The sequence below is a fragment of the Streptococcus pseudopneumoniae ATCC BAA-960 = CCUG 49455 genome, from assembly GCF_002087075.1.
In the GTDB taxonomy this organism is placed as follows: Bacteria; Bacillota; Bacilli; order Lactobacillales; family Streptococcaceae; genus Streptococcus; species Streptococcus pseudopneumoniae.
The window spans coordinates 3513-61183 of the sequence record NZ_MWSM01000012.1 but is presented as its reverse complement, the minus strand read 5'-3'; the positions used below and the strand labels follow the sequence as shown (position 1 = coordinate 61183).

The 57671-nt window shown below is 39.9% G+C and carries 45 protein-coding genes and 6 pseudogenes (1 of these 51 only partly in view); 7 read left to right on the top strand and 44 right to left on the bottom strand.

What is annotated here, in order from left to right; genetic code table 11:
* From lysS to pyrF, 3 genes are all read right to left on the bottom strand, one after another.
* Positions 1-758, bottom strand: partial view of a lysine--tRNA ligase gene (gene lysS / locus B4W83_RS03160; protein ID WP_000102428.1) — the 5' portion only. Its footprint begins 733 nt before the window's first position; only the first 758 of its 1491 coding nucleotides appear in the window; its start codon is at positions 756-758; its stop codon lies beyond the left edge, outside the window.
* Positions 759-1129: 371 nt separating this feature from the next.
* Positions 1130-1762 carry an orotate phosphoribosyltransferase gene (gene pyrE, locus B4W83_RS03155; protein ID WP_000170917.1) on the bottom strand — a complete coding sequence of 211 codons (633 nt, stop codon included), beginning with the start codon at positions 1760-1762 and terminating at the stop codon, positions 1130-1132.
* A gap of 33 nt (positions 1763-1795) precedes the next feature.
* Positions 1796-2497: an orotidine-5'-phosphate decarboxylase gene (gene pyrF / locus B4W83_RS03150; RefSeq protein WP_001206732.1), complete on the bottom strand. Its 702-nt coding sequence runs from the start codon at positions 2495-2497 to the stop codon at positions 1796-1798.
* Positions 2498-2689: 192 nt separating this feature from the next.
* On the opposite strand from pyrF, the pseudogene B4W83_RS13890 reads away from it, so the two are divergent.
* Positions 2690-3040 (top strand): annotated as a pseudogene (locus B4W83_RS13890) (IS30 family transposase); the annotation flags it as partial.
* 201 nt (positions 3041-3241) lie between these two features.
* Here the strand turns inward: B4W83_RS13890 and B4W83_RS03140 are convergent.
* From B4W83_RS03140 to typA, 14 genes and pseudogenes are all read right to left on the bottom strand, one after another.
* A complete protein-coding gene (locus B4W83_RS03140; protein WP_000919281.1) occupies positions 3242-3949 on the bottom strand; it encodes an ABC transporter permease in 708 nt (235 codons plus the stop codon).
* Complete coding sequence (locus B4W83_RS03135; RefSeq protein ID WP_079247564.1) at positions 3942-4775, bottom strand: ABC transporter ATP-binding protein; 834 nt, start codon at positions 4773-4775, stop codon at positions 3942-3944. The genes B4W83_RS03140 and B4W83_RS03135 overlap by 8 nt, the downstream gene beginning before the upstream one ends.
* 551 nt (positions 4776-5326) lie before the next feature.
* Positions 5327-6253, bottom strand: a pseudogene (locus B4W83_RS13790) (HesA/MoeB/ThiF family protein).
* A 52-nt stretch (positions 6254-6305) separates the two neighbouring features.
* Entirely contained in the window at positions 6306-7085 is a 780-nt protein-coding gene (locus tag B4W83_RS03120; protein WP_007284950.1) for a zinc metalloprotease, read from the bottom strand.
* A 308-nt stretch (positions 7086-7393) separates the two neighbouring features.
* Positions 7394-7516: a hypothetical protein gene (locus B4W83_RS13675; RefSeq protein WP_001153673.1), complete on the bottom strand. Its 123-nt coding sequence runs from the start codon at positions 7514-7516 to the stop codon at positions 7394-7396.
* A 12-nt stretch (positions 7517-7528) separates the two neighbouring features.
* Positions 7529-7660 (bottom strand): hypothetical protein, encoded by a 132-nt coding sequence (locus tag B4W83_RS13670; RefSeq protein WP_007284949.1) that lies wholly within the window; start codon positions 7658-7660, stop codon positions 7529-7531.
* A 130-nt stretch (positions 7661-7790) separates the two neighbouring features.
* The gene (locus B4W83_RS03115) at positions 7791-9011 is read right to left on the bottom strand and encodes a cell division protein FtsQ/DivIB (RefSeq protein ID WP_000031169.1); all 1221 of its coding nucleotides are present in this window, start codon (positions 9009-9011) and stop codon (positions 7791-7793) included.
* A gap of 9 nt (positions 9012-9020) precedes the next feature.
* Positions 9021-10079: a UDP-N-acetylglucosamine--N-acetylmuramyl-(pentapeptide) pyrophosphoryl-undecaprenol N-acetylglucosamine transferase gene (locus B4W83_RS03110; protein WP_000724844.1), complete on the bottom strand. Its 1059-nt coding sequence runs from the start codon at positions 10077-10079 to the stop codon at positions 9021-9023.
* A gap of 1 nt (position 10080) precedes the next feature.
* On the bottom strand, positions 10081-11433 hold the full coding sequence (murD, locus tag B4W83_RS03105; RefSeq protein WP_000863050.1) for a UDP-N-acetylmuramoyl-L-alanine--D-glutamate ligase: 1353 nt from the start codon (positions 11431-11433) through the stop codon (positions 10081-10083).
* Positions 11434-11641: 208 nt separating this feature from the next.
* Positions 11642-12283 (bottom strand): ABC transporter ATP-binding protein, encoded by a 642-nt coding sequence (locus B4W83_RS03100; RefSeq protein ID WP_000571290.1) that lies wholly within the window; start codon positions 12281-12283, stop codon positions 11642-11644.
* Between the two features lies 1 nt (position 12284).
* Complete coding sequence (locus B4W83_RS03095) at positions 12285-14306, bottom strand: bacteriocin-associated integral membrane family protein (protein ID WP_000732443.1); 2022 nt, start codon at positions 14304-14306, stop codon at positions 12285-12287.
* Between the two features lie 71 nt (positions 14307-14377).
* Positions 14378-14677 carry a lactococcin 972 family bacteriocin gene (locus B4W83_RS03090; protein ID WP_000850382.1) on the bottom strand — a complete coding sequence of 100 codons (300 nt, stop codon included), beginning with the start codon at positions 14675-14677 and terminating at the stop codon, positions 14378-14380.
* A gap of 393 nt (positions 14678-15070) precedes the next feature.
* Positions 15071-15325 (bottom strand): DUF3165 family protein, encoded by a 255-nt coding sequence (locus B4W83_RS03085; protein ID WP_000262804.1) that lies wholly within the window; start codon positions 15323-15325, stop codon positions 15071-15073.
* Positions 15326-15344: 19 nt separating this feature from the next.
* Positions 15345-17186 carry a translational GTPase TypA gene (gene typA, locus B4W83_RS03080; RefSeq protein ID WP_000164111.1) on the bottom strand — a complete coding sequence of 614 codons (1842 nt, stop codon included), beginning with the start codon at positions 17184-17186 and terminating at the stop codon, positions 15345-15347.
* A 159-nt stretch (positions 17187-17345) separates the two neighbouring features.
* On the opposite strand from typA, the gene B4W83_RS03075 reads away from it, so the two are divergent.
* Entirely contained in the window at positions 17346-18071 is a 726-nt protein-coding gene (locus B4W83_RS03075) for a 16S rRNA pseudouridine(516) synthase (protein WP_001235041.1), read from the top strand.
* A 42-nt stretch (positions 18072-18113) separates the two neighbouring features.
* On the opposite strand, the gene B4W83_RS03070 is transcribed toward B4W83_RS03075, so the two are convergent.
* From B4W83_RS03070 to B4W83_RS03060, 3 genes are all read right to left on the bottom strand, one after another.
* The gene (locus B4W83_RS03070) at positions 18114-18347 is read right to left on the bottom strand and encodes a hypothetical protein (RefSeq protein WP_001088017.1); all 234 of its coding nucleotides are present in this window, start codon (positions 18345-18347) and stop codon (positions 18114-18116) included.
* Between the two features lie 86 nt (positions 18348-18433).
* On the bottom strand, positions 18434-18814 hold the full coding sequence (locus B4W83_RS03065) for a rhodanese-like domain-containing protein (protein WP_000259256.1): 381 nt from the start codon (positions 18812-18814) through the stop codon (positions 18434-18436).
* Entirely contained in the window at positions 18814-19083 is a 270-nt protein-coding gene (locus B4W83_RS03060) for a YqgQ family protein (RefSeq protein ID WP_000051782.1), read from the bottom strand. Before B4W83_RS03060 ends, B4W83_RS03065 begins: the two co-directional genes overlap by 1 nt.
* A gap of 63 nt (positions 19084-19146) precedes the next feature.
* On the opposite strand from B4W83_RS03060, the gene B4W83_RS03055 reads away from it, so the two are divergent.
* Positions 19147-20055, top strand: coding sequence for a LysR family transcriptional regulator (locus tag B4W83_RS03055; protein ID WP_001222592.1), 909 nt, complete (start codon positions 19147-19149; stop codon positions 20053-20055).
* A 54-nt stretch (positions 20056-20109) separates the two neighbouring features.
* On the opposite strand, the gene B4W83_RS03050 is transcribed toward B4W83_RS03055, so the two are convergent.
* From B4W83_RS03050 to miaA, 5 genes are read right to left on the bottom strand one after another with little or no spacing between them, the layout of a single operon-like run.
* Positions 20110-20865, bottom strand: coding sequence for an SDR family NAD(P)-dependent oxidoreductase (locus B4W83_RS03050; RefSeq protein ID WP_001259184.1), 756 nt, complete (start codon positions 20863-20865; stop codon positions 20110-20112).
* 20 nt (positions 20866-20885) lie between these two features.
* Positions 20886-21815 (bottom strand): ribonuclease Z, encoded by a 930-nt coding sequence (gene rnz / locus B4W83_RS03045; RefSeq protein WP_000354333.1) that lies wholly within the window; start codon positions 21813-21815, stop codon positions 20886-20888.
* A gap of 14 nt (positions 21816-21829) precedes the next feature.
* Positions 21830-22453 (bottom strand): cystathionine beta-lyase, encoded by a 624-nt coding sequence (locus tag B4W83_RS03040; protein WP_000129709.1) that lies wholly within the window; start codon positions 22451-22453, stop codon positions 21830-21832.
* A complete protein-coding gene (gene hflX, locus B4W83_RS03035; protein WP_000567352.1) occupies positions 22446-23684 on the bottom strand; it encodes a GTPase HflX in 1239 nt (412 codons plus the stop codon). The genes B4W83_RS03040 and hflX overlap by 8 nt, the downstream gene beginning before the upstream one ends.
* Positions 23677-24561 carry a tRNA (adenosine(37)-N6)-dimethylallyltransferase MiaA gene (miaA, locus tag B4W83_RS03030; RefSeq protein ID WP_000850209.1) on the bottom strand — a complete coding sequence of 295 codons (885 nt, stop codon included), beginning with the start codon at positions 24559-24561 and terminating at the stop codon, positions 23677-23679. The genes hflX and miaA overlap by 8 nt, the downstream gene beginning before the upstream one ends.
* 120 nt (positions 24562-24681) lie before the next feature.
* Here miaA and B4W83_RS03025 point away from each other — a divergent pair, with 120 nt between their 5' ends.
* Both B4W83_RS03025 and B4W83_RS12715 read left to right on the top strand, forming a co-directional pair.
* Positions 24682-24852 carry a DUF3042 family protein gene (locus B4W83_RS03025; protein WP_001051780.1) on the top strand — a complete coding sequence of 57 codons (171 nt, stop codon included), beginning with the start codon at positions 24682-24684 and terminating at the stop codon, positions 24850-24852.
* A gap of 58 nt (positions 24853-24910) precedes the next feature.
* Complete coding sequence (locus B4W83_RS12715; RefSeq protein ID WP_007285088.1) at positions 24911-25042, top strand: hypothetical protein; 132 nt, start codon at positions 24911-24913, stop codon at positions 25040-25042.
* Between the two features lie 23 nt (positions 25043-25065).
* Here B4W83_RS12715 and B4W83_RS03020 read toward each other — a convergent pair whose 3' ends face one another.
* From B4W83_RS03020 to mnmL, 18 genes and pseudogenes are all read right to left on the bottom strand, one after another.
* Positions 25066-25905, bottom strand: coding sequence for a thymidylate synthase (locus B4W83_RS03020; protein ID WP_000158620.1), 840 nt, complete (start codon positions 25903-25905; stop codon positions 25066-25068).
* A 97-nt stretch (positions 25906-26002) separates the two neighbouring features.
* On the bottom strand, positions 26003-26962 hold the full coding sequence (locus B4W83_RS03015; protein ID WP_000078575.1) for an ROK family glucokinase: 960 nt from the start codon (positions 26960-26962) through the stop codon (positions 26003-26005).
* Between the two features lie 104 nt (positions 26963-27066).
* Positions 27067-27615 (bottom strand): annotated as a pseudogene (ldcB, locus tag B4W83_RS13665) (LD-carboxypeptidase LdcB/DacB); the annotation flags it as partial.
* A 12-nt stretch (positions 27616-27627) separates the two neighbouring features.
* Positions 27628-28383, bottom strand: a pseudogene (locus B4W83_RS13660) (excalibur calcium-binding domain-containing protein); the annotation flags it as partial.
* 49 nt (positions 28384-28432) lie between these two features.
* Positions 28433-29050, bottom strand: coding sequence for an alpha/beta fold hydrolase (locus tag B4W83_RS03005; RefSeq protein WP_000766583.1), 618 nt, complete (start codon positions 29048-29050; stop codon positions 28433-28435).
* Positions 29051-30772 carry an aminodeoxychorismate synthase component I gene (gene pabB, locus B4W83_RS03000; protein ID WP_000554852.1) on the bottom strand — a complete coding sequence of 574 codons (1722 nt, stop codon included), beginning with the start codon at positions 30770-30772 and terminating at the stop codon, positions 29051-29053.
* 60 nt (positions 30773-30832) lie between these two features.
* Positions 30833-38032 (bottom strand): ZmpA/ZmpB/ZmpC family metallo-endopeptidase, encoded by a 7200-nt coding sequence (locus B4W83_RS02995; protein WP_000472959.1) that lies wholly within the window; start codon positions 38030-38032, stop codon positions 30833-30835.
* Positions 38033-38053: 21 nt separating this feature from the next.
* Positions 38054-38617: a TIGR01440 family protein gene (locus B4W83_RS02990; RefSeq protein WP_001006360.1), complete on the bottom strand. Its 564-nt coding sequence runs from the start codon at positions 38615-38617 to the stop codon at positions 38054-38056.
* Between the two features lie 114 nt (positions 38618-38731).
* Positions 38732-40423: a cache domain-containing sensor histidine kinase gene (locus tag B4W83_RS02985; RefSeq protein ID WP_000831093.1), complete on the bottom strand. Its 1692-nt coding sequence runs from the start codon at positions 40421-40423 to the stop codon at positions 38732-38734.
* On the bottom strand, positions 40420-41157 hold the full coding sequence (locus B4W83_RS02980) for a response regulator transcription factor (RefSeq protein ID WP_000222621.1): 738 nt from the start codon (positions 41155-41157) through the stop codon (positions 40420-40422). The genes B4W83_RS02985 and B4W83_RS02980 overlap by 4 nt, the downstream gene beginning before the upstream one ends.
* A gap of 267 nt (positions 41158-41424) precedes the next feature.
* On the bottom strand, positions 41425-42537 hold the full coding sequence (msrB, locus tag B4W83_RS02970; RefSeq protein WP_000998318.1) for a peptide-methionine (R)-S-oxide reductase MsrB: 1113 nt from the start codon (positions 42535-42537) through the stop codon (positions 41425-41427).
* A gap of 10 nt (positions 42538-42547) precedes the next feature.
* Positions 42548-43114, bottom strand: a complete 567-nt coding sequence (locus tag B4W83_RS02965; protein WP_000759276.1) for a redoxin family protein — start codon at positions 43112-43114, stop codon at positions 42548-42550.
* Between the two features lie 19 nt (positions 43115-43133).
* Positions 43134-43844, bottom strand: coding sequence for a thiol-disulfide oxidoreductase-associated membrane protein CcdA2 (gene ccdA2, locus B4W83_RS02960; RefSeq protein ID WP_000509841.1), 711 nt, complete (start codon positions 43842-43844; stop codon positions 43134-43136).
* Between the two features lie 197 nt (positions 43845-44041).
* On the bottom strand, positions 44042-44902 hold the full coding sequence (locus B4W83_RS02955; protein WP_000759506.1) for a YihY/virulence factor BrkB family protein: 861 nt from the start codon (positions 44900-44902) through the stop codon (positions 44042-44044).
* Positions 44903-45080: 178 nt separating this feature from the next.
* Positions 45081-47135 carry a cation:proton antiporter gene (locus B4W83_RS02950; RefSeq protein ID WP_000421631.1) on the bottom strand — a complete coding sequence of 685 codons (2055 nt, stop codon included), beginning with the start codon at positions 47133-47135 and terminating at the stop codon, positions 45081-45083.
* 11 nt (positions 47136-47146) lie between these two features.
* The gene (locus B4W83_RS02945; RefSeq protein ID WP_000361090.1) at positions 47147-47401 is read right to left on the bottom strand and encodes a hypothetical protein; all 255 of its coding nucleotides are present in this window, start codon (positions 47399-47401) and stop codon (positions 47147-47149) included.
* Entirely contained in the window at positions 47394-47951 is a 558-nt protein-coding gene (gene mnmM, locus B4W83_RS02940; protein ID WP_000828433.1) for a tRNA 5-(aminomethyl)-2-thiouridylate-methyltransferase MnmM, read from the bottom strand. Before mnmM ends, B4W83_RS02945 begins: the two co-directional genes overlap by 8 nt.
* A pseudogene (gene mnmL, locus B4W83_RS12255) lies at positions 47935-48891 on the bottom strand (tRNA modification radical SAM protein MnmL/YtqA). Before mnmL ends, mnmM begins: the two are co-directional and overlap by 17 nt.
* Positions 48892-48983: 92 nt before the next feature.
* On the opposite strand from mnmL, the gene B4W83_RS02925 reads away from it, so the two are divergent.
* Together B4W83_RS02925 and B4W83_RS12250 are read left to right on the top strand one after the other, a co-directional pair.
* A complete protein-coding gene (locus B4W83_RS02925) occupies positions 48984-49343 on the top strand; it encodes a DUF3397 domain-containing protein (RefSeq protein ID WP_000525405.1) in 360 nt (119 codons plus the stop codon).
* Between the two features lie 213 nt (positions 49344-49556).
* Positions 49557-50555, top strand: a pseudogene (locus tag B4W83_RS12250) (transposase).
* A gap of 247 nt (positions 50556-50802) precedes the next feature.
* Here the strand turns inward: B4W83_RS12250 and bgaA are convergent.
* A complete protein-coding gene (gene bgaA, locus B4W83_RS02910; RefSeq protein ID WP_000515175.1) occupies positions 50803-57504 on the bottom strand; it encodes an LPXTG-anchored adhesin/beta-galactosidase BgaA in 6702 nt (2233 codons plus the stop codon).
* Positions 57505-57671 lie beyond the last annotated feature (167 nt).

The following is a 57671-nucleotide window of genomic DNA, read 5'->3' as shown; positions in this document are numbered from 1 at the left end:
CCAATTTCATAGACGCGTTCCATACCACCAACGATAAGGCGTTTCAAGTGAAGCTCAGTCGCGATACGAAGAACCATGTCAATGTTTTGGGCATTGTGGTGGGTGATAAATGGACGGGCAGCAGCACCACCAGCTTCGTTGTGAAGAACAGGTGTTTCCACTTCAAGGAAACCTTTTTGGTCAAGGTAACGACGGATTTCAGAGATGATTTTTGAACGAGTGACAAAACGCTCGAAGCTTTCACGGTTAGAAATCAAGTCCAAGTAACGTTTACGGTAAATTGTTTCAACGTCTGTCAAACCGTGGAATTTCTCAGGAAGAGGACGAAGGGCCTTAGACAAGTGTGTAATGTGAGTCGCCTTGATAGAGAGTTCACCCATATCTGTACGCATCACTTCGCCTTCGACACCAAGGAAGTCACCAAGGTCTGCTTTTTTGAAGATTTCGTAGTTTTCTTCACCGACAGCATCTTTACGAACGTAGATTTGAATCTGTCCTTCGCGGTCTTGAAGGTGGGCAAAACCTACTTTACCTTTACCACGTTTGGTTACCAAGCGTCCTGCGATAGTAGCTGTTTCGTTTTTATCATGTAATTGTTCTTTATCGAGGTCAGCAAATTTATCTTTTAATTCTTGTGAATTTGCAGTGCGTTCAAAGCGTTTTCCGAAAGGATCGATTCCTTGTTCACGGAGCGCAGCCATTTTTTCACGGCGAACGATCTGCTGGTCATTTAGTTCTTCCATATGTTCTGTAGACATGGGATCCTCCTAGTTTTACTCAAAATTGAATACGATGAGTCATTTTTGCGATACTCCCATTTTATCATAAATAAGCAAGAAATTCACGGATAATCTTTAAAAACTACAAAGAACTTGACGCCAAAATCACTGAAAAAACTGGGATAAGCAAGAAATTTCAACATCTCAGAAAAGGGATCTGACCATGTTTATGGATTATACTTTAACCCTTGTAACTTTCATGACGTGTGCTACTTTTTATATAAGAGCAAGCCAAGCAAATCTAAAACTGAAACAATTGACGTAAAAAACATTAACAACTTCAATCTTGTCATTCATATACCTGATATGACAGAATAGTATAATTTTTAACCTTTTAGTCTTTTGATTTTTTACACTTCTTGCCAATTTTCTTGGTCTTCTTTAAAGCGTTTTAGGAGATCCAAGCCTTCTGGGGTGATATAGCCTTCTTCTTGGGCTAGATGGATAAGCTCGCTATAGTTTGAAAGTGTTACTAGTTTGACACCAGCATCTGCAAAATTCTTATCTGCTTTTTGCAATTGGTAACTAAAAATCGCTACAACTCCAAGCACATCTGCTCCTTCTCGTTTAGCGGCTGCTACGGCTTCGAGAACAGAACCACCTGTTGAAATAAGATCTTCAACCACCACCATTTTTTGACCTTGGGCTACACGGCCTTCAATTTGATTACCAGCTCCGTGGTCTTTTGGTTTGCTACGGATGTAGGCAAAAGGCAAGTCCATCTTATCAGCAATGATAGCTCCGTGTGGAATCCCTGCTGTCGCAGTTCCTGCAATCACTTCTACCTCAGGAAAGGCTTCTTTGATGGCTTCCACAAAGCCATTTTCAATGAGAGTACGAGTTTCTGGATAGGCTAGTGTCACACGATTATCAGTGTAAATCGGTGACTTGATACCAGATGCCCAAGTAAAAGGCTCCTCTGGTTTGAGGTAAACGGCTTGGATTTTCAAGAGATGGCTAGCGATATCTTTAGCAAGTGTCATGGTATTCTCCTTTTATTTTTATAATCTAGTTCTTTAATTCCAGTCCTGTGTCCATTCATCCTTGATGGCATGATAAGCTGCAACAGGATCCTCAGCTTGGGTAATGGGACGTCCCACTACGATATAGTCACTGCCGATTTGATAGGCATCAGCAGGTGTCATAACACGTTTTTGGTCTCCAACAGCAGCTCCCTGAGGACGAATGCCCGGTGTTAGACAGATAAAATCTGGATTGGTAGCCTGCTTGATGAGTTGCACTTCCTGAGCCGAGCAAACGACACCATCCAAACCCGCTTCAGCTGTCTTCTTAGCATAATGAATGACAGACTCTTGCAGGCTGGTTTGGATATTTTGAAACTCCTGCATCTGCTCTTCTGAGGTTGAGGTCAGCTGAGTCACTGCAATCAATTTGGCTTGGATTCCAAGACCTTCACGCGCAGCCTTCATCATCTCTACACCGCCAGCAGCATGAACATTGGTCATATCCACACCAAGCTGAGACAAAACCTTCATGGCTGACTTGACTGTATTGGGAATGTCATGAAGTTTAAGGTCAAGAAAGACGCTATGTCCCAAGTTTTTAAAATAGGAAATAATCTCAGGCCCCGTTGCGTAATAAAGCTCCATCCCTACCTTTAGATAAAGGCTTTCTTCTGCTGGAAAAAGAGCTAAAAATTCCTTGACTGCCTCAAAACTAGGAAAATCAAGAGCAATGACTGGACGATGTTCTCGCATAGGTTTCTCCTTTTACCTTTGCTAGTGAGAGAGTCTGGGCAACAGAAGCCACGAAAAAAGGAACCTGCCAACAGCAAGGTTCCACGAAAAATGGGTAGTCTCCACCCTTTCACCGTCTAACCTTAGCTGCCTCTCTGGACTGCTTTAAAGGTTTTCTATTATTCTATTATTTCTACTAGCACTTGTCAAGTAAAAACAGCTAAATCCATGTTGACTGCTATTGAACACCTCACAAGACTCTTTCCAAAAGAATAGTTAAAGACTTTCACTTCGGACAGAGAAAAAGAGTTTGCTTGTTACCCTTTAATTGAACAAATGGGAATTCTGTTTTATTTTGCGGATGCCTATTCATCTTGGCAAAGGGGAAGTAATGAGAATGCGAATGGACTTCTTCGTGAGTATTTTCTTAAACCGATTTGGCAACAATTACCGAAAAAATCCTTAATGATGCTTTGCTAGCTTATTAATCACCGTCCCCAAAAATACTTGGATTACAAGACAGGTTTTGAAGCACTTTTTGAAGCACTTATAGAGGAGATTTAAAAATGTTGCATTTTTTATTGCAATTTATCAGTTATCTTATCACCCAAAACTTCTGCAATTAGTATGAGCACTATTGTTATTTTTCTTTTTTCGTACACTCAAATCAAAATATAGCAATAATACTATTCTGTAGAATTGCTGTCAAAAAGATCAGTTCATTTTCCCTTCCCACTTGTGTTTATAATCATTAAAATAACTCAATTAAGAAATTTTCTTTTTCCTAATAGTTATCGTAATTAAAGTTAATAGAAGAACAATCCAAATAAGTAGTGTTAGATTAGAAATTAGAGTTTTATTCCATGAAAATTCCTCCCATTTTGTGAAAAACTTAGTAAACAGTCCCATAAAACTATAATCTGTTATCTTCGCAACTGTCTTATCCAAACCAGATAGCATCGGTAAGAAAGCAACTAAAATCATAGCAGGAAGACTGATAACCTGAGCTACTACTTGGCTCTTCGCGGTTAAACCTATCAATAAATAGAATAAAATGATGGATAAAGAGGTTAGAAGAACGATTGTAATATAATTAAAAGTATGTACAATTGTAACTCCTAAAATAAGAGGAGTAGTTCCCATAATCACAAAAGTTAGCAAAAAAGGAAGAAACATAGTTGATAAAATGTATTCGGAGCCTTTAACACCACTCAACAGAAGAGTTTGTAAATTGTACTTTTCTTTTTCTTCAGACAAGATAATAGTTATAGGACTTCCAACAGCCAAAGAAAGAGGTAAACACATCATCAAAAGAACTAATGCCTGTTGATCGTTGACCTTCCCCTGTGTTTCCATAAGATATTTATAAAAATATGTGAAAGCAAAAGGCACTAAAACTTGCAATAAAATACTCTTATTGGAAAGAATAATTTGACAACGCAACCATACCAAAGCCAGAAACCGTTTAAGCATTTAGCTTTCCTCCTGTTAATGTGATAAAAATATCTTCTAAAGTAGGCTCACATGAATGAATTGAAAAAATATTTTCCAGATCAGCCTGAGATACCTGTTCTAGTGATGTAAAATCAAAAGTTATCTGATTCCCATTATAATCTGTAACCTTAATCTTTTTATCTTTATTATATCTTTGAATGAGTTCAGAAGGAGCTCCTTGCTCAACTAATTTCCCTTTATTTAATAAGGCAACATAATCACATAAAAGAGTTGCTTCATTCATATCATGAGTCGTTAGAAAAATCGTTGTCCCTGCTGTTTTCAATTCTAAAATTAACTCATGAATTGTTCGAGAAGTTGTGGGATCTAGACCTGAGGTCGGTTCATCCAGAAAGAGTACAGCGGGTTTGTTGATAAGAGCTCGTGCTAAAAGCATTCGTTGCCTCATTCCAGTGGATAATTTTCCTGCTACCATCTTGCGACTATCATATAATCCTACTCGCTTTAACAAATTATCAACACGTGATTTACTAATATTATAAAATTTACTATAAAAAAGAAGATTGTTATACAGAGACATTTTCTCATAAAATCCACTTGTATCGCTAACCAATCCAATTCTCTTTAATTCACCGCTTGTTAAATTTTGAGATTTTTGTCCCAAAATAATAGATTGTCCTTTATCGGCAAGGAACTGCCCAGTCAGAATATTAATCGTTGTGGTCTTTCCAGAACCAGATGGTCCTAAAAATCCAAAAATCTGACCTTCTTTAACAGTGAAGCTTATATCATTTAAAGCTATTTTATCACCAAAACTTTTTGATAAATGGCTAACTTCAATCATACTCATTGCACCTCCTTTATATTCTACATTTTTACTTAACATCTATTTACTTATCTTTATCAAATAAACGTCTTAAAAAAAACAATAACATTAAGCATATAACCGTTAGCAAGATTGTTTCAATATTATTGATAATACGATACATTCTCAAGCAGTATAAAATAATTATATATATGCAAATACTCATTATACCTATTTTTTTAAACATACTAAGCCTCCTTGCTAAATAATAAAGTTATATAATAACTAAGACACACTATACCTAACATAATAAATATCCACAGCATTAAAAATATTATCATACCAATAAAAATATCCACTGGTAACTGAATAAATGTTCTAAAATTAACAAGCAAAAATAAAATCTCAAACGATGAAAAAAGCCATACTATATTTTCCAATGATGGCAAAAATAATACCCAAGAACAATACTATTAATTGTGTTTCTATAACAGTGAACTGCCCAATAGCAGATAAAAAAGCTACTCCTCCTGATAATAAGCAAAAACAAACTGAACGAATAAATGTTTTCGCTCTAATATTGTTATCTTTCACTTTATTATTTTTTTACAAATTGGACATTCTCCGTTTTCCAGAACATATTTTTCTTGACTTAGAGCATGATTTCTCATATTATAAACGTAAGCGTTATCTATTAGGATTTCATTATAACATCCCAGAAATATTTTAATTATTAAATTAGTCATTATCCCTCCCAAAATAGCAGGCATCTCTGGTGTAGTCGGCCACTTTGTCTTATCAGATAAAGTGTACTTATTTATATCTTTGTTTATATTCCGACAACCAAAGCAAGAACCGATGGTAGGGATATATATATTATCAATAATAAGATAGCATCCATTAAACCCTCCTGATATGTAGGATATCTTATGCGATACAGCAAATTGATTGACAATTTTTATAATATCAATGGGCGTATCAATTGCTTTAACGATAAAATCTATACTCCCATATTCCGCAACAATTTTTTCTCATTCTTCTACTGAAGAAACTTTAATAGAAATAGGTACTACCTGAACATCTGAATTATACTTGTGTATTTTTTCAGAAAGAACATTAATCTTCTCCTTACCAACATCCGACTCTGTATAAAGAATTTGCCTATTTAAATTTGATGGTTCTATTATATCGTAATCAGCGACAATAAGTTTCCTCACTCCATACATACTTAGACTTAGAGATATATAACATCCTAAGGCTCCTGCTCCTAATACTAATACTGTTTTATTCTGTATTTTATTATACTCTTCATTATAAAATAACGAATAGCAACCTTTAGTTCTAGAATATCTACTATCAATATCTATCTCATCCGAAATTAAAATTTGTTCATTTAATAGTTCAAATGTTAGTTTACTGCCTAATACTTCTTCTATCTCTAATAGTTCCTTACAACTATTAAATAGATCGTTGATAAATTCTTGCGAAATTTGAGGTTCTATAGCTATTTCCCGCATACTCCGAACACGCAAATACATTATACCTTCTTTTTTATAAGCAAAAACATAACTATTTACGTAGAACATATTTCGTCCTTCCTCTCATATATAATATAGAAAGCAGTATAGAAACAATCACCCCTCCTATACTACGAACAATAATATTAGGTGTCAAAAACTGTAATAGTTGACTCAAAGGGAAATAAATAATAACAAATGCTATTAAAAGTTGAACTATATATTGAAAATTCAAGTTATTATTGTTAGAATTCAAGTATCTTAAAATAATACCACTATCATACTGAAAAAAAGGAATTGAATTAATAAAAATCATACCTAAGTTAATGATAAAAAATAAGAGTCCAAGCAATTTATACGATGTGAACAATAAAACAAGTAAACCTGTAAGTGATAAAATCGAATTTGAAGCAATTCCTGCTAACATAATTTTCAAAAATTGTTTTTTATTTTTTAAGAATTGCACCCCACTTAAATCTACAAAAAAAGCCAAATTAAACAAAAGTAGCATTATTCCACAATTTGGGATCTCAATTTGATAATTATTAGCAATTATGGCATGACTAAATTCATGTATCGTTGCAGATATAATAACAACAAGCAACCAAAATAAAAGAATGTTTAGCGTTATTGGAAAGTTTTGGAAATTAGTCAAAATATCCGCCCTATAAATATACATAATAAAACATTGCAAAATAAGAGCCAATGGGAAAATACCAAATAGGATTTTTTCAAAATTCTTATTAAATCTTTTATAGTTTAATTTTTCAGATAATGTTATATTAAAGTCCCAAGATATTTTAAAAATATTTATCTTTTTTCGTGATTTCATAGAATCTATAAGTCCCATTTTACTAAGAACAATATAAAATCTTAAATAATATTTCTTCCCTACTAACACTAATAAGTCCGATATGGTAAATTCTTGACCTATTAGTTGCTCTAACCATTTTTTTCCTGTTTCCCAACTAATACATGTTTCTTACTGGATGGTATATATAGATGATACTGTCCCTCAGTCCGCAATCAATAAAATAATAACTAATTCTATTAATCTCTTGCTGCAAGACTAATACGGAAAATTCAAATGACTGTCTAAAATGAAATTGAAAAAGCTTAATGTTAGTAAATGAACAAACTTCAACAACCAGCAAGAGCAAGGATTGCTAAACCAAATCCGATACCTGTTGCAAGTCCAGCTGAAAAATCACTAACTGGTACTGAAATTTTTTCAATTTCCTCAAATAAAAAGTTATCTTGCATGATTATCACTCCCTATCTTTTTAACAATAGGCTACTCCAATTAAGAGAACTACCCCAGTTCCAAGTAAAACTCCCCCAAAATTCACCATCTGTAGAGGCTACGATTTCTTCAATTTCTTCAAATAAGAATACTTCATCTGACATATGTGTTACCTTCTTCATAAAAAATTATTTTGCAATCGATTACACTGCATAATGTAACATAAAGAAAAACAGATATCAAATATTAAACGTAAAAACTAGTCACTAAAGTACTATGAGAAAAAGGTAAAACCTAGCGACGCGATGAGCGCTGGGTCGTTTGGTTTCGATTGCTCTCTTCCTCTTGTTTTTTCTGTTCTTCTTCTAAACGTTTACGTTCTTCTTCCTTCCTTTTCTCAGCTTCTTCGGCCTCTTTTTTGGCTTTTTCTTCTGCTTCCATAATCAATTTATCCGCTACAGTGTAGCTGTAGATTCCAGCTTCCATATCGACCACACTTGGTTCTGACAATTGAGGTTTAATCTTGCTGTAATAAGGCAGTTTCTTACTCATTTCAGAAAGCGGAACCAAGACTTCGTCCGAATCATTCATGGTCAATCGAATTAAATCTGATGTGACCTTGCTTGGGGCTAGTTCCACCTTCTGGATAGCCGCCTTGAGTTCTGGACTAATTTGAGCAAGTTCTGAGACAAAAGCCTTGATTTGTTCACTATCATTAAAGAGAACTGATATATAAGTTTCTGGTAGACTGACCAAACTCACAGCACTGGTCTCAAGCTGACCACTGGAAAGAATAGGATAATGGTTTTCACCAGAAATATAGTAGGCCACAATATCATATTCCTTGACCTTGATAGTGAACTTGGTTGGAAATTGATAAACAAGTTGAGCTGATTCAACCCAATAGTTAGACTTAATCTGCTTTTCATATTTTTCCTTGTCTAGCAGAAGGTTAATCGTATAATCCGAATCCTGAATACCTGAAGCCTGTCGAATATCATCAGCCGTAGTGTGCACCGTTCCCTCGACACGAATATCCTTCATGGTCGCATAAGGACTGAGTAGGTAGGCAGAGACAATCAATAAAAGCAGACTTGGAAATAAAATCGTTAGAGCTCGCAAGATATGGATACCAGGAATCTTTGCTTTGGCTAGTTTTTCTTTTGTAGCCTTTTTAGCAAGCTTTTTATCCTGTTCCTCGCTCTCTTTAGACCCTGATTCTTCTATCTCTTCTTCCTCTTTGTCAGCCTCTGAGGATGCTACTTTTTCCTCAGACTCTTCCTTAGCTGATTCTGGGTCTTTTGGATTAGATTCACTCTCTCGGTCCCCAGTTTCATCTGACTCTTCAGATTTTGAAGCCATTCGAGCCTGTCTTTCCTTTTCCTTCTCCTCAGCTAGGGCTGCCTCTTCTTCAGCCTTCTTTTTTAGGTATTCTTGGTTTCGTTTCTGCCATTCTGATAACTCTTTAAATTCTTCGAGGATTTCTTTGCCCTCATTTTTCTTATCTTTTGACATTTACTTTCCTTATGATAAATCTTTTTTCAACAATTGATAAAAATCTGCTAGAGATTTCAATTCCTTGGAAGCCTTCATCTTAGCTTGGTAGTCTTCCTTGTGGCTTAGTAAGTGAGACAGCTTCTCTTCCAAACTATCCAAAGTCAAATCACTTTCTTGAAGCTCTTCTGCATAGCCTTTTTTTACAAAGTAAGCTGCATTTTCAATCTGGTCTCCACGACTAGCTTCACGACCAAGTGGCACAATAACATGCAATTTTGCCATGGCCAAGAGCTCAAAAATCGTATTGGCACCACCTCGTGTCACAACAATATCAGCCAATTCCATCAAGGGTTGATAGAGATTGGTCACATAGTCAACACGAAAAAGATTTTGGCTCAACTCATTCAGGCTAGAATCTCCAGTTAAATTGATAATATTGTAGCGCTCTGTCAGTTCTTTCTTATGGTCTGTCACCAATTGGTTAAAGACACGAGCGCCTGCAGAACCACCGACAAACAATACAGTTGGCAATTTAGGATTAAAGTGGGTTTGGATATCCACCAATTCATCCGGTTCTGGATTTTTTTGGTCTGAAACCTTGGTCACTGCTCCCACATGCTCGACCTTAGACAAACTCGAAGCTTGTTCAAATGTTGAATACATCTTCGTCGCAAATTTATAGGCGATTTTATTGGCCAAGCCCATAGACAGGTCAGATTCGTGAATAAAGACAGGCACTCCTGACACACGCGCAGCGATAACGGGCGGTACAGAGACAAAGCCTCCCTTTGAAAAAAGGGCCTGTGGACGAACTCGTAACATGATAAAGAGCGATTGGACAATTCCCCAACCAACTTTGAAGACGTCCAGCATATTTTGCAAAGAGAAATAGCGACGCAATTTCCCAGTTGCAATGGAATGGAAGGTGACATCCAAGCCTGACTTGAGGATTTCTTGGTGTTCAATACCACTCTTGTCCCCGATATAGTGGACTTCCCAGCCATCTTCGATGAACTTGGGCATTAACAAAAGATTGAGGGTAACGTGTCCAACCGTCCCCCCACCTGTAAAGACAATTTTTTTCATATTATTCCTTTAACTCCGCTACTGTGTCGATAAAGAGGTCGCCACGTACTTCAAAGTTAGCATACATATCCCAGCTGGCATTGGCTGGACTGAGAAGGACTACATCTCCTTGAGTCGCAAGTTCATAGGCCTTGCGGGTCGCATCTGCAATATCAGTCGCATCCACATAAGCCACACCAGCCTTGTCTGCTGCCCGTTTGACACGTTCGGCAGACTGACCAAGAATGACCATCTTCTTGAGTCCAGTAATATCTGGAACCAAATCGTCAAACTCATTGCCACGGTCCAAACCACCTGCAATCAAGACTACCTTGCTGTTGTCAAATCCTGACAAGGCTTTTTGAGTTGCCAAGATATTGGTTGACTTACTGTCGTTATAAAATTTAACACCCTGAATTTCATCCACAAACTGGAGACGGTGTTTGACACCACCAAAGGCTGAAAGAGTTTCTTTAATGGTTTGGTTGTCTACACCACGAAGCTTGGCTACAGCAATCGTCGCAAGGGCATTTTCCACATTGTGGCTACCTGGAACTCCGATTTCACTCGCTGCCATGACCACTTCTCCACGGAAGTAGAGCTGACCATCTTCCAGATAAGCTCCATCAACCTTTTCCAGTGTTGAAAATGGAACTACAGTAGCTTGTGTTTTGCTAGCCAATTCTTTTGCCAAGTCTTGGTTAAAGTTCAAAACAAGAAAATCAGCCGCTGTCATCTTGTTTTGGATATTCCACTTAGCTGCTACATATTCCTCAAATGATCCATGATAATCGATATGAGTTGGCATGAGGTTTGTAATAACCGCAATCTCAGGATGGAATTCTTGAACGCCCATGAGTTGGAAAGAAGAAAGTTCCATAACAAGCGTGTCCTTGTCTGACGCAGTTTGGGCCACTTGACTAGCTGGATAGCCGATATTCCCTGATAAAAGACCATGTTGCCCAGCAGCAGTCAAAACTTCCCCAATCATGGTCGTTGTAGTTGTTTTTCCATTTGAACCTGTTATACCGATAATGGGCGCTTCTGAAATCAAGTAAGCCAATTCCACCTCGGTCAAGACAGGGATACCTTTGGCCAAAGCCTTTTCAATCATGGGATTGCTGTATGGGATGCCTGGATTTTTCACCATGAGGGCAAACTCTTCATCCAAGAGTTCCAAAGGATGGCCACCTGTAATGACCTTGATTCCTTCTTCCAGCAAACTTTGCGCAGCTGGATTGTCCTCGAAAGGTTTCCCATCATTTACTGTCACAATGGCACCTAGCTTATCCAACAAACGAGCTGCCGATTCACCAGACTTGGCCAAACCTAAAACAAGGACTTTCTTATTTTTAAATTGATCTATTACTTTCATGTCTCGAACTCCATTTCTACTCCTACTATTTTACCATTTTTATGGAAATAAAAAAGCCACAAAGTGTGTTTGTGACTCTTTCTTCTAACTGATACTCTTCGAAAATCTCTTCAAACCACGTCAGCTTCGCCTTGCCGTACTCAAGTATAGCCTGCGGCTAGCTTCCTAGTTTGCTTTTTGATTTTCATTGAGTATGAATTTTACCTTATCATCTATGTGATAAATCGGTAACTCGAATGACTTGGTCCACTTGCTCCCAAATCAGAGGATTGTGGGTCGCAATAATAATGGTACGATTCGGATTTTTTAAAGATTCTAGGATAGAAAGTAATTCCTCAGAGTTTTTGGGGTCTAGTGAAGCAGTTGGTTCATCTGCGAGAATCAAAGGTGGATCCTTTAAAATTATCTTCGCTAATGCAACACGTTGTGCTTCTCCTCCTGATAATTCAAAGATAGGTTGCTTTAAATCCAAATAAGAGAGGTTTACACGGTTTAGAGCTTGTTTCATCAAAGAGATTTTCTCTTTTTCCTTCAACTTTTTACCAACTAAACCCAGATTGAGATTCTCTTTGACGGTTTGGCTTTCAATTAAGCCAAAATCTTGAAATAGGTATCCTAAGTAATCTCTAAAGAAAACAGAAGGCCTGATGTCCTTAAGAGAAGTGCCATCATAGATGATTTGTCCTTTGTCATATGGCTCTAATCGTCCAATCATATTCAAGAGTGTTGTCTTACCACAGCCACTTGTACCGATTAAGGCATAAATTTTCCCACCTTCAAAATGAAGATTCGTATCTGAAAATAGCTGACGGCTTCCAAATTTTTTAGATATATTCTTTAGTTCAATCATCCTATTTTCCTTTCATAATTGTCATAGAAACACGAGATTCTTTATGAGCTTGACGGTAAAGCGTCAAAACTGCACTAGCTAGAAAGACGAATAAAGTGAGCAAGCCAATCACCAAGTCTCGACTGCTTAAAATAAAGAGACTAGCACCAAATACAAAACTGGCAAATTGACTAACCATATACTGAGCATATGTTTCAAAAAATCGTAAACCTGAAATTCGTTTAATCAGAATATCTCGGCGGAATTGCTCGAAATATAGAAGATTGACAGAATAAAAGAGTAACAAGGAACTAGCTATTCCAACAATAGCTCCTAGGATTAAAGTTGCTGTTTCAGTTTGAACTTCATTATAACGAGTTAGATAAACACTTCTTCCTTCTTTAAGATAAGATACTTGCTCATAAATTCCAGCTTTCTTCAAGAGTTCTAGCCCACTCTCATATCCTTTGATAAAAAGTTGTTTTCCAGCATTGATAGACCAAACATATTTTGAAATGAAACTATCACCTGTAGATGTTGGAGTAAATACAACTAAAATCGGATCGGTTAAGTACTGAATGGATACTGGGCTTTCACCGTTATTATAAACAAATCGCTTTTCTCCAGTTGGAAGATAGCTAATAATCGCTCTCATTTCATACTCTAAAGGAGCACTTGCCTCCTCACTTGATTGCCCGTAATAGTTCAAACTTTCTTCAAAAGCTTTCTTAAGTTCTGCTTCCTGTGAACGAAGAGATTCTGGTAGTAAGAGTCCAAATTCCCCTTTTTGAAGATGGACTAACTTCTGTTTGGTCTCAGCATCTACCACGACCTTTTCCTTGTCCAAATAACTTGGGCTGACATAGAGAACATTAGCATCTGGACTATAGGTATCCAGTGTCTCTCCCTGTTCATTTTTTCCTTGAGGATTTGCAAAATGAATGAGATTATCTTTTACAAATAGAGCCTGTTCTTGTTCAACTGCTTCTTTGGAAAATTCATACCACTTGCTCTGATTTTCTGTATCTTTTCCTCTATCACCTAAGCCAAAAGAAATTTGATAATAGTCTGCTCTGTCCTTCCACGCTTGTTTTGAAATTTCAAGTTCTTTCAATCGTTGGTAAGACGTCAAGCCTGTCTTAACAGCGTATCCCACTGTAAAAACAGCTACTAACTGACACAATAGGGTTAAAGCCATCAAGCGTTTAAGGGGTAATCTCCCCTTAATAACAGGAACTAATGCTTTGTAACTCAAACTCATTAGATAAAGAAGCATTAGTAAAATTGAAATCGCCAATAAAAACAACAGATAGAAACTAATCCCAAAACCATAGGTGGCTAACAAGATAGGATAAAACAAACCTTGACTAAAAAGAAGGACTCCCCCACCTAGGAAGGAAAGGAGGGCTGATAGAAGGAGCCACTTGATATCAGTCGATAAAGAATGCCCCATAATGGATAAGAGAGTCTGACCAGAAAAGAGTTTTATACCTGCTGCTCTCATTTCCTTAATCCGAGTGATAATCACTAAAGCAAAGAAAGATAAGCCAAATATTGCTAAACTAATTAAAATAAGTGGATTTAGTAACATTCGAAAAGCAAGAGAATAGGGAGGTGTCTTTCGGTCAGCAATTGCTTTATAACCCAAATCTCCTAATTTATCGGCAAGCTTTTCTTTCGTCAAGGAGCCTGACAAAAGGAGATAACTATTTAGCGGATCACTACGTTCACGACTTTCTTGGCTAGCTTCTTGGAATTCTTTTGGTAAAGTTCCCTGACCATAAGTTGCATAAGTAAAGTGAGTCGTCCCATCCTTACTCGGCTCTACAATTCTTCTAGCTATTAAACTCTGTTCTGAGTTTGCAAAATTCTCCAATTCCTGTTCAAATACCTCACGCGTCGGTTCCTGAGTATCCTTTTTGACACGAAGTAAAGTAACGGAATCATAGCTTGCATATAAATATTGTGGCGCACGTAAGACAATAATCCAAGCAAGGAAGAAGCTGAGAAAAAAAGTTGATAGTAATATGAATAGTTTCTTCATAGTAGACTCCTTGTAAACAAAATTCCCCCCTGTAATTTCTTACAAGGGGAATTATCTAAGAAAACTAAATATTAGTCATAGTCATAGTAAAATGCTACTTGTTCCCCAAATTTAGTCCAAATCCAAGCCTCTGAAGTTTTCCCTGCAACTGCTGTTCCTTTATCTGAATGACTATCCCATTTACTTACAAGAGAAGAAGAATGATATTTTTTACCATGATAGTAATTTGAAAAAGCCCAACCACCTCCTGAACCTTCTCCATATGTCCATACTCCTCCATCTGGATATTGTACAGCAGCTGATGCAGCTCCCAATAATGTAAAGCTTGAAATAAGAGCTAGAGCAAGTAATCTATGTTTTTTCGTTTTCATTTTATTTTTCCTTTCAAAAAAAGCACACCCTGAGCAACAATGCAACAAAATAAATCCTCCTCTCTCTTTTTTTGAAACCGATTTCTTATATAATAAGAATAGCATTTTTATTATTTGTTGTCAAGGAAAAAATCGAATTTTTTAGATATTTTACTATATTACCTTTATGAATAATATTTTTATATTACCTATATGAATAATATTATATAGTAGTTTTATTTCAAAATAATATGCAACCAGTACTAACCAAATATAAAATAGATGTCATTGACAAATTTTATTCAAGTTTTTCCCATTCATATTATCCAAGTAAAAGAGATGATGTTATAGTAAAAAAACAATTCAAACTATTGTAAAATTCCTACCAAAAAAAGAGAGCCAAAACTCTCTTTTTTATCTTCTTTTACCTTTTTTGACTGGCATGAGTGTGATGTCTCTCACACTAAAGTAAGCTAGGATTAACATGGCTATTGCTAGGAACATTTCTGTTGGTAATTGAAAAATTTTCAGAAAAGATAGAGCCAACAAAACCAAAAGTGCCACTAAAATACATACCATAGCGACGATATTGACTGTCCCTTTAATACTTTCTGGTGTCGCAAATACATAGAGTAGGAGCAGTAAAATCCCTAGGACTAAATAGACCATCTTTCTCTCTTTCTAGCTCTTATTCAGCTGATTTTTTCTTCTTGTTAGCTTTCTCACGCTCTGCCTTGTTAAGGATTTGTTTACGCAAACGGATAGACTCAGGCGTTACTTCCATGTACTCATCGTCGTTCAAGAACTCAAGAGACTCTTCAAGTGTCAAGATACGAGGAGTCTTGATAACAGCTGTTTGGTCCTTAGTAGCTGAACGAACGTTGGTCATTTGCTTCGCCTTAGTGATGTTAACTGTCAAGTCGTTTTCACGAGAGTTTTCACCGATGATCATTCCTTCGTAAACTTCAGTACCTGGGTTGACAAAGATAGTACCGCGTTCTTCGATAGACATGATAGAGTAAGTTGTAGCCTTACCAGCATCGATAGAAACAAGGGCACCACGGTGACGACCACCAATTTCACCTGGAATCAATGGCAAGTATTGGTCAAAGGTATGGTTCATGATACCGTAACCACGAGTCATTGACAAGAACTCAGTTGAGTATCCAATCAAACCACGCGCTGGAACAAGGAAGACCAAACGAGTTTGACCATTACCAGTTGAAATCATATCCAACATTTCACCCTTACGTTCAGAAAGGCTTTGGATAACAGATCCTTGGTATTCTTCTGGAGTATCGATTTGTACACGCTCAAATGGCTCACATTTAACACCGTCGATTTCTTTTACGATAACTTCTGGACGAGATACTTGAAGTTCATATCCCTCACGACGCATTGTTTCGATAAGGATTGACAAGTGCAATTCTCCACGTCCTGAAACAGTCCATTTATCTGGTGAATCAGTTGGGTCAACACGAAGGGAAACGTCTGTTTGCAATTCTGCCTGCAAGCGTTCTTCCACCTTACGAGAAGTTACCCATTTACCTTCTTTACCAGCAAATGGTGAGTTGTTGACCAAGAAAGTCATTTGAAGAGTTGGCTCATCGATGTGTAGAATTGGAAGAGCTTCAACTGCGTCTGTAGGAGTAATGGTTTCACCGACAAAGATGTCTTCCATACCTGAAACGGCAATCAAGTCACCTGCTTTTGCTTCTTGGATTTCACGACGTTCCAAACCAAAGAAACCGAAGAGTTTTGTAACACGGAAGTTTTTAGTTGTGCCGTCAAGTTTAGAAAGGGTAACTTGGTCCCCAACTTTAACAGTACCACGGAAGACACGACCGATACCAATACGTCCAACGAAGTCATTGTAGTCCAAAAGTGATACTTGGAACTGCAAAGGCTCATCTGAGTTATCTACTGGAGCCGGGATGTGGTCGATAATTGTGTCAAAGATTGGTGCCATAGTAGCTTCTTGGTCAGCTGGATCATCTGACAATGAAGAAGTTCCGTTGATCGCTGAAGCATAGACCACTGGGAAGTCAAGCTGGTCGTCATCTGCACCAAGCTCGATGAACAGTTCCAAGACTTCGTCCACTACTTCTGCTGGACGAGCTGATGGTTTATCGATTTTATTGACAACCACGATTGGGACAAGGTCTTGTTCCAAAGCTTTTTTCAATACGAAACGAGTTTGTGGCATGGTTCCTTCGTAGGCATCTACGACCAAGACAACACCGTCAACCATTTTCATGATACGCTCAACTTCTCCACCGAAGTCCGCGTGTCCTGGTGTGTCCATGATGTTGATACGAGTTCCGTTGTAAGCAACAGCCGTATTTTTAGCAAGGATGGTAATTCCACGCTCTTTTTCGATATCGTTTGAGTCCATAGCACGCTCAGCCAATTCAGTACGTGCATCAAGCGTTTCTGATTGTTTCAATAATTCGTCAACGAGGGTTGTTTTACCGTGGTCAACGTGGGCGATAATCGCAATGTTACGGATATCTTCTCTTAATTTTGTCATGATTTCCTCTAATATTCAAAATTTATTTTCTAACTGAACGATTATACCATAATTTCAAGTAAATAACATAACTCAAGCAAGTGTAAATGTTTTCACTCCGCTTTTCTTTTCACGTCAAGCCTTTTCAAAGCAAGCGACTTATGATAAGATAGGCACAGTATGCGTTTAGATAATTTATTAGCCCAAGAAAAAGTTAGCCGAAAGGCCATGAAGCAAGCACTCCTCAGAGGGGAAATTCTAGTCGATGGTTGCCCAGCCCGCTCCCTAGCTCAAAATATCGATACAGGACTACAAGAACTCCTTTTTCAGGATCGAATCATTCAAGGCTATGAACACACCTATCTTATGCTTCATAAACCTGCTGGTGTCGTGACAGCCAACAAAGACAAGGAACTTCCGACCGTCATGGACCTGCTTCCATCTGACATCCAGTCTGACAAGCTCTATGCCGTTGGCCGACTGGACCGAGATACAACGGGACTCCTCCTCTTGACCGATAACGGTCCCTTGGGCTTTCAGCTCCTCCATCCCCAATATCATGTCGATAAGACTTATCAAGTTGAAGTCAATGGACTTCTAACACCTGACCATATCCAAGTCTTTCAAAAGGGAATTGTCTTTTTAGATGGTACTGTCTGTAAACCTGCAAGACTAGAAATTCTATCTGCAAGTCCTTCCCTCAGTCGAGCCTCCATCACCATTTCAGAAGGAAAATTTCATCAAATCAAGAAAATGTTTCTCTCGGTTGGTGTTAAGGTGACTAGCCTCAAGAGAATCCAATTTGGGGACTTTACATTGAACCCAGATTTAGCAGAAGGTAACTACCTCCCTTTGAACCAAAAAGAGTTACAAATCATTAAAAACTATTTAGAGATGAGTCGATAAAATAAAAAAAGCTTTAAAACTAAAGCTTTTTTGTTTTTTTGCTTATCTAAAAACTACTGCGATTGTTAGAATCCAGTTAAGAACAGAAACTACAAGTCCTACGATGTTGAGAATTTTTTCTGTTTTATAGTCCAGTCCAGATTCTTTTTGGTATGAAAAAGCCAAAACCAATCCTATGATCCCCAAAATCAGACTCACTATTGGAGAAAGCAAACCAAGGACGATAGATAAGATACCTAAAATAAGTGAAGGTTTTTTCTTTTCTTGTGAATTCATATTATAAAATCTCCTTAAAATTAATATAAATGATGATACCATAAAATGCTAGCTTTATCTATCATTCGACAGATTTTTACAGAATGTTAGCTAGTCTTCACTTTCCCTTTCCAAGAATCCAAACCATAAGAAAGGATATAAATCTCAGAAAAACCTTGTTTTTTCAAGTAAAGGGCTGCATTTGTAACTCGTTGCGCACGTTGGTTTTCGTAGAGAAGGACAGGTTTATCCTTACGAAGGGCTGCAAGACTCGTCTTCAACTGACTTGAAGGAATATTGCGGGCACCAAGGATATGTTTTCTGTGGAATTCTGCTGGGTCGCGCAAATCAATCAATTGACCCGTACGAATCAAGGCTTCAAACTCCTCATTGTCTACAATTTTAGCCGCACGGCGAATACGAAGATAGTTAAAACCCATCCATGCCAACATTGCTAGTATAAGTGCCCACAAAATCCAAGTAACCATTAGTTCTTTTCTCCATTTTTCTCAATATAATCCAATTCTACCTTGTGCTCTCTGCGAAGAACCGCTTCTGCTTCTAGATAGTCTAATTTGTCCATCAACCCTGCATCGTAAATTCGAGAGAGCTCCAACTTCATCAGTTCAATATCATATAAGCGTTTTCCCATATAAACAATAATGCCAAATCGTTTGAGGAATTGTTGCACATCATAGAATGTTTTCATAAGACTCATTCTAGCAAAATTTTGTCTTTTTTTCAAGAAGAGACTCACACAATACTCCTGATTTTCCTATCTTCTTTGGCGATTCTGACACAAGTGTGGTACAATAAAAACATGAGAATTCAACAATTACACTATATTATCAAAATCGTCGAAACTGGCTCCATGAATGAGGCAGCCAAGCAACTCTTTATCACCCAACCGAGTCTTTCCAATGCTGTGAGAGACTTGGAAAATGAAATGGGGATTGAGATTTTTATCCGAAATCCCAAGGGTATCACCTTGACCCGTGATGGGATGGAGTTCCTCTCTTATGCCCGTCAGGTTGTCGAGCAGACCCAGCTTCTGGAAGAACGCTATAAAAATCCTGTTGCCCACCGCGAACTCTTTAGCGTTTCCTCCCAGCACTATGCCTTTGTGGTCAACGCTTTCGTCTCTCTACTCAAGAAAAGTGATATGGAAAAATACGAGCTTTTTCTTCGTGAAACGCGGACTTGGGAGATTATCGATGACGTCAAGAACTTCCGTAGTGAGGTCGGTGTCCTCTTCTTAAACAGCTACAACCGTGATGTTTTAACCAAAATGCTGGATGACAACCACCTGCTGGCTCACCATCTCTTCACAGCCCAGCCCCATATCTTTGTCAGCAAGACCAATCCTCTGGCAAAGAAAGACAAGGTCAAACTATCTGATTTGGAAAACTTCCCTTATCTCAGCTATGACCAAGGGACACACAATTCCTTCTACTTCTCTGAAGAGATTCTATCTCAAGAGCACCACAAGAAATCCATTGTGGTTAGTGACCGTGCCACCCTCTTTAATCTCTTGATTGGTTTGGACGGTTATACCATTGCGACAGGGATTTTGAACAGCAACCTCAACGGAGACAATATCGTTTCTATCCCACTGGATATTGATGATCCAATTGAGCTGGTCTATATCCAGCATGAAAAAACCAGCCTATCTAAGATGGGCGAACGCTTTATCGACTATCTACTAGAAGAAGTCCAGTTTGATAGTTGAGAAATGATAAGAACCAATATGTAGGTTAGCAACAACCTGCACATTGGTTCTTTTTTATTTATAATTAAAAGTTTCCCCTGCCAACTTATCAGCTAGCTTGGGAAAAAGGGTATAAAACTTATGGGCTAGGTTCAACAAAACTGGGAGATTGAGTTCCCGTTTATTTTTTCCTATAGTCTTGACAATCTTTTTAGCCACTGCATCTGGTTCTAAAAGGAAGCGGTCAACCGATTTGAGATAGGTGCCATCTGGGTCGGCTTGGTCGAAAAATCCTGTACGGATTGGTCCTGGATTAACCGTCGTTACATAAACACCGTAGGACATGAGTTCGAGGCGCAGAGCATTTGAAAAACCAATGGCCGCAAACTTGGTAGCTGAGTAGAGACTGGACTTGCCAGTAGCGATTAAACCTGCCATGCTGATAATATTGATGATATGACCTTTTCGACTGTCTTTCATACGAGCCGCAAGGTGTCGAGACAGGTTCATCAGGGCAAAAGTATTGACCTCAAACATCTGGTGAATATCTTGGTCAGAAATCTGGTCAAATTCCTCAAAAATCCCGTAACCAGCGTTGTTTATCAAAACATCAATCTCGCCATAGCGGAGATAGAGGTCAGTTACCAGAGTTTCTAAGGCTGAATCATCGGTAATATCGATTTCAATCAATTCTGCATGGGGATGGTTTCCGTAGAGTTGGGCTAATTTTTCCTTATTTCTACCAAGCAAGATGAGCTGGTCTTCTGGTAAAAGTTTGACCATTTCTTGAGCTAGACCACCACTAGCGCCAGTAATGAGAATAGTACGCATACTTATCCTTTCTCAATCTTTTAGATTTCCACTTCTTCCAAGTCTTTGACCACATGGACATTTTCAAAAATGCTAGCAGCATCTTTCTTGAGCTTGCTGATATCTTTTGAGAGGAAACGGGCACTGATATGGTTGAGCAAGAGGCGTTTGGCACCTGCTTCTACTGCTACTTGTGCAGCTTGCATGTTAGTAGAGTGGCCATGGTTACGAGCAATTTTTTCATCACCCTTGCCATAAGTCGATTCATGGACAAGGACATCGGCATTGACAGCTAGACGCACACTAGCATTGGTTTTGCGGGTGTCACCAAGAATGGTAATAATCTTACCTGGACGGGGAGCTGAGATATAGTCAGCTGCCTTGATTTCAGTCCCATCTTCGAGAACTACATCCTGGCCGTTTTTGATTTTCCCAAAAAGTGGGCCAAATGGGACACCTGCCGCCTTGAGTTTTTCAGCATCCAGCGTTCCTTCTAGATCCTTTTGGATAACACGATAACCAACACAGAAAATAGTGTGGTCCAGCTCTTCTGCATACACCGTAAATTTATCGGTCTCAAGGATTTTTCCTAAAGAATCTTGGTCAAACTCATGAAAATGAATACGATAAGGCAGACGCGAACCTGACACACGAAGGCTGGTTAAGACAAATGACTTGATGCCTTGAGGTCCATAGATTTCCAAATCTGTCTGCTCTTCATTGGCCTGAAAAGCACGGCTAGAAAGGAAACCTGGCAAGCCAAAAATGTGGTCTCCATGCAAGTGAGTGATAAAGATTTTGCTGACCTTACGTGGTCGAATCGTGGTTTCAAGAATACGATTTTGCGTACCTTCTCCACAGTCAAAGAGCCAGACTTCGTTAATCTCGTCCAAGAGTTTCAGGGCGAGACTGGAGACGTTGCGGGCTTTAGAGGGCTGACCAGCCCCCGTTCCTAAAAATTGAATATCCATTCGATACTTTCTAATTAATCAATATATAACATGGCTGTGCGGTTTTCCGATCGAAAATAGCGCTTGCCAGAAAAAGCAGAAACTTCTTGCAGTAAATCATCTTGGCTGTAGCCTTTGAGACGCTTGCGACCATCAGCCAAGCTTTCCAAATCAGTCAAAGCTGTAAGACTCTCCATGCTAACAACTTCCTCGTCCCCGACAGCTTTCAGATAAATTTTACCTGACTCTTCAAATACTAGTTGATGTGGGAAAATTTGCGCAATTTCAAAGAGCAAGTCATCTGAAATAACCTCTTTATTTTCAGAGAAAATCCGACCCAGACCCTCACTCTCATAACAAAAACCAAAGGATTTACCAGACAGATTAAGCCGAATAAAAGGCTTATTTTCTAGAGTGAAACTAGGTTCAGCATTGTAGAGATTCAGTTCCTGACTGAGTTCTGCAAAATAATCCGTCGCAGCTTGGGGACTCTTTTTCTGGTAGAGTTCTGCAAAGTAAGCATTGACTACACTTGGAGGAGGTGTGATAAGAGCCAACTGCTCCTGCTCTGTCTTTCCAGCTAGAAGCTGATCCAGATAGACCTTGTCCAGACTTGTATAGCCCCCATATTTTAGAGCCAACGTTTTAATATCAGTCATAAAATTCTTCTAACCTCCATTTGTTTTTCTCAGAAATATAGCCTCTAATGACTTCGCAGTCCTCCTGATAGTCACGCTCTTCCAAAATCGCAACACTTTCTAAATCATGAATCTTGTAGGACTTTAAAAAAGGCACGCGCAGGGTAAAAGATTCAAAAATATCCTTGATTTTCTCTAGCAGTAAAGCCTGCAAGTTCTCACGACTATCCTCAGACTTGGCAGAAATGAGGGCATAAGGTGTTTGGGTAGGTGTAAAGTCCTCCACCAAATCCGCTTTATTATAAAGGGGCAGGCGAGGAATATCCTCCATGTCCAGGTCTTTCATGATGGAAAGAACTGTTTTTTCATGTTCCTCATGGTAAGGATTGCTGGCATCGATAACATGAACAAGAAGGTCCACATGCTTGCTTTCTTCCAAGGTCGACTTGAAACTGGACACCAACTCTGTCGGCAAATCTTGGATAAAGCCAACGGTATCAGTTAAAGTCACCTGTAGATTACCTCCTAGATGGATACTCTTAGTCGTCGCGTCCAGAGTCGCAAATAGCTCGTCAGCCTCATACTGGGTCTTACTGGTCAAGGTGTTCATGATAGTTGACTTCCCAGCATTGGTATAACCAATCAACCCAATCTTAAAGGTACTCGACTCCAAACGTTTTTCTCTGACAGTCGCCCGATTTTTCTCAACCACCTTGAGCTGGCGCTCGATGTCTGTGATTTGGTTGCGAACGCTACGACGGTTCAGCTCCAGCTGGCTTTCACCAGGTCCACGGGAACCAATTCCCCCTGCCTGACGGCTGAGCATAATTCCCTGACCAACCAAGCGGGGCAAGAGATATTTTAGCTGGGCTAGGTGAACTTGGAGCCTGCCTTCGTGGCTTCGAGCCCGCATGGCAAAGATATCCAAAATCAACTGCATACGGTCAATGACCTTAACACCCAGAACTTCCTCTAGATTGACATTTTGCCTTGGTGTCAAACGGTTGTTGACAATGACAGTGGTAATTTCTTCGGCATCCACCATGAGGGCAATCTCTTCTAACTTACCAGAGCCAACGAAAGTCTTGGAGTCATACTTTTCACGTTTTTGCCTGTAACTATCGACTACGACAGCACCAGCTGTCTTGGCTAGACTGGCCAATTCTTCCATGGAGAGGTCAAAATTATCCATACCCTGCAATTCCACACCAATGAGCAGGACTCGCTCCTCTTTTTTCTCCGTATCAATCATCTAAAAACTCCTCTATCTGGCTTAAAATGCGGTCTTGCACACCAGCTTCTCCAATCTGATAAAAGGTGACCTGCATGCGATTACGGAACCAGGTCAACTGACGCTTGGCAAAACGACGAGTAGCCTGTTTGAGACTCTCACTAGCTTCCTCCAAGGTCTGCTCTCCACGGAAGTAAGGAAAAAGTTCCTTATAGCCAATTCCTTTAGCAGCCTGTACATTAGGGGAATGGTCAAAGAGCCACTTAGCCTCATCCAAAAGCCCAGCCTCAAACATCAAATCCACGCGGCGATTGATACGTTCATATAATTGACTGCGCTCATCATCCAAGCAGATAATCAATGGTTCATACAAGGTCTCTTGATTTTCCAATTCCTGACCAAAATGGGCAATTTCCAAGGCACGCATCGCACGACGACGATTAAACTGAGGAATTTTAAGGTCTGCTTGCTCCACCAGATGAGCTAATTCCTCATCTGTATAAGGCTCCAAGCTAGCCCGATAGGCCAAAATCTCCTCATGGGGAGTCTCCCCACCTAGGTGGTAACCTTCTAGCAAGCTCTGGATATAAAGTCCAGTCCCACCAGCGATAATGGCCAGCTTGCTACGGCTGTGAATATCCTCAATAGCCATCTTAGCTTCTGAAACAAAATCAAAAGCCGAGTAAGACTCGGTTACCTCTCTAACATCGATTAAATGATGAGGAACAGTTTCCTGCTCTTCTGGACTAGCCTTAGCCGTCCCAATATCAAGTCCTCGATAGACTTGCTGACTATCACCGCTAACCACTTCGCCATTAAAACGCTTGGCCACTTCAATGGCAAGGGCTGTTTTTCCAACAGCAGTCGGTCCAACAATCACAATTATTTTTGTTTTCATCTTTTTTCCTTGAAAAATTCCCATTTTTTCGTTACTATTATTATAACACAAAAAGGTCAGTCAGAAAAATGTGACCTCTTGAGGGGGCTGGCTGATTAAGAAGATAAAGGAGGAAGACTCATGGCTAAAGGATTCGCTAAAGGTCTTGTAACAGGTGTCGCAGGAACTGTTGCTGCCGTTGCAGGTGCAGTATACGCATTTAAAAAGAAAGTAATCGAACCAGAAGAGCAAAAAGCAGCTTTCATCGAAGAAAACCGTAAAAAAGCAGCTCGCCGTCGCGTGTCACGTTAAGAAACAAAAGAAGTTGGGATTCATTGTCTCAACTTCTTTTTCTATTCTTTTATACTCAATGAAAATCAAAGAGCAAACTAGGAAGCTAGCCGCAGATTGCTCAAAGCACTGCTTTGAGGTTGTGGATAGAACTGACGAAGTCAGCTCAAAACATGGTTTTGAGGTTGTTGATGAAGCGACGCTGACGTAGTTTGAAGAGATTTTCGAAGAGTATTAAATGGCTAGGTCAAACTTCAACTGCGGCTTAACAGGGTCATAATCCACCAACTCAAAATCTTCTGCTTTGATATCAAAGAAATTAGTCCCATCAGGAACATTTAAAACCAAGCGAGGTTGGCAGTCAGACGGCTCACGACGAAGCAATTCCTGAGCTTGTTCAAATTGATTGTCATAGATATGAAGGTTGTTGATAAAGTAGAAGAACTTCCCAACCTTCCAGCCAAAATGCTTGGCAATCATCATCTGCAAAGCCACATACTGCATAGCATTGATGTGGTGGGCCACCAGCATATCATTGGAGCGTTGCGTCAAGGTCGCATCCAGATAGATTTCCCCATCTACACGGCGGACATCAAACATGGTCTGAAAGGCGCACGGAAGAAGGCCGTCTGTTTCCTCAAAAGCTTGGTAATCCCAAAGGGAGATGATGTTTCGGCGGTTCCAAGGGTTGGCTTCCAACTGCTTGAGAAGCTTATTGATGATGTCGTGTTTCTTAACAACAGCACCATAGCGCTCACCAATGGTTCCTGTATTCCCCACTTCCCAGTCATTCCAGTAGTGAACATTGTACTTATCATTTAGTACCTCTAAGCTATTAGATTGGTCTTGGTAAATCCAGAGCACTTCCTTGATGGCGGATTTGATGGCGATAGGGCGTAAAGTTATAACAGGGAATTCCCCCTTGGCCAAGTCATACTCTGCAAAGGCACCCGTTACATACTTGGAGTTGGCAACTGTCCCATCCTTGTACTTGGGACGAGCCTGCTCAGAAAAGACACCGTCTTTGAGGATTCGTTCAATATTCTCTTTAAAAATCGTATCTGCTTTTGTCATTTACTCTCACCTCATTTATTGTCCTAACTAGTATAGCATAAAAAAAGAAAGGAGGAAAGTCACTCGCTTCTAGAAAGCTATTTTCTCCTTTTTTATCTTATTGTAAAACAAGTGATGCTGCTCCAATAACTCCAGCGTCATTTCCTAGAGTTGCAAGAGCTAATTTAGTGGATGTGCGTACTTGTGGGAAACTATTTTCATCGTAAACTTTTTGAACACCTTGTAGAAGGAATTCTCCTGCAGCTGATACACCACCACCAATGACGATTGTTGATGGGTTCAAAATTGAACCGATGTTAGCACAAGCGATTCCCAAGTAACGTGAGAAGTTACGGTAAACAGTCAAAGCAAGGTCGTCTCCTTCTTTTGCAAGGTCAAAGACTGTCTTAGCAGTTACTTCTTCTCCGTTATCAATCAATCGTTTCAAGGCTGCATCGCCTTCATATTCATCTGCATAACGACGAGTCAAGTTGACAATCCCTGTTGCTGAAGCAACTGTCTCAAGACAGCCTTTCTTACCGCAAGTACATGCGATTGGTTGGTCAAAGTCAACAGTAATGTGGCCCAGCTCACCTGCTGCACCAGCAACACCGTGAAGCAATTTGCCTTCAGCGACGATACCGCCACCAACACCAGTACCAAGTGTCATAAAGACAACATCTGGTTGGTTATCACCAGCACCCATCCAGCGCTCACCAAGAGCTGCCACGTTGGCATCATTATCGATGAAGAATGGAATACCCAAGGCTTTTTCAATTTTCTCTTTAATTGGTTGAAGGGTTTTCCAGTTCAAGTTGTAGGCACCGATAACAGTCCCTTTTTCACGGTCAACCACACCTGGTGATCCCATTCCAATGCCTTGGAAGTCCGCTGCTGCCAATCCAAGCAAGTCCAAACGGTGTTGAATAGACTCAATCATATCATCAACGATATGACTTCCCTCATCCAAAATGTTGGTCTTGATTGACCATTTTCCTTGGATTTCTCCTGCTGTTGTTAAGATTGCAAATTTGATAGAAGTTCCACCAAGGTCAATCCCAATAATCTTTTGACTCATCATACTCTCCTTTTTCATTGTCTAGTAATTGAAAATGCTTACAGTACTAGTATAACAAATTTCAGTCATTTATGCAAAGGTTTGCATTTAGCTAATATAGATTTTTAATCCAGATAATCTCCACCATCAAATCCATAATATTCCTCCAGTGTCAAACCACTTGCAGCAATCTCTTTTGCTTCTTTTCCAATGTAACGTAAATGCCATTCCTCATGCATATAGCCTGTGACACTCTCTTTTCCACGGGGATAGCGAACAACAAAACCATAGTCTGGTGCATAATCCAATAACCATTGAGCCGCACCAGCATCTTCAACTAATTGACCATCTGTGCCAATCACATCAAAAGCAAGTCCTGTCTGATGTTCGCTATATCCAGGACGGGCGGAATAACGATCCGCAGCAGCCTGGCCCTCTTGGTTCACATAACTTTGATATAATTGTGCTTGAGTTGCATAACTTCTAAAGCCACTATAATTATCGCTAATAGCGTATCCTTCCTTCTGCATCTGTGCAATCAGTTTTAAAAAGGCTGCTTTTGCAGTAGCATTTTCACCTGGATAGTAATCTTTAGACATAGGATAATGTTTATTGGCAACTATGATTTCATCATACTTTCCTTGAAGGCTATAATAGGACCCTTTATTGCTTACTTTTGAATTAGCTTTCCACAAACCAGTCGCACCAACATAATAACGTCCACCATCAACCCATTCATTGACAGCCATTTTAGCATCTGATTTTAGATAATAATTCCCTTGCCATGTATTATAAGCATAAGATCCATCTGATGTCAAATAATACCAAGTTTGGTAAGAAGAGTCATAAACCCATTCACCTTTAGCCATTTTACCATCTGATTTCAAATAATAGTTTCCTTGCCATGTATTATAAGCATAAGATCCATCTGATGTCAAATAATACCAAGCTTGATAAGAAGAGTCATAAACCCATTCACTTTTGGCCATCTTACCATCTGATTTCAAATAATACCAAGCTTGATAAGAAGAGTCATAAATCCATTCACTCTGTGCCATTTTCCCGTCTGATTTCAGGTAATAGCTTCCCTGCCAAGCATTTTTCACTGGATTTCCATTTCCATCAAAGTAGTACCAAGCACCGTCCTGCTTAACCCAACCACTTGTTGTTGATGAACTTGTATCAGTTTGAGTTGTAGTCTCTTGTTTTGCTTTAAAAGCACCCTTAGGGGCATTTTTTAATTCGCAAGCCACACCGTCATGATCACGGTATAACTTGGCAGAATAACCGGGCTCTCCCTCATGAATATCCGCGTATCCATTCGCCCAAGCTTCCTTACAACTCGAAAAATGAATGTTTTCCTCTGCTAACACAGATTGTGAGAACAAGGCTAAAATTGGCAACGTCACCAGACTCATTTTTAAAAATAGACGTTTGTCCATTTGGTTCTCCTCTAACGATGTTATCGATTTCACTATTATTTTATCAAACTTATTTCAGCAATTCAAGGAAACTTCTGGTATTTTCTACAAACTCCTTTGGTTTTTCCTTATTCAAGACATGAGGGCCGTCTGGGATAATCTGAAATTGGGATTCTGATATTAGTTTATGAAGACTTCTCATAGAACTAAGATTCGGTTTATCTTTGCTGCCACAAATTAGTAAGGTTGGATAGGGGCAATTCCCTGCTATATCCGTTAAGTCAAGTGTCTTCAATTCTTTGGAAATACCTATTATAAAAGTCTTGTCTGCTCCCTGTTTTTCAAATACTCTTTTGGGAAGTAGTTTAAAAATCAGCAACTGAAGATAAAATAGGATATTCCCTGCTAATTTAAGCGGGCATCCTGACAGAATCAAAGCTCGAAGATTTGGTGAATCGTAACTGGAAAGTTCTAGTGTCAGGGCAGCACCTAAGGACAATCCAATCAAAACAAAAGGTTCTGTCTCTTGAGCTAGGTGCTGATAAACTCGCTCTTTAGCTTGTTGATAGTTACTAACTCCAGAAGGAAATAACTCGATAGCCTCAGAAGGATAATCTGTCAGTAGATTCCGAACTTCTTTCCAAGACTCTGCTGACTGCCCTAACCCGTGCAAAAATATCAGTTTCATCTAATTCTCCTCTAGGTTTAATTCATACAAGCCTCTCACTACATTACAGCCATATATAGCCTCAGCTTGGGCTAAGTCTTTTAAAGTCAAGACTTTCTCTTCTACCTGTCCTGTTTCTAGTAAATACTGACGGTAAATTCCTGGCAAGATTCCAAGCCGGATAGGCGGTGTGTAGAGTTTTCCAGTGATTTTCAAAACCAGATTTCCGATAGAGGTTTCAAGCAGTTCTCCTGACTTATTGTGGTAAATGATCTCTTGTTCTCCTAGGTTCAAATGCGGTCTATGAGTGGTTTTAAAGTAGGTAAAGGATAGTTGCAAATTGGCTTCTTGCAGACAAAGTTTAGCCTGGCAGAACTGTGGACTAAGGGGTGTTAATACTTGACGATTGACTTCTATCTCTCCAGATTTGCTAAGGCTGATTCGCAAGCGGTAATCTTGATTAGCATCACAAGTCTGACACTCTTCTTCAATCTTTTGTCTCAAAATTTCTGGGTCAAAAGGAAAGGCAAAATATCGACTAGCTTTTATCAGTCTTTCCAGATGTTGTTCTTCAAACAGCAGTTGTTTTTGGCTGATTTTCCCAGTCGTAATCAGCTGAAAACGAGCTTGTTTACGATAGAGAACAGCCGCCTTTTGATGAACCTCGCGGTATTCAGATTCCCAAGTGCTATCCCATGTAATGCCTCCGCCAACTCCATAGATGGCTTGACCTTTGTGAAGTTGAATGGTACGAATGGCCACATTAAAAATCCGTCGTCCATTTGGAAGCAAGAGACCAATCGTTCCACAGTAGACTCCACGCGGTTGAGGCTCCAAGTCCTTGATAATCTCCATTGTCGCAATTTTCGGTGCACCCGTTATGGAACCACAAGGAAAGAGTGAGCGGAAGATTTCAACAAGGTCCACATCCTCTCGCAACTGACTCTTGATGGTCGAAGTCATCTGCCAAACCGTTGAATACTGCTCTACCTGACACAGACGCTCCACGTGCTCGCTCCCAACTTCAGAAATACGGTTCATATCATTGCGCAAGAGGTCCACAATCATCATATTTTCAGAGCGATTTTTGGGATCCTGTTCCAACCAACTGGCCTGTTCAAGATCTTCTTGGTCAGTTACCCCACGCTGAGTCGTCCCCTTCATTGGTCGTGTTGTCAACTCGCGATCATTTTGCTCAAAAAAGAGCTCTGGGCTCATGGAAATCACTGCCATCTCGTCATGTTCCACATAGGCATTGTAGCCCGCCTCCTGCTCTACCACCATACGATTGTAGATGGCAAAAGGATTGGCATTTAACTTTTGCTTAAGTTGGACGGTGTAGTTGACCTGATAGGTATCTCCCTGCCGTAAATGATGGTGAATTTGGGCAATGGCCTTTTCATAGTCTGCTGCAGACGTTACTTCCTGCCAATTTGAGGGCAAATCAATATCCTCATAAGTCAGAGGAATAGGGGAAGTTTCTACGCTATCATGAACAGTAAAATAAAGCAGGTACTCTCCCAGTAGGGGATCCTTGTGAACTGCTAATTTTTCCTCAAAAGCAGGTGCAGCCTCGTAGCTGACATAGCCCACCACATAATAACCTTGCTCTTGGTAGCTTTCCACTTGTGCCAGCAAATCTGCCACTTCTTCTACATTTCTCGTTTTCAACTCTCTAATAGGCTTGGTAAAGGTATATCTCTCTCCTAAAGTCCTAAAATCAATCACTGTTTTTCTATGCATACCTTAAGTATAGCATAAAATAAGAAAACCCTCATCCGCAAAGCAGATGAGAGATTTCGATTATTTAAAGATTGAAGTTTTAAAGCTATTTGTTTGTTGAAGAAGCTTCTTGAAGAGTTTTTCTTTAAGTGTCACTGTATTAGACATAGAAACAGATTTATTTCCATCTTTATCTGTCTTCAATGTCGCCTTATCTTTATCAACTGCTTCAGCAAATGCACGTTTCAAGTCTTCATAACTATTGTATATTGTACTATCAATTTCAATAGATTGAATTCCTTTTTTAGCTTTATCCACAACTTCTTCGAAGTAAGCTTTCTTCCAATCTTCTAGGTTGCTAAATTTACCATCAGAAACTTTCTTGATAATAAAATCATCACCTAGAGTAGCATGACCAGCTTTTTTAGACTCATTTTTCAGCATGTTAGAAGCATAATTTAGGAAGCCTTTTTCATATCCAAAGTAACCCCACATACGGAAGGTGTTATGCTTGAATGACATTGCTCCTGGAGCTCCTTCACTTGTGTTAGCACCATAGATACCAGCGGTAATTGGTACAGTTACATAGGCAGAGCCAAATCCAGTTGGGTCATAAGTACCATTACCAGGACCGTGTTTAGTCATGAAGTTCTTGTCTACTAGATCGTTAACAGAAGTCAAGTTATATTCTTTTTCTTCTGCATTCAGATCACGAACCTCGTCATACTGGTTCTTCGTATTAGCGTTACGTAGTTTTTTAGCAACTTTCTTAAACCAAGCATTGTTTAAGTCTTTATTGTGTTTATCAAGAACTGCTTCACCTTCAAGGTAGTCAAGAAGCATTAGAGTATCGTTGAAACCTTTCATGTAATGATCGATTTCAGCGCGAGAAGTGAGGTCATTTGGATTTGTGTTGTACCATTGGTTTCCATCGTTTGGACGTTCGTAGGCCATGTTTAGACCTAATGCGCCATATTCTCCGTTTGGATTTGATACCGATGGCGTTTGTAACATCCCCTGAGCAAATGCTTCAAGATCTGTACCTTCACGGTGTCTTGAACCACCTAAGTAAACCATACGGTCATTTACGTGAGTTGTTTCATGAGTGAAGGCTGAGATACCGAAATCACTAATCATATCAGTAACCATGAAGAAGACTGAATCATCTTTATAAGGGTTACCGTAAATACGAGCTACAGCCCCCATACGCCAATCAGTGGCGTGGTAACGACCTGTTGGTCCGTATAATTCACGGATAGGTGCTACGTCTTTACCACTATTCGTATGTCCGTATTTATCTGTGCTGATTCCTTTATAGTTTTGGTTATCTAACACAGGAGTTGGAACCATGTTGTTGCTCTTAAGCAGTTGATTACGAACTTTATCTAATGATAAGCGAGACCAGAAGTCTAGGTAATTTTGTTGACCTTTAGCGACTTTATTGATTTCAGCTTTGAATGCTTCGCGTTCTTCTGCAGTATTCTTACCGTATTTTTCAAATGAACTGTAAGCCATAGTGTTATATGTTGAGATTAAGAACATATGTGCATCTTTCAGGTTAAGAAGTGGTAAAATCATCTTACCATGCATGTCATTGTTTAATCCCTCGTAGGCTCTGTGTTTCTTATCAGCAAATTCAGGTGTTGTAGTTTTAGGTTCAACAATATATACATTATCTTTAGTAGCTTTTATGAACCAATCGTTTAGGTTCGTATCTTCTGTGAATAGACGCATATTATAGTCTAAGAAACTGTTTAACTCGCCTATGCCGATAACTCCACCGATAGTTTCGCGATAAGCTTCTAAAGTTCTATCCCCTTTAACATTTCTTTCTTTAGAACCAATCTTAATCAAGAAGTCTAACACATTAACATTTTTACCATAAAAGTCAGGTTTGAATAGCATTAATTCTTTAATATTAAAGTCATCGAATTTAACACCGTAGTAACGATTTAGGTAAGCTAATCCAAGAAGAACAGCAGCCTTATTGTCATCAATCTTCTTGATCAAGGCGCGTTTAGCAGATTCATCTGTGTTTAATTGATGATCTTCATTTTCAAGCAACTGTTTCACAAATTTCGCCAGATTATCCTTGACTTCTTTGAAGGTTTCTTCGAGGTAAAGGTTCTTAATCGCATTTACTTTGTTAGGACCGGTTCTATTTAGGTGTGTGTAGATAGGATCTGATTGTAGCTCAACTGGGCTTAATTTTTCAACGATAGCATTGATAAGATCACTACGGTCTTTGTCAACGATATTAGGCGTATAGACAACTTCTCCGAGTTCAGCAATGCTGTACTCTTTCACTTGTTTGACATTAGATTCTTTCAGCGAAACAGTAAAGATGTCTTTGGTCTTATCAGCATAGTGCACCAAAATGTGGTCAGCATCAGCCAATTCTGTTACAAAGGCATTGCCCTTCATAGCAGTAACTGATAGGACTTCCTTGGTCATAAGATGACTATCAGCAGCTAAGTTATTTCCTTGGTTTACAATCCATTCTTTATTGTAGAACGGTTGAAGTTTTTCGATATTACGGTAGGCAAGTTCACGAGATGCATCATAATCTTGAGTATCTTTATAAGTATCAGCTTTTTGCCTGATGTTGTTAAGTGAATCTTCAACAAGAGGGGCAATTTCGAATTTATCAGCAGTGATTCCCATTGCTTCAATCTTCTTGTCAGCTTCTTCTTGTGAGATGCTAGGAATCTTACGAGAATTGTTGTATGATTTATTACCCTCACTTACACCCTCAACACTGAAGTTACGTTTTGTTCTTGAATAGGTGAAGTAATCATCAGCATCAATATCCGAGTGACCGAACACCATTTCCCCAGTTTTGACTTTCATCATGGTGATGTTGTCTTCAATAGCACCCAAGGCCCAGTTAGTACCAAGCAAGCCACCTGATTGAACGGCTTCTTTCAGCTCGATAGAACCTTTAGCAACTGAATTTCTGAGAACACCTTCTCTACCTAGTGTATGGTTATTTCCACCATTTTGAGAAGAATAAACCAATCCTGCAGCTTTTGCTTTATTACCAGTAATTTCAGCATCAACGTAAGCTTTTTCTACGATACCTTTCCAGTTTTCACCTAGAACACCTGCTAAGTACCAACCTTTGTTTCCAGCAGCGTGAATTTTACCGATAAAGGCAACATTACTTACCTTACCACTACCATCAATTTTATTGATAATACCAGCTACATCGTTGCCCCCGACAACATTACCTGTTACTTTAACATTTTCAACAGTTGAATTATTTTTGATAACACCTGCGATTGGTGCTACTCGATTAAATCCAGGCATGTCAATGTTGACATCTTCAAGTAAGAGATTCTTAACAGTACCACCTTCAATATTACCAAACAATGGTCTCGTAATGTTATGGATGGCAAATTTATTACCTTCTGTACTTTCCAATGTTCCCTTGAAGGCATTGGTTACATAAGATTTGCCAGCTGGTTGAACGTTACTTGCATTCATACTACTACCGAGCTTAAAGGTCCCAGTAGGATTGTCCTGCATATCTTTTACAAGCTCATTGAAGTTGTAGTAAACATTACCTTCTTTTGCTTTTTGTTTTTCAAAGTAATGAACATACTCTTCGCTAAGTGTGTTATCAGCATTACGTTGAACTAAGTCTGGTGCTTTGGCAGTAACTTTATATAAAGTTTTTCCGTCTTTTTCTACTTCTTCAATCTTGTCAACAGCAAGTCTTGTAACTTTGTTGTCATGAGTTGTAACTCGTAGGTAAAGTGAAGCAACATTCGTTGGTTTTTCTGAAAGTAAACTTGAGTCAGTTTCAACACCTTCATCGTCAACACTTATTAGACTTGTTTCTTTAATATTTTTAATTTCAACTTTTTTAAGATCTAATTGAATTGGTTGATCTTCTAATGTTTCAGTTTCTTCTTGACCATTACCTCTATCATAAACCATAGTAGTAGATAGAGTATACTCTTTGAAGTATTCTACATTGTCTAATAACGCATTTAGATTATTTTCTGTTAGATTCACAGTCTTAACAACTTGTCCATCTTTTTTCAGGGTAGCTGTGATTGATTTGATTTTAGCTTTAGTAGGATTTTCTAGAGAATACTTAGCAACTACTTCTTTATCTAATACTTTCTTATCAGTATTTACAAATGTTAATACTGGTTTTGCAGATAATGGAACTAAGTTTTTGATAGCTTCTTCTAATCTTCTAGTAGCTTCATCTACTTTACTTTGAGTAGCAGTTTTATCTGTATTTACAGATTTTGCTGCTGTAAGAGTGTCTTCTAAAGATTTCCATGTTTGAGTAGTGTATTCTTCTTTACGTTTGCTGTTAGCTGTGTTAATAGCCGTCTGTAATGCAGTTTTATCTACAGCAAGAGCTTTAATAGCGTCTTGAAGAGCTTGAGTAGTCGCATCTATTTTACTTTGTTTAGGAAGTGGAGTAGTTTGGTTATTGATTTCTTTAGCTTTTATTTCAGCTTTTTTAAATTCATTCCAAGTATTAGGGCTATAGTCAGCTTCTCGTTTAATTTCTGCATCTTTTATTTGTTCTTGTAATTTTGTTTTATCAACAGTAAGAGCATCGATAGCAGATTTAAGTTTTTTAGCAGCATCATCGATTTGAGCCTGAGTAGCAGTAGCGTTATCTTCTACAGCTTGAGCGGCATTTTTTGCCTCTTCTAGAGCGCTCCAAGATACAGTACTGTAGTCAGTAGCAGTCTTAGACTGAGCATCAGCAAGTTGTTTTTCAAGTTCAGTCTTATCTGTAGTTAAATCAGTGATAGCCGCTTTCAGTTTTTTAGCAGCTTCGTCGATTTGAGCTTGAGTAGCCTTATTGTTGTCTTTTACAGTTTGAGCGACATTTTTCGATTCTTCTAGAGCATTCCAAGATGTAGTGCTGTAGTCCGCTGCAGTTTTAGACTTAACATCAGCAAGTTGTTTTTCAAGTTCAGTCTTATCTGTATTTAAACCAGCGATAGCAGATTTCAGTTTTTCGTCAATGTGATTTACTTCGCTTTGTTTTGTTGCTGGGTTGCTTGTAACTTTTTCAGCTTCAGCTAGTACAGTTTGAAGATTTGCCCAAGTTGCATCGCTGTAGTGTTCTTTAGTTTTTGATTTCGCATCAGAGATAGTTTTGTTTAAATCTGTTTTATCAACGCTTAGAGCGTCAATAGCAGCTTTAAGTTTTTTAGTAGCTTCGTCGATTTGAGCTTGAGTAGAGGTAGCCTTATCTTTTACAGTTTGAGCGGCATTTTTCGATTCTTCTAGAGTGTTCCAAGATGTAGTACTGTGGTCAGCTTGAGTTTTTTCGTTTACAAGATTCAGTTGTTTTTCAAGTTCAGTCTTATCTGTATTTAATCCAGCAATAGCGGATTTAAGTTTTTCGTCAATGTGATTAACTTCGCTTTGTTTTGCTTCTGGTTTGCTTGTAACTTTTTTCGCTTCGGCTAATACATTTTGAAGGTTTGTCCAAGATGCATCACTGTAGTGCTCTTTAGTTTTTGATTTCGCATCTTCGATAGTTTTGTTTAAGTCTGTTTTATCAACAGTAAGAGCGTCGATAGCAGCTTTAAGTTTAGCTGTCTCGCTATCTACTTCAGGTTGTTTTACAGAGTCAGAAGCATATACACCTTTTGCAGCTTCTAAAACAGATCCAAGAGCATTGTAACTTGCTGTAGAATAATCAGTAGGAGAAACTGAACTAGCTTTATCAATTTGATTCTTTAACTCACTTTTATCAACTGGTTCTTTAGTACCAACACCCTTTATTTCATCTACTGGATTGGTTGTTATTGTATCCTCTAGTACTTTACTGGACTGTCTACCATCAGTAGTAGTGACTTCAGTTAAAATAGTGCGTTCGCCAGCAACACCTTCTCGAATAACCCTTGTTTTTCCCTTAGCGAGGTTCTCATCATCTTGCTCAACTGTCTTAAAAGGCACAGGCTCTTTAGTTACTATAACTTCAGACTTAACTTCTATTACATTTAACACACCTTCTTCAGGAGTTGTTTTATGTTCTACTGCTGGCTGTTCTACTTTTGTTTCTTCGTCCTGATGTTCTGCTGGTTGAGCAGCTGGTGAAGTTTCTGTTGGTTGACTTTCTGGTTCAACTTGAGCTTCTACTGGTTGTTCTTCTTGTTTCGGTATTTCTTCCGCAGTCTTCTCTTCTTTAGAAGCTTCTGGTTGCTTTTCTGGAGAGACTGGTGCCTTTTCGCCTTCACTTGGCGCGACTGGTTCACCTGCTTGTTCAACTTTTGGTTCCTCAGTTGGTTCCGTTTGTTTTTCTACAGCAGGCGTTTCAACTTTTGGTTCTTCAACAGGTTGATTAGCAGCCTCATCTTTTGTTTTTACTACTTCTGGCTGTGCATCTTCTTGTTTCGGTGTCTCTTCCGATACCTTATCCTCTTTAGGATCTTCTGGTTGTGATGATTCTTTTGGTATCCTTGGTTGCTCAGGTTGTGTAGGTTGCACGGGTTGTTCTGGGACTTTTGGTTGTTCTACTGGAGTTGCAACTTTTGATTCCTCAGCTGGTTTGTCTGATGGTTGACTTTCCGATTTGACTGGTGCTGGTTCTGCTGAATCTTCTTTCCCCTCTTCTACTTTAGGAAGGGTTTCGTCAGTAGGTTTTACCTCCGATTTTGGTTCTTCCTTTGGATTTTCTTCTGTTTTAGGAGCTTCCTCTGTCTCTACTGCTCGGTTTTCTGGCTTAGCTTGCTCCTGATTTGTTGTTACTTGGGGATTCTCAACTTCGACCACAGTTACCTCTTCAGGTTTAGCTGAGTCTTCTTCTAAAACAGTGTCCAAGCCAAGCGTTTTGAGGATGTCACCTGATAGATAACCAACATAGCGATAGCCCTCCATTTCAACAACACCCTCTCGACTAGCCGGTGCTAGAGTAGCAACTGGATCTACAGCTCCTGCACTAGGAAGGACTACCAATCCCATAGCTCCAACTAGAAAGACGCTGGCAATTTTCTTTCTCTTGTAGATTAAAAGCAAGCTCCCAACAGTCAGCAAACCAAAAGCTGTCAAAACAGATGCTTCTGTCCCTGTTTGTGGCAGCTGATTTTTTTGATACACCAAACCATAAACAAGTTCATTTCCATCAGGCTTTCCTGTCTGAATTAAATCTTTAGCTTCTTGTGAAATAACCTCTTTATCTACATAGTGATAGGTGGCTGCGTCCACTACAGAAGGAGCCATCAAAAGGCTTCCAAGAAATACAGAACCTACAACTCCCTTAATCTTACGAATTGAAAAACGGTCTTTTTTAAACACTTTCATCTCCTTTATTTATTCTCACGACTTTCTGATAGAATCTTGCGGATAGTGCGCACGCGCACCTCCGATTAATTTTGGACGACTAGCCAGCGCCGTTACATGGGCATGACCAATGTCTCTCAAAAGAGGGCGAATCGGAACCTGAACATGCTTGACATGCATGCCAATTGCAGTGTCTCCGATATCCAATCCAGCATGAGCCTTGATAAATTCAACCTCAACTGGATCTTGCATAAACTTAAAGGCTGCCAATTGACCTGAACCTCCTGCATGGAGAGTAGGGAGGACACTGACGATTTCCAGACCAAACTGCTCTGCCACCTGACGTTCAACGACGAGAACCCGATTGACATGCTCACAGCCTTGAACAGCTAGATGAATTCTTTTTTCTTCTAGGAGATCTAGGATGGTCTTCACAATGATTTCGCCAATTTCTTGGCTGGATTCCTTGCCAATCTGACCACCTATCACTTCACTAGAGGAAAGACCCAAAACAAAGATAGATCCTTGCTTCAAATTGGCCTTTTCTAAAACATCTTTCACTATCTGACGTGTTTCTCTTTGAATCTGTGTCTCGTTCATCTCTGCTACCTCTTTTGTCACTATCTATCATACCGTTTTTTCTTGTTTTTAGCAAGATAGACGACCTGGAAAGCTTGCCCAATTACGCATAAAACTCCCAGAATTGACTGGGAGTTAACTAGTTTCTATTCTATTTATGTATATTTCAACCGTCGTTCCTTTGTCGGGTGCAGAATCAATCTTCATCTGGTAATGTTCTCCAAAATGAAGTTTGAGACGCTGATCGACATTTTGAAGACCAACTCCCCCACGTTTGAGTTGACTTTGACTACTATCACCAGCATCTTGGAAGCCAACTCCATCATCCTCAATGCGGATGACCAATCCTGAATCCTGTTTCTGAACAGAAACTCTAATATGTCCCTGACCTTCCTTCTCCTTGATACCATGGTAAAGAGCATTTTCCACCAGAGGTTGCAAAACCAACTTGGGCAAGACTAGGTTATCAAAGGCAGGATTTTCAGCAATCTCGTATTCCAGCTTATCTCCATAGCGTTGTTTCTGGATAAAGAGATACTGGCGGACATGATTGATTTCATCAGACAGGCAAATCAAGTCCTTACCTTGATTGAGTGCCAAGCGGAAATAGGTCGCCAAGGACTTGATCACCTGCACCACTCGCTGACTATCATGAAATTCAGCCATCCAGATGATGGTGTCCAAAGTGTTATAGAGGAAATGGGGGTTAATCTGGCTCGAAAGGGCTTGAAGTTGGTACTGACGGGTCGTTTCTTCCTGGCTACGAATAGCTACCATCAACTGATCAATCTGATCCAACATGGCATTAAATTGGCGAGTTACTTCTCTCAGTTCATAGGCACCAACTTCCTTGGCACGAAGATTTTGAGCACCAGAAGCAATTTCCAACATGGTTTCTCTCAAATCCTTCAAAGGAGCAATCCAGCGTTTAAGACTGAACCACACTAAGCAGAGACAGACAAGAAGAGATGTGACACTAGCCCCAAGCAAGGTCCACAAGAGCTGACTCCGAACCTGGTCTAACTTTTCCAATGATGACACGCCAAGTACCGTCCAATCAGTTCCTGCAATCTTCTCTTGACTGACGTAGGATTTGTGACCAGGAGTATAACCCTGACCTGTCTCGATGTAGGGTTTCATAGCCTCCATTTTGCTAGACGAACTATAAACTGTGTGTTGAGGATGGTAGACAAATTCATGGTTTTCATTGATAATGAAGGCAAAGCCCTGCTGCCCCAACTGGAGTTGATTGAGATAGGCTTCCAAAGTTTCATAAGAAATATCCAAACGAAGCACACCAAGATTGGCTCCCTTTGTATCAAGAAGTTCTTGAGTGACAGAAATGACCCACTGACTATCTGATTTACGAGCTGGAGTCAAAACGGGCATGGCTCCCTGATGAATGGCCTTTTGGTACCAATCCTCAGCCATCATATCTGAAGAAGTTTTCATCTGAACACTGTCATCTGTAGAAATGACCTGACCAGATTTGGTCACCAAAACCACTGCTTTCAAGTCCTGGTCTGCCTTTAAGATGGTCAAAAATAGATCTCGGATTCCCTTGACCTTATCTTGACTGGGATTCTCAGCATAGGCTAGGACATCCGTCTGCTGGGTCAAACCGGTCGAGGTGGTTTCTAATTTTTTAATATAAGACTGAATAAAGTGGCTAGTCTGGCTGATGGTCGTTTGGCTATTGCCTTCAATGGTGGTCTCAATGGCTGAAGAACTAGATTGATAGTAGAAAGTCCCAACCAGAGCTAGGAGAATAAGAAAGACCAAAAAGATGGAAATAACCATTCTGACTAAAAGAGAAGAACGCTTCATCGGCCTTCTCCCTTCTTAAACTGACGAGGTGTCACACCTGCAATCTGCTTAAAACGTTGGGTAAAATAGTTCATATCTTCAAAACCAACCTTTTCAGCTATCTCATAAATCTTCAGATTTGTAGTTAAAAGCAAAAGCTTGGCTTGTTTGACACGTTCTCTCACCAGATAATCCTGAAAAGGCAAGCCCAACTCTTTCTTAATCAAGGAACTCAGATAAGTCGGACTAAAACCTAAGTCACTGGCCAAAGACTTTAAACTAAACTGGCTATCAGCCAGATGGGACTGGATTTTCTGGGCCATGTTTCCTTCAAACTTATCGGCCAATAAATCTTGTAACTGCTCTTCCTTCTCTTCCTTATCTAGTTTTTGCTTGATTTTCCCCAACATTTCCTCAATATCCTGACGAGAAAAGGGCTTGAGCAGGTAGTCATCCACACCGAGTTTGACAGCAGACAAGGCATAATCAAAATCATCGTAGCCTGTCAAAAAAACTAGATGAACCTGAGGATAGGTTTCCCGAACCAGACTGGCCAACTGGATGCCATTTAGCTGAGGCATGTTGATATCGGTTAAAATGATATCTGGCACCTGTTTTTGGATCAATTCCCAAGCCTGCCTTCCATTTTCAGCCTGACCGATGATTTCCATATCGTAGGCTGCTACATTGACCAACTTGGTCAAGCCCTGTCTTACCAGATATTCATCTTCTACGATTAAGATTGTGTAGGTCATGCTCTGCTCCTTTACCACTTACTAGTATCAGTATAGCAAAATTCTCCTCTAACTGCTTAGGAAAGACCTCTTATACTCAATGAAAATCAAAAAGTAAACTAGGAAGATAGCCACAGGTTTCTCAAAGTACCGCTTTGAGGTTGTAGATAAAACTGACGGAGTCAGCTCAAAGTATAGCTTTGAGGTTGTAGATAAAACTGACGAAGTCAGTAACCCTACATACGGTAAGGCGACGCTGACGTGGTTTGAAGAGATTTTCGAAGAGTATTAATCAACATAATCTAGTAAATAAGCGTAGCCTTTTTCTTCCATTTGGTCTTTGGGAATAAAGCGGATAGAGAGGCTATTGATACAGTAACGTAAGCCGCCCTTGTCCTGTGGACCATCCGTAAAGACATGCCCAAGGTGAGAATCTCCTACTCGGCTCCGCACTTCCATACGCGTCATATTGTAGGACTTATCTTCCTTGTAGGTGACAACATCTGGACTGATGGGTTGGGTAAAACTAGGCCAGCCACAACCAGACTCAAACTTGTCCTTTGATGAAAAGAGAGGTTCGCCAGTTACCACATCCACATAGATACCAGATTCAAATTTATCCCAGTAGCGGTTTGAGAAAGCCCGTTCTGTTTGATTTTTTTGGGTGACTGCATATTCCTCAGGTGACAGGGTCTTTTTCAATTCTTCATCACTTGGTTTGGGATATTTGCTGGCATCAATGACGGGATAGGCAGCCTGATTGACATTGATATGGCAGTAGCCATTTGGATTTTTCTTGAGATAGTCTTGGTGGTAATCCTCTGCCACTACAAAATTCTTCAAGGTTTCCTTTTCAACTGCTAGAGGTTGATCGTATTTCTTAGCCACCTCATCAAAGACTTGGTTGATTACCTCCAAATCCTTGTCATCTGTGTAATAAACACCAGTACGGTACTGGGTTCCTACATCATTTCCTTGTTTATTTTTGCTAGTTGGATTGATAATGCGGAAGTAATGAAGCAGGATTTCCTTGAGGGAAATTTGATTAGCATCATAGGTGACATGAACAGTCTCCGCATGACCTGTTTGGTTAATCAATTCGTACTTGGTTGTTTCCCCTCTACCATTTGCATAGCCTGAAACGGAATCTGTTACCCCAGGAACTCGAGAAAAATACTCCTCAACTCCCCAGAAACAACCACCAGCTAGATAAGTTTCGTGCAAATCTGCATCTTTACTAACTTCTGTTTTTTTCACTGTTTTTCCTCCTTGGCTAACTGCCGCTTTCTCAATTTGCGAGGCATCTGTCTGCCCTGCATTTCTCATCAATAGAAAATAGAAACCGGTTATGGCTAGAAAAAATACTCCTAGCAACATGATGATTTTTAACTTATCATTCATAGGACACCTCCTAGGCTAATTCCTTCAAAGTTTGTAAAATTGCATCTTTTTCCATGAAACCTGGTTGCGTTTTGACCAATTTTCCTTCACCATCTATAAAGGCTTGAGTTGGGTAAGAACGGACGCCATAAGTTTCCAAAAGTTTGCCTGATGGGTCAACTAGGACTGGGAAATTTTTATAATCTAAGCCCTTATACCAATTCTTAAAGTCCGCTTCAGATTGCTCCCCCTTATGTCCTGGTGACACTACTGTCAAGACCACATAGTCGTCGCCAGCTTCTTTAGCAATTTCATCCGTATCTGGAAGACTAGCCAGACAGATGGAACACCAAGAAGCCCAGAATTTGAGATAGACTTTCTTGCCCTTGTAATCAGACAAGCGGTAGGTCTTGCCATCTACTCCCATCAATTCAAAATCAGCCACCTCTTTCCCTTTAGCTGCGCTTGTTTTACTAGCTGTCTGCTCCGTCTTCATTTCATCTTTCGTTTGGTGTTCACTAGTCATGGACTTGCCTGAACAAGCCGTCAAACAAAGGAGCGAACCTGCTCCAAGAACACATGTTTGCCATTTTTTCATATTGATATTCCTTTCCATTTTATTCAAATAATTGACTTAAAATTGAAGCATTTCCAAACAGAACCAAGAGTCCCATCACAATAATGAGAAAACCACCCACTTTTTTGAGGATTCCGAGATAGGGATGAAGTTTTCGGAAATGTTTCAAAACATAACTAGAGGTCAGAGCTAGAAGCAAGAATGGTAGCGCCAAGCCCAACGTGTACACCAACATGAGACCCGCTCCCTGCCAAGCACCTGAGCCACCTGAAGCCGCCAAGGCCAAAACAGAGCCAAGAACCGGCCCCACACAAGGCGTCCAAGCAAAACTAAAGGTCAAGCCCAATAAAAATGCCTGACTATAGCCCTTACCATTTTGCCCCTGTCCTTGCAGTTGTAACCTCTTTTCCTTATAAAGCCCCTTAAAGTGTAGAATCTCCATCTGGTGCAAGCCTAAGAGAATGATAACCGCACCCGTCACATATTGAAACCAAGAAGCATAAAGCAAGTCGCCTAAAAAACCAGCTCCATAGCCCAACAAAATAAATATAAAGGAAATTCCTGCTATAAAGGCCAGAGTTCGTAATAAACTAACAACTGAGATGGAAAATTTGCCACTAGAAGCCTGAGCACTATCCTTATCATCTAGTAACACCCCTGCATAGACTGGTAACAAGGGTAAGATACAAGGAGAAAAGAAGGATAGAATCCCTGCCAAAAAGACACTTAGAAAAAAGAAAATATGACCCATAAAGTTCCTCCTATCATTTTATTGATAGATTTATTATACTCCTTCCATTTTCGAAAAAACAGGGACAATGATAGGGAAAAATAGGAATTTAATCAGATGATTTAGAAATCTTGGACAAAAACTATACAAAAACTGTCAAAGCACAAAAGCGCATAGTATCAANNTTGATACTATGCGCTTTTGTAATGGATAAATAGTTAGTCTTTTCTAAAACTAGGATCTTTCAAACTCTGTATACTGGCATTGATCACCGCACCTAGGATAACAATTTTAGCAATCAAGATAAACCAAAACATCATAACAACAAGAAGAACGGAACCTAAAATTCGGACGTCCACTAAATGATGGACATAGTAATTGAGATAACTAGAGAACAGAGTTAGTAAACCTAAAATCACTAAGAGAACAAAGGCACTGCCTGGTAGGGTATAGCTAATTTTCCTGTTAGATAGATTGGGAAGAAAATAATAAAGCATGACCAAGATAGCAAAGAGGAGAGCGTAAGTCAGAGGACCTGCCAAACCTTGTAAAGCCTGATAGATAATGCCATCTTTTGTCCAATAATGAGCAAGTAAAGCCAAAATCATCTGCCCAAATAAGCTCAGAAACAAGGCAAAAGCAAAGAGGATCTGTAAACCAAAACTGACTAGGAGACTTACCATCTGATGGGAAATAAGTCCACGACTCTTTTCGACGCCATAAGCCTTGTTAAAAGCTTTTTGCAAGAAATTCATAGATTTTGAAAAACTCCATAACGCCGATAAAACAGAAAAACTCAATAAACCTGTTGAAGGTTGGGTCAAGACTTCTCTGGCTATTTTTTCCACACCTTCATAGAGGCTTGGGGGCAGGACATCTTTTACAAATCCCAGAAATTCTCCCACAGGAATCTGAAAATAGGGGAGGATATTGACCACCACCAAAAGCAGGGGAAAAATCGAAATCAACCAATAGTAGGCTACTGCGACACTGGTCAACTCACTATCTGATGCTTGATAATAATGCAAAAAGGCTTTTAATAGAGGCTTGTCTATCAGCTCTTTCCACCACTTTTTCATGTCACACTCCTTCACTTATAATCTTATACTCAATGAAAATCAAATAGCAAACTCGGAAGCTAGCCGCAGGTTGCTCAAAGCCCTGCTTTGAGGTTGTAGATGAAACTGACGAAGTCAGTCACATATATAATCCAAGGCGACGCTGACGTGGTTTGAAGAGATTTTCGAAGAGTATTAACTAATTTCTTCTTACCAATTCCACCATATCATACGGCAGGGTATTGGCAGCTTCCTTCAAGGAATAGTTCTCTAAGTTATTGACATTTTGTCGTAACTTCTTGGCATACTTGGTCGTAATCAATCGTTTTTCTTCGTATTCGAAAATCAACTTGCGCTCCAGATAATAGCCCCTCAGCATTTCATCGATATTGTTAGGCTTAACGCGATTGATAACCCGTTCGACAAAGGCACCACTGCTGATAATAGCTGTTTCTCGAAGACGAGACTCCTGCATAAAACTAATCAAAGAGCGTCTATAGACTCCCTTCAGGTTTTCCAAACTTTCAATAATCATCTCTGTATTGGCAAGATAGAGCTCTGCAATTTGGTCATAATCAAGAGCACGGAGACGGCTTTGCTCCTTGTCCTTCCAGCTACGGAAAGTCCTCCCGAGAGTAAAAACTTCATGAAGGAGAAAACGTAAAATCCGCAAAGAAACAAGGAAATAATAGGTCAATCGTGACGCAAACTTACGATTGATTCCTCGTTCTATATTTTTCAGATAACGTTGGTAAACTCGGTAAGCACGATTGCTAATGTTCCCCTCTTCATAGGCCTGCTCCAAACCATCACTTTCAATACTAAGAATCAAGAGTTTCAAAGCAGCCCAATCTTCTTGATCATCCTGGTTTTCTTGGCTTAAAATGAGATTTTCAATACGTCCATGGTAATTGTCAATAGCCGCATAGAGGGGAAGTTTATTTCTGGTATCTTCCAACTCTTTTTCCAACTCTAGCGTTACTTCATTCAAAATGGCGATATGCATGAGATAATCCTTGCTTTCTTCCTGTTCGTCAGAAAGCTGAGGCAAGACCACGAGGCCTGTTAAAAAGCTTACAAGTGTCACACCTGCGACGAGGAAAAGCAAGAGAGGATACTCCTGCTCTAGATTACTTGGTATCAGAAGGATTGTAGCAATCGACACCGTTCCCTTAACACCTGAGAAGGTCAAGAGAAGCATGTCCTTCATATACTTATTTAGCTTTTTCTTGAGACGTCTAGTCCTATAGGCATAATAGCCATAAATCATGACAAAACGAATAGCAAAGAGGACAAAGGTAAGGGTGACAAGAGATGCCAGCAAGAGCAAGGGATTATAGATTGGATTGGTCAAGATAGGCTCTGCTATCATTTCCAACTCCATTCCTAAAATCACAAAGACAGAACCGTTGAGCATAAAATTCACTGTATGCCAAACTGTCTCGGTCACCGTATCCACTTGGGCTTCGAGGAGCGTGATTTTCTTGAAGCGACTCGCCTTTAAAATCCCAGCAACTACGACGGCAATAATCCCTGAAACGTGGACTTCTTCTGCCAGGAAGAAGGTTACCAAGGGTAAACTCAATTCCAGAAGGAGCTCACTAGCAATATCCGTTGCTCGCACACTTAGCAAGAAGCTATGGAGGAAACGATTAGTCATGGCTGTTAAAAAGCCAATTAAAAAACCGCCTAGGATTGAAAAGATAAGCGAACTGCTAGCTTGCCCCAGAGAAAAAGCTCCAGTTGTCCAAGCTGTCAAAGCTACCTGAAAAGCCACCAAACCAGAAGCATCATTCAAGAGTCCTTCGCCCTTAAGGATATTGGACACGCGCTTAGGAAAGCTAAAACGCTCCGAAAGAGAGGCAAAGGCCACCAAGTCCGTGGGACCAAGGGCTGCCCCAACAGCCAAGCAAGCTGCCAAGGGAAGGCTGAACCAAAGAAGATGGGCCAAGCCACCCAAACTCAGGGTCGAGATAAAAATCACTGGAAATATGAGATAAACAATGATTCGCCAGTGTTTTAAAATAGCCGTAACATCTGCTTCTTCAGCCTCTCGGAAAAGCAAGGGTCCGATAACCAGTGCCAAAAACAACTCCGTATTAAGGTGAAAGTCAGTATTGGGTAAAAAGAGACCAATCACAATTCCCAAAAGAATTTGCACCAAAGGGAGAGGCAAAAAGGGCAGGAGCTTATTGGTTGTACTTGAGACAATCAAAACCAGTAAAAATAGGATGAGGTAAATCAGTAATTCCACGCACGTCCTCCTTAATCTTTTTTACAACAGGATTCAAATATCTCCTTCTGCTCTTTGATTTTTTGGTCAATCTTGGAACAATCTTTGTGCTCAATTTTTTTCTGGCACCGCTCCATCTCAAGAGCAACTAATTTTTTCTTGATTTTAAGCATTTTTTTGCTCATATGCGCTTGTTCTAACACACCTACTGCTCGTTCGTGGTGGGTTGATTCAACAAAATTTTGGCGCATGGCATCCAGCTTTTCACGTAGGTATTGTTTATCCATGTTTATATCTCTCTAATTTTTCAATCATCACTAAAAATGGTGGATTGTTGATTTGGTTTAAAGTTCGGTAAATGGTAGCTGTGTACTCTTGTTGGTTCAACTGGCTCACAAAATCCAAGACAGCATCCCTCTCGAGGTCGCCTCCATCATGACCATAGTAGATCATAATGGCAATCCGTCCACCTTTGACAAGTAAGCTACACAGCTTTTCTAAGGCTTCAATCGTTGTCTGAGGTTGGGTAATGACTGACTTATCAGCCGACGGCAGATAACCCAGATTAAAAATCCCTGCCTTGGCTTCTGTCACAAACTGGTCCAGTGTCTCATGACCTTGCAAGATTAACTGGGCATTTGTCAAGCCAGCCTGATGCAAACGCTCTTGGGTCTTTTCCAAGGCTTGCTTCTGAATATCAAAGGCATAGACTTGCTTGGCTAGCTTGGCTAAAAAAAGCGTGTCATGACCATTTCCCATAGTCGCATCCACTACGACATCCTCTTTTGTCACGACCTCAGCCAAAAAATCATGTGCCATCTCAAGTGGTCTTTTCATTTTCAAACTCCTGTTTTACAGCCTTGCATCCTTGAACACTTCCACGACGTCGCATCTCCATCTCAATGCTGTTGAGAGCTTCCCATTTATTGAGGCTCCACATAAGCCCAATCAGCATATCCCTAGGTGCATCTCCTGTGATTCGATGGATGACGATATGTTTGGGAATGATTTCCAGTTGGTCACAGATGACCCTGACATATTCGTCCTGACTCATCAATTGTAAACGTCCCTCATGGTAATCTCGTTGCATACGAGTATTTGTCATAAGATGGAGCAAATGCAGTTTAATCCCTTGAATATCGTTATTCGTGACACAACGGCGGACATTTTCAACCATCATCTCATGGGTTTCACCAGGCAAACCATTAATCAAATGGGAAACAATCTCAATCTTGGGATACTTTCTCAAACGCTTGACCGTTTCCACCTACAATTCATAAGAATACGCACGGTTAATCAGGTCAGAAGTTGCTTCATAAGTAGTCTACAAGCCCAATTCAACCGTCACATGCATGCACTCCGATAACTCAGCCAAATATTCGATGGTTTCGTCTGGTAAACAGTCTGGGCGCATTCCAATATTGATTCCTACCACACCTGGCTCATTGATAGCCTGTTCATAACGCTCTCGAATAACTTCCACCTTTTCATGGGTGTTGGTAAAATTTTGAAAATAAACCAGATACTTCTGAACATCCGGCCACTTACGGTGCATAAAGTCAATTTCCTTATAAAATTGCTCACGGATAGGCGCATCTGGGGCTACAATAGTATCTCCAGAACCTGAAACCGTACAAAAAGTACAGCCTCCATGAGCCACAGTTCCATCACGATTGGGACAGTCAAATCCCGCATCAATAGGGACTTTAAAAGTCTTTTCTCCAAAGAGTTTTCGATAATAATCATTCAAGGTATTATAAGATTTTATAACTTTCATTATAACAAAAATCACCCACAATCTCAAAAGCCTGACTTTCCTATAAATTCCTCTGTTTCTCGTTTCCATTAGCCTTTTTTTTATGATACAATATGGGTATGATTTTAATGAAATTAGCATCTATTTTATTATTGATACTGACCTTAGTCGTCTGCATTATCCTAACCAAACTTTTTAGATTAAAAAAACTAGGACGAAACTTTGCGGATTTGGCTTTTCCAGTCTTGGTATTTGAGTATTACTTGATTACAGCTAAAACCTTTACCCATAATTTCCTCCCTAGACTGGGGCTAGCCCTCTCGTTCCTAGCCATTATTCTCGTCTTTTTCTTCCTTTTGAAAAAACGCAGCTTTTACTATCCTAAATTCATCAAATTCTTCTGGCGTGCAGGATTCTTATTAACCCTTATCATGTATATAGAAATGATTGTTGAATTGTTCTTAATGAAATAGTCGAATCCCTAAGCATTTTTTTTCTAGGGATTTTTGCTTTCTCTACAAAATAGTATAGACAATAACACTATACAATTTTATACAAAGAAAAGAGTCTGGGACAATAGTCTCTTATATCCAAAAAAGCAACGGATTTGCCGTTGCTTTTTTGCATGGTTGCGATAGTCTTGGTAAAATAGAATTGCACAATAAACCGTTTAGAAAGGCTATCCCATGCATATTCACTATAACACAAATCAAACAACTTTACCACTAGAAATCAGTTCCTTCTTGCCACAAGACCATCTCGTCTTTACGATTGAAAAAGTGGTGAATACCTTGGAGGAACATCACTTCTACGCCTTCTATCATACCTTTGATTGCCCGTCTTATCACCCAAAAATGCTTGTATCTGCTCTTCTATTTGCCTATTCACAAGGGATTTTCTCTGGGCGAAAAATTGAAAAAATGATGATTGAAAATCTGGCTATGTAATACCTAACAGGGCAGTTGGTTGTCAGCTATCGCACCATCAATCGTTTTCGAGTCGCTGAAGGGATGGAAGACCTTATTCGTGATCTTTTCATCGACCTCAATCTTCGTTTAAAAGTGGAAGAGTTAGTGACCTTAGATTGTCTGTTTATTGACGGAACTAAGATTGAAGCCAATGCCAACAAGTATAGTTTTGTGTGGAAGAAAACGACAGAGAAATTCTCCGCCAAACTTCAAGAACAGATACAGGTCTATTTTCAAGAAGAAATCACTCCCCTTCTGATTAAATATGCCATGTTTGACAAGGAACAGAAAAGAGGCTATAAACAGTCAGCTAGAAACTTAGCGAATTGGCACTATGATAACAAGGAGGATAGCTACACACATCCTGATGGCTGGTGCTATCGTTTTCACCATATCAAACATCAGAAAACACAGACAGACTTGCAACAGGAAATCAAGGTTTACTACGCCGACGAACCTGAATCAGCCCCTCAAAAGGGACTGTATATGAACGAAGGCTACCAAAACTTGAAAGTTAAAGAATGTCAGGCGCTTTTATCTCCCCAAGGTAGACAGATTTTCGCTCAACGCAAGATTGATGTGGAACCTGTCTTTGGGCAGATAAAGGCTTGTTTGGGTTACAAGAGATGTAATCTGAGAGGGATGCGTCAAGTGAGAATTGACATGGGATTGGTACTTATGGCCAATAACCTCCTAAAACATAGTGAAATGAAATAAGAACAGGACAAATCGATAAGGACAGTCAAATTGATTTCTAACAATGTTTTAGAAGTAGAAGTGTACTATTCTAGTTTCAATCTACTATACAATAAGAGAACGACTCAAAATTAAAAAGCTAGAGTTCCGCAATTGGAAATATCTAGCTTTTTTGTGGTTGAGAACTATTTTGTCTCAGGCTCTTTATCTTCTATTTAGGACAAGAGTTTTTCTTTGGTCTTTAATGATAAAGAAGGTATCAAAATTTCTAGTCTTCTTTTTTACCTTTAGTAACTACTAATCCTGCACTCAAACCTAGAAGAGCTAAACCTGCTGCTACTGCTGCTTGGCTTGCCGCACTACCTGTATTTGGTAACTGGGCTTTATTAGTTTGACTAGCTTCACTTGAATCAATTGGTTTTGTATCTGCTTTTTCTGACACTTGTGGTTTTTTAGCTTCTTGAGCTACTGGTTTGGTTCCAACCAAGATGATGCGGTCTGTCGGAGCTTCTACCACTTCACGGAGTTTTTCTTCCTTACTTCCATCAGGATTAATCGCTGTAAAGATACGTTCTTTACCAGTTTTTCCTTCTTGTTCTACACGAGTTTCACCTAGATACAGTGTTGAATCTTTTTTCTCAACTGTCTTGTATGCCAAATCTTTTTCAACAAATTCGAGTTTTGGAAAATCTTCTTGTACAGCAGCAACTGTCTTCTCAGAAACTGGTTTTTCCTTAGTCAACTGGATACGGTATTCCTTGACTTGTTTTCCACTTTCTGAAACGAGGCGAACAAGTACTGGAAGACTATCTTCTCCACTATCTACCACAGTCGAAGCTACTTGATTGTTTTCTTCAACTGAGACTTTTGGCCGTTGACCTTTATAGGTGATTTGGTAGTCTTGACGATCTTCAGCGAAATCAGCAAGTTCTTTTCCATCTACAAGAATCTTCGATTGAGTGCTTTCTTGAGGCAATTCGCTTGGTGCAAGGAAGGTCAGCTCAATCATCGCAACACCGCTCTTATCTGCTTTACGCTCCATACGCCATCTCATAGCTTTGGCTTTGATAGCTTTAAATGTTACGTTGATTTCATCACCAGCTGCAATGTCTTTATCCGCACGATAAGGCACAGCTTCCCAATTTTCTGGATTGTTAAATGGATGTCCAGATTCGTAGGCTTGGTAGTTTGAATAGTAGGTAGGCACTTCAAAGTCTGGGCCGACATAACGTTCCAAAACAAGTTTAGATGGTGCATCTGTACCACTATCTACAAAGAACTGAACTTTTCCTTGTGCAACAGTCCGTTCTACAATCTTACCATTTTCACGGAAGATTACGCCTGCTGATACTTCTGGATTGGTAGACGGTCTTGCAGACCAGTTTGTCCAACGACGATTTTCTGAATGATCTCCGTCATTGAGATAATCCACACGGTCATGGGAGTTTCTATCAATATCGTTAGTGGCTGAAGCAAAGGCCTGGTTACTGTCTTCATCATACTCTGGGTTATCTGAAAGAGCTTCGCCTAGTTTGTCTGTCACTCGTACAGTGAACTCAGCAACAAGATCACTACCAAGGACATGGCCTCGAACGGTAAATTGACCTGCTTTTGTCAGATTTTCTGCTTGAACTTCTTCCCATTCAACTGACAAGTCTTTTGTTTCGTAGCCGTCTTTACCTGTGAAGTAAACTGGAACCTTAGTCGGCAATTCAAGTGCTTGACCTACTTGTACCAAGCGAGCTTGTTTAACCGCAGCAACTGGTTTATAAGAAAGTAAGTTCTTATCCTTAGTGAAGTGCAGACGGTATTCTCCTAAGATGTCGCCATTTTCAGCTTTCGCGATGACACGAACTGGCTCACCTTCACGAACGCTTGGAACGACGGTAGCGAGACCATTGTTGCTAACACTTGCTGTGACTGCCGGAACTTTTCCATCTACAGACTCAAGGTAGTAGTCTGTCAAATCAGGGTTGAAGTTTGCTAAGTCTTTGCCGTCAACTTGGATTCTTGTTTGTCCTTGTTTGGCTGCCGCAACTTGTTTCGCAAAGATTTGTACCTCTGTGATAGACGTTCCACGCTTGTTATCTGCTTTAACCATGCGAATACGAACAGCATAGGTTTCAACTTTATCAAAGCTAAAGTGGTTCATTTCTCCAGCCTTGAGTTTAGCAGGGGCTTTTAGATTAGTAACTGGTTTCCAGTTGGCAGAATCATTAAAGACATGGTCCTCATTACCAACAAAACTAGGGTTTTTAGGAGCTGTTGGGACAGTCTTGCCAACATAATACTCAATCACATAAGACTTCGGTGCACCAACTCCATGGTCTTCGTGGAATCCGACACTTAGATTATCAACGGAGCGTTTGCTCAAGATACCTGAATCTCCAAACAGAACACCGACTGAAGCTTCTGGATTACTACGATTCCAGTTTGTCCAACGATTGGCTGGTTGGTTATTGTAGGAAATGAGCTTGTCATTAACATTTGAAACTGGGTCGCTTGGATTTGAATCTGAAGCAAAGGCAAGTGGCAATTCTGAACCGGTCCATTGGTCAGAAATGTTTGCGCCTTGCTCAGTTTGAGCAGATACGCGAACATGAAGTTTAGTTGTTAATCGCGTACCTTCTAAGCGACCATTAACTGTAAAGACACCTTCCTTAGCGTATTGCTCTGGACGAATCGCATCCCATGCAACCTTAGCTGATGAAACGTGACCATTTGAATCATATGTCCGAACGCTTTCTGGTAATTGTGGTGCTTCTGCGATTGGAGTTGTCACACTGACTTCTTCAACTGAAACGATACCTTCTACAGAGACTCTTGCACGCGCTTCAAGGTCAATTCCTTCAACTTTACCTAGTACTTCAAAGGTTTGATAGGAGTCTAGTTTTTCTTTCGGAATAGCTTGCCAAGTGACTTTGTGAGCTTTAGGGAAACCTTTGTCATACTCAACCGTTACTGTTGACGGAAGAGTAGGTTCTTGGTGTAAATCTGTCACTACATTTACTGGACGGATAGATTGCGCAATCTTCTTCTCAGTATTGGTCTGGATAGTGAGATCAACTTGGCCTTTAGCTCCCTCATATTCCGCTTTGAGAGTGACTGCTCCTGGCTTATGTAACTCAAGCATTCCTTTACGAATTGCGACTTCCCCTTCACCACTTGTAGAGAAGGTTACTTTATCAGCTGGTAATACAGCTTGCGTTCCATCTTGATAGTGAGCTCGAACCGACAATTTGACAGTTTGGTCTTCTTTGAGACTGTCAGCTTTTTCCACTTGCAAGCTCAAGTGAGCAATTTTTGGTGCTTCTTCAAGGAATTGAATTGCATAGGTTTGAAGAGGGCCACCATCTTTAGGCTGAATAAAGATGCTCGCACGCATGCCGTTTGCTGCGCTTGCTTGAAGAACTGTCACATCAGCATTTTCAGCACTTGCTGTGACTTCTGGCAGTTGGGCACCATAAGATAGAGTACGATATTGCATTGGTTGTCGACTAGTAAGACCTGTTACTGCCTCACCTCCAACAGTAACAGTTGGCACTACAGGTGCTGCAGCATTTCCTTCTTCTACCACAAGGGTTGCATGAATTGGTTGACCTTCTAAATAACCGGTCGCTTGAATACGAGAACCTGGAATTGCTAACTTAACTTTATCTTCTTCGGCAATCTCCCACTTGTCCACTTCATACTCTTGTACACTTCCATCAGTCAAAACATAGGAAACAGATTTGTCTACAGAATTCAAGTTAGTATTTGGAGCAATACGTTTCACAACTGGTAGCTCTGATTTAAGAGCAATCACTTCTACACGAGCTTCTACTTCTCGTCCGTCAGCCATACCTTTCACCGTTACAATACCAGGCTTGCTCACATCTACTGAAGACCAGGTTACAGGACGTTCTGCACGACTACCATCACTGTATACAAACGGAACAGTGGTAGGCATTTCAGGTGCCTCTCCAATAATGGTCTGTACTTTTGGCACCTCTGTCCCCAAAACAGTCTTTTCTTGTCCTTCTTTCTTACCAGTAAAGACAGTGACTTGGTTCGATTTCAAGAGATCAGAGTGGGCAGTAAGGGTGAATTTCCCTGCTTGTTCAGTTGATTTGACAATGGCAACACCTTTACCATTAAATGCTTTACGAATCCAAGAACCATCTGCTTGCGCCTTATAGCGTTCACGGCTGGCTTGTTCTCCGTTATCTACACCGACCAGTTGACCTTGGCCATGCAATTGGAAGCGAACCAGATTATTAGCAGTTGGAACCACATTCCCCTGGCTGTCAACAATTTCATAGTAGATGTAAGTCAAGTCTTTTCCATCTGCTGCAATCGCATGGTCTTCCTTAATAAGACGAACTGCCGCTGGCTTACCAGCAGTCGTAATCTTATCTCGAGCAATTTCCTTGCCAGATTCATCACGAGCAATTGCTTCCAAGGTACCTGGTTGATAGGCAACTTTCCATTCAAGATAAAGTTCATTAGCATTTGCACCTTCTTGGTAAGTCCGCCCATCGCTGGTTTGTTTTTTATTGAAAGTCTTAAGACCAAGAGATTTTCCATTCAAGAACAATTCTACACTAGAAGCATTCGAATAAGCACGAACTGGAATCTTACCTTCTGAGTCAGCTACTTTGGATGCTAATTCTTTGTTTTCCCAGTTCCAGTGAGGAAGAAGGTGTACCATCGGTTTCTTCTTAACAGAAACCCATTGGCTTTGGTAGAGATAGAAGTCATGTTTTGGAATGCCGGCTGTATCTACGATACCAAAGTAAGAGCTCTTAACAGGAGTTTGATTTTGGTTGTGCCATGGTGTAGGTTCACCAATATAGTCCGTACCTGTCCAGATAAACTGTCCAGCATAGCCAGCGTTGTCACGGTCAAAAGTCCATGAAGCGGTTGCTGTTTTCCCCCAACCCACACGATCATTTCCATAATCTGACTGTTCATAATTACGCTCAGGTCCATTGCTATGTTTCAATTCACGTTCAGGGCGATAGTAACTTCCTCGTGTACGGGTTGCTGATGATGTTTCTGAACCGTAAATCAACCATTTTGGATGCTTAGCTCTAAGGGCTTTGTAATTATCTTCAGAATAGTTAAATCCAACAGCATCGAGTTCATCAGCAATTTTCTCATGCCCTCCGCTACCATTACCGAAACGGAATTTATCTGCTCCCATGGTAACATAGCGAGTCTTATCAACATCCTTGATAACCTTGACCAAACGTTTAACAGTTGCTAAAGAGTGGGCATCACCATTAGCTTCACCTATTTCATTACCAATTGACCACATGAAGATAGCAGGGTTGTTTTTGCCTCTTTCGACCATGGTACGTAGGTCAAAATCAGACCATTTTTCACCTTTTCGAGCTTCTGGGTGAGTGGCATCTTTTTCAAAGAAACGTCCATAGTCATAAGGTTTCTTGCCACCATACCAAGTATCAAAGGCCTCTTCCTGAACGAGTAAACCTAGTTCTGCTGCGATTTGCAAGGTTTGCTCACTAGCAGGGTTGTGGGTTGTACGGATGGAGTTAACTCCCATCTCCTTCATTTGTTTGAGACGACGGTATTCTGCTTTATAATTTTCTTCTGCTCCAAGCGCCCCATGGTCGTGGTGCAAGGATACTCCATGGAATTTAATACGTTCACCATTCAAAGAGAAACCTTCATTTGGAGTCCAGTGATAGTAACGGTAACCAAACAAATCCTTCTTAGCATCAACCAATTGACCGTCACGGTAAACACGCGTAATCAATTCGTACAAGGCAGGTTTGTCATTTAAAACGGTCCAGAGTTTTGGTCTTTCAACTTCTAAAATCGCATCTAGGCTTGTTGATTCATGTGCTTTTAAGGTACGACTCGCTGTACGAACTAAGCCTGTTACAGCATGACCACCTCGTTCAACGATTTGATATTCGGCTACAAGTTCATGGTCTTTGTCGTCCGTATTGACGATTTTGCTGGTCACATGAGTTTCAACCTTGCCATGTTGTTGTTCTTCAAGTTTTGGTGTTAAAATAGTTGTCCCATTTTTCTCAACATGCACCTTATCTGTCACTTGTAAAGTCACATCACGATAGATACCACTTCCTGAATACCAACGGCTACTTGGCTGTTTGTTGACTGCATGGACAGCAATCACATTCTCACGACCATCTTTGTGAAGGTATTTGGTGATATCATATGAGAACTGGTTATAACCATTTGGATAATGCCCCACTAACTGACCATTGACATAAACTTGAGAATCCATGTAGACGCCATCAAAAGTAAGGCGAACATTTTTCTTGAGGTCTTTTTCATCTAGTTTGAAAGTCTTGCGATACCAAGCTTCCCCACCGTTGAGCTGTCCACCTTCATTTTGTGCAGGAGATTCATGATCGAAATCGTTAAAGATACTCCAGTCATACGGTAAATCTAATTTTTTCCACGTAGATACGTCTGCATCAGGTTTAATGGCTTCCTTAGAATTTGCATTGAGTTTAAAGTACCAATTTTGATTAAAATCCACTTTCCTGTCTTCAATCATTTGATTCATTTCTTCATTTGTTACAGCTTTAGCATCTTCCTTGAGCGGTTTTTCTTGATTTGAAGCTTGTGATTCTATCCTTGGAGCTTTTTCTTCCAGTTTAGCAGACACTTTTTCCTCTTTTGGAGTTACGGCTTCATCTTCTTTCTTCTCAGATGCAATAGCCTCAGTTGAACTAGGTTCACTTTGTTCTGTCCTTTCAACTACATTTTTAGTTTCCAAAGCTTTATCAGCCTTTTCTTCTACTATCATTTTTTCCTCTTTAGGTTTCTCAGCAGTATGAGTAATAAGTGTTTCATCCGCATAAACTACAGATTCTCCAGCTATATTTCCTCCTAATAGAACTGCACAAGTCCCAATCATTACTGAGCAAGCTCCCACAGCAAACTTACGAATGCTATAAACTCTTTTCCGATTCCAATGGCCTTTCCCCATAAAACCCTCCTTATATTATATTTAGTGCAGTTAGCTACTACCAAAGCCCAAGTGGTATACATGGTATGACAACCTAGTTTCAACAATTTACACTCTGCGAAAATCCAATTCAAACTTCGTCAGCGTCGCCTTGCCGTAGGTATGGTTACTGACTTCGTCAGTTTCAT

Bases quoted from the DNA above. Each gene is read 5' to 3' on its own strand.
- pyrE (WP_000170917.1), bottom strand. From the start codon at position 1,762: ATGACACTTGCTAAAGATATCGCTAGCCATCTCTTGAAAATCCAAGCC.
- pyrF (WP_001206732.1), bottom strand. From the start codon at position 2,497: ATGCGAGAACATCGTCCAGTCATTGCTCTTGATTTTCCTAGTTTTGAG.
- B4W83_RS03140 (WP_000919281.1), bottom strand. From the start codon at position 3,949: ATGCTTAAACGGTTTCTGGCTTTGGTATGGTTGCGTTGTCAAATTATT.
- B4W83_RS03135 (WP_079247564.1), bottom strand. From the start codon at position 4,775: ATGATTGAAGTTAGCCATTTATCAAAAAGTTTTGGTGATAAAATAGCT.
- B4W83_RS03120 (WP_007284950.1), bottom strand. From the start codon at position 7,085: ATGAAATCACGAAAAAAGATAAATATTTTTAAAATATCTTGGGACTTT.
- B4W83_RS13675 (WP_001153673.1), bottom strand. From the start codon at position 7,516: ATGCAAGATAACTTTTTATTTGAGGAAATTGAAAAAATTTCAGTACCA.
- B4W83_RS13670 (WP_007284949.1), bottom strand. From the start codon at position 7,660: ATGTCAGATGAAGTATTCTTATTTGAAGAAATTGAAGAAATCGTAGCC.
- B4W83_RS03115 (WP_000031169.1), bottom strand. From the start codon at position 9,011: ATGTCAAAAGATAAGAAAAATGAGGGCAAAGAAATCCTCGAAGAATTT.
- B4W83_RS03110 (WP_000724844.1), bottom strand. From the start codon at position 10,079: ATGAAAAAAATTGTCTTTACAGGTGGGGGGACGGTTGGACACGTTACC.
- murD (WP_000863050.1), bottom strand. From the start codon at position 11,433: ATGAAAGTAATAGATCAATTTAAAAATAAGAAAGTCCTTGTTTTAGGT.
- B4W83_RS03100 (WP_000571290.1), bottom strand. From the start codon at position 12,283: ATGATTGAACTAAAGAATATATCTAAAAAATTTGGAAGCCGTCAGCTA.
- B4W83_RS03095 (WP_000732443.1), bottom strand. From the start codon at position 14,306: ATGAAGAAACTATTCATATTACTATCAACTTTTTTTCTCAGCTTCTTC.
- B4W83_RS03090 (WP_000850382.1), bottom strand. From the start codon at position 14,677: ATGAAAACGAAAAAACATAGATTACTTGCTCTAGCTCTTATTTCAAGC.
- B4W83_RS03085 (WP_000262804.1), bottom strand. From the start codon at position 15,325: ATGGTCTATTTAGTCCTAGGGATTTTACTGCTCCTACTCTATGTATTT.
- typA (WP_000164111.1), bottom strand. From the start codon at position 17,186: ATGACAAAATTAAGAGAAGATATCCGTAACATTGCGATTATCGCCCAC.
- B4W83_RS03075 (WP_001235041.1), top strand. From the start codon at position 17,346: ATGCGTTTAGATAATTTATTAGCCCAAGAAAAAGTTAGCCGAAAGGCC.
- B4W83_RS03070 (WP_001088017.1), bottom strand. From the start codon at position 18,347: ATGAATTCACAAGAAAAGAAAAAACCTTCACTTATTTTAGGTATCTTA.
- B4W83_RS03065 (WP_000259256.1), bottom strand. From the start codon at position 18,814: ATGGTTACTTGGATTTTGTGGGCACTTATACTAGCAATGTTGGCATGG.
- B4W83_RS03055 (WP_001222592.1), top strand. From the start codon at position 19,147: ATGAGAATTCAACAATTACACTATATTATCAAAATCGTCGAAACTGGC.
- B4W83_RS03050 (WP_001259184.1), bottom strand. From the start codon at position 20,865: ATGCGTACTATTCTCATTACTGGCGCTAGTGGTGGTCTAGCTCAAGAA.
- rnz (WP_000354333.1), bottom strand. From the start codon at position 21,815: ATGGATATTCAATTTTTAGGAACGGGGGCTGGTCAGCCCTCTAAAGCC.
- B4W83_RS03040 (WP_000129709.1), bottom strand. From the start codon at position 22,453: ATGACTGATATTAAAACGTTGGCTCTAAAATATGGGGGCTATACAAGT.
- hflX (WP_000567352.1), bottom strand. From the start codon at position 23,684: ATGATTGATACGGAGAAAAAAGAGGAGCGAGTCCTGCTCATTGGTGTG.
- miaA (WP_000850209.1), bottom strand. From the start codon at position 24,561: ATGAAAACAAAAATAATTGTGATTGTTGGACCGACTGCTGTTGGAAAA.
- B4W83_RS03025 (WP_001051780.1), top strand. From the start codon at position 24,682: ATGGCTAAAGGATTCGCTAAAGGTCTTGTAACAGGTGTCGCAGGAACT.
- B4W83_RS12715 (WP_007285088.1), top strand. From the start codon at position 24,911: ATGAAAATCAAAGAGCAAACTAGGAAGCTAGCCGCAGATTGCTCAAAG.
- B4W83_RS03020 (WP_000158620.1), bottom strand. From the start codon at position 25,905: ATGACAAAAGCAGATACGATTTTTAAAGAGAATATTGAACGAATCCTC.
- B4W83_RS03015 (WP_000078575.1), bottom strand. From the start codon at position 26,962: ATGAGTCAAAAGATTATTGGGATTGACCTTGGTGGAACTTCTATCAAA.
- B4W83_RS03005 (WP_000766583.1), bottom strand. From the start codon at position 29,050: ATGAAACTGATATTTTTGCACGGGTTAGGGCAGTCAGCAGAGTCTTGG.
- pabB (WP_000554852.1), bottom strand. From the start codon at position 30,772: ATGCATAGAAAAACAGTGATTGATTTTAGGACTTTAGGAGAGAGATAT.
- B4W83_RS02990 (WP_001006360.1), bottom strand. From the start codon at position 38,617: ATGAACGAGACACAGATTCAAAGAGAAACACGTCAGATAGTGAAAGAT.
- B4W83_RS02985 (WP_000831093.1), bottom strand. From the start codon at position 40,423: ATGAAGCGTTCTTCTCTTTTAGTCAGAATGGTTATTTCCATCTTTTTG.
- B4W83_RS02980 (WP_000222621.1), bottom strand. From the start codon at position 41,157: ATGACCTACACAATCTTAATCGTAGAAGATGAATATCTGGTAAGACAG.
- msrB (WP_000998318.1), bottom strand. From the start codon at position 42,537: ATGAATGATAAGTTAAAAATCATCATGTTGCTAGGAGTATTTTTTCTA.
- B4W83_RS02965 (WP_000759276.1), bottom strand. From the start codon at position 43,114: ATGAAAAAATGGCAAACATGTGTTCTTGGAGCAGGTTCGCTCCTTTGT.
- ccdA2 (WP_000509841.1), bottom strand. From the start codon at position 43,844: ATGGGTCATATTTTCTTTTTTCTAAGTGTCTTTTTGGCAGGGATTCTA.
- B4W83_RS02955 (WP_000759506.1), bottom strand. From the start codon at position 44,902: ATGAAAAAGTGGTGGAAAGAGCTGATAGACAAGCCTCTATTAAAAGCC.
- B4W83_RS02945 (WP_000361090.1), bottom strand. From the start codon at position 47,401: ATGGATAAACAATACCTACGTGAAAAGCTGGATGCCATGCGCCAAAAT.
- mnmM (WP_000828433.1), bottom strand. From the start codon at position 47,951: ATGAAAAGACCACTTGAGATGGCACATGATTTTTTGGCTGAGGTCGTG.
- B4W83_RS02925 (WP_000525405.1), top strand. From the start codon at position 48,984: ATGGGTATGATTTTAATGAAATTAGCATCTATTTTATTATTGATACTG.
- bgaA (WP_000515175.1), bottom strand. From the start codon at position 57,504: ATGGGGAAAGGCCATTGGAATCGGAAAAGAGTTTATAGCATTCGTAAG.